This window comes from Polaromonas sp. YR568, assembly GCF_943369415.1.
Classification (GTDB): Bacteria; Pseudomonadota; Gammaproteobacteria; order Burkholderiales; family Burkholderiaceae_C; genus Polaromonas.
On sequence record NZ_CALRNF020000015.1, the window covers coordinates 55,789 to 109,826 of the forward strand.

Genomic DNA, 54,038 nt, shown 5'->3' on the forward strand with positions numbered 1-54,038 from the left:
GCGGCCACCATTGAGGAAGCGCTGGGCCATGTGCCTGAGCGGCCCGCAAAGTTTGAAGGTATCGAAGCCCTGCCCAAGCGCGTCAAGCTGCTGCCCGCCGATGCGGCCGTGATCAAGCGCTACATTGCCGACCATGTGGATTGAACCCGGCCGTGGCCCCGCCTTGAAAGCCCCGAGATGAACGTTGTCGGCCTCGCTGGTTATTCCGGGTCCGGCAAGACCACGCTGGTGGAAAAGCTGATCCCCGCGCTCAAGGCCAGGGGCTTGCGCGTGTCGGTGGTCAAGCATGCCCACCACAAATTCGACATAGACCATCCCGGCAAGGACACGTTCCGCCATCGCGCGGCCGGCGCCTTCGAGGTGGTGGTGGCTTCGGAAAACCGGCTGGCACTGATGCGCGAGTTTGAAAAGCCCTCCCAGCTCACGGTGCACCAGCTGATCGCCGAACTCTACGGCGGCGTGGATTGGGTGCTGGTCGAAGGCTTCAAGAACAGCGATCTGCTCAAGATCGAAGTCTGGCGCGGCCCCTCGGCCGGACAGCCGACCAAGCCATCCCTCTACATGGACGACGACTTCATCGTCGCCATCGCCACCGACACTCCCGGCCAGCTGCCCCAGTCAACCTTGCGCCCGGTGCTGGATTTGAACGATGCCGAGGCCGTGGCCGATTACCTGGTCAACAATCAGGATCGTTTCTCGTATTCGTTCGAAGACCGTTTCGATTAGCCATCGCCAAGGTTTTGCGCTCCGTTCCGTTCATGCTTTTGTTCCGGACACACCGCCCATGAGTTCTGCTTTCAACACGACCGCCAGTGCCGCACCGGCGCCTCAGCCCGCCCGGGCTCCGCTGAAGCCACTGGATCAGGCCCTGGCCGAACTGATGGCCCGCGCGGCGCCATTGCCCGGCACGGAGGCCGTTTCCACTTTCGACGCCGACGGCCGCGTGCTGGCCCAGGAGCTGGTGTCCAGCCTTGACGTGCCGGCGCACGACAACAGCGCCATGGACGGCTACGCGTTGCGCGCGGCTGACTGGGCCGAAGGCGCGGTACTGCCGGTCAGCCAGCGCATTCCCGCCGGCAGCACCGGCCATGCGCTGGCCGCAGGCACCGCGGCGCGCATCTTCACCGGTGCGCCCGTCCCGACCGGCGCCGATGCGGTGGTGATGCAGGAGGATTGCGAGGCCGTCGAAACCGGTGTGCGCATCAAGACCCAACCCCGGCCCGGCCAATCGATTCGCCGCCGCGGCGAGGATGTGGCCGCCGGCGCCGTGGTGCTGCGCAGGGGCGAACGCCTCACGCCCGCCTCGCTGGGCCTGGCCGCCAGCATAGGCTTTGACACACTGCAGGTGGCGCCCCGTGTGCGCGTGGCCTTGTTCTCCACCGGCGACGAACTCGTCATGCCCGGCGAGGTCGCACCGGCGGACATGAAGCCCGGCGCCATCTACAACTCCAACCGCTTCTTCCTGCGCGCCTTGCTGCTGCGCCTGGGCTGCACCGTGACGGACCTGGGCATCGTGCCCGACCGTCTCGATGCCACCGTGGCTGCGCTGAAAGAAGCGAGCGAACAGCACGACCTGATCCTCACCAGCGGCGGTGTTTCCGTCGGTGAGGAGGACCACATCAAGCCGGCCGTGCAGGCCTTGGGCGAACTGGTCCTTTGGCAGATGGCGATCAAGCCGGGCAAACCGTTTGCCTATGGCAAGGTCGGCGGCTCGCACTTCATCGGCCTGCCGGGCAACCCGGTGTCCAGCTTTGTGACCTTTCTGGTGCTGGTACGGCCCTTTCTGCTCCGGTTGCAGAGTGCATCCGAAGTGGCCGTCCAGCCCATCGGAGTCCCGGCGCATTTCGATTGGCCCAAGGCCGACAAGCGCCGCGAGTTCCTGCGTGTGAAGCGCGACGCCGCCGGCGGATTGGAGCTGTTCAACAACCAGGGGTCGGGCGTGCTGACCTCCGCCGTCTGGGGCGACGGGTTCGTCGACAACCCGGCCGGCGTGGCGATTGCCCGTGGCGATACCGTGCAGTTCATCCCGTTTTCGGCGCTGATGGCTTAGCGCGCCACACAAGGCCTTTGCATGAAAGTCACGATCAAATACTTTGCCTCTATCCGCGAGGCCATAGGGCAGGGCAGCGAGGTGCGCGACACCACCGCCGCCACGCTGGCGGCCCTGCGCGACGAGCTGCTCACGGCCACGCCCGCGCATGCCGCCAGCCTGGCGCGCGGCAGGTCGGTGCGCATGGCGCTCAACCAGGTCATGAGCGATGAAGCGGCTCTGCTCAGCGATGGCTGCGAAGTCGCCTTCTTTCCGCCCGTGACCGGGGGCTGAGCGGGCTCAGCCCCATCAAGCCGCCAGCGCGTCCAGCCGCTGAAGGCGTTCCACCAGCGCGGCGGAGGCCCGTGTCATCGGGCTGCGCAGCTCATTGCGCAGCAGGCCGCGCTCCGCGAGGAGCGCCTTGAGCGGCCCCGGATTGGGTTCGTCAAACAGGCCTTCGATCAGCGGCTGCAGCGGCGCCCACAGCGCCTGGGCCCCGGCCAGGTCGCCCGCCCGGATGCGCCGCATCACCTCCACGAAGCGAGCCGTGTGCAGATGGGCCGCCGCCGCAATCGCACCCCGGCCGCCCTGCGCCACGGTGCTGAAAATATTCGCATCCTCGCCCGCCAGCACCTGCAGCCGCCCGTCTTCAATCAGGGCCTGCGTTTTCGCCGGGTCGCCGCCGCAATCCTTGAGCGCCTGGATGCGCGGGTGGTCCGCCAGCGCCAGGATGGTTTCAAGGTCCAGGCGGCTGCCGGTGCGGTAGGGGATGTCGTAGAGGATCACCGGCACGGCGCTCACGTCGGCCAGCGCGGTGAACCATTCGATCAGGCCGGCCTGGGAGGGGCGGATATAGCTGGGCGCCGGCAGCAGGATGCCGGCCAGGCCCAGCGCGCCCAGGGCCTTGATGCGCGCCGCCGTCTGGCCCAGGTGGTAACCCGACAGGCCCATGACCACGGGCAGGCCGGGTGCCTCGTTCATCACGGTATGCAGCGTCTGCAGCTGCTCGTCCTTATCCAGGGCGGCGGCCTCGCCGGTGGAGCCGCAGACCACCAGCCCGGCGATGCCGCTGCTGCGGTAGTGCGCCACCAGGCGCTTTAACGCGGCCCTGTCGACCTGGCCCTGGTCAAACGGGGTGACGAGTGGAATCCACAGTCCGGAGAAATCGGTGCTGGCCTGACTGGCATTGAACGCTGTTTGCATGAAGACACATCCCAAAAAACTGACCGGCTTGAAAGGCCGCCATCAGAACAAGAGAAGGGTGTCCGCAAAAGACTTGAAGAAGTAACCGGCGGTTCCATCGCTCATTCGACGACGGAACCGCAGCCCCGGTCAAATGAGCAACGGTTTTTTCGATTTGCTGGCGCACGTCCCAAGGCCACGGGCACTGTCGTGCGTCCGGGTGGCGAGGGGGTGAGTGCGGCCAGTCATGCGGCAAATCTTATCGCAGGCGGCCGCTTTCAGGGTGGGTGAGTGGCAAAATTGCCACTATGGCCACTCCCCGCGTCCTGATCACCACCGGCGACTTCAATCTCTCCGAAGAGGTCGCCGCACTGCGCGCCGGCGACAAGCGGGTGGGCGCCGTCTGCACTTTCACGGGCACGGTGAGGGACCGCAACGACGGCCTGAGCGTCAGCAGCATGGAGCTGGAGCATTACCCCGGCATGACCGAAAAAGCCATCGAAGCGATGATCGACGAGGCCATGGCGCGCTTTGACATCTTCGGCGCGCGTGTGGTCCACCGTGTCGGCCTGCTGCAGCCCCTGGACCAGGTCGTGCTGGTGGCCGTGACGTCCGCGCACCGCGGCGAAAGCTTCAAGGCCTGCGAGTTCCTGATGGATTACCTCAAGACGCAGGCGCCGTTCTGGAAAAAAGAAGAGACGCCCGAGGGCGCGCGCTGGGTGGATGCGCGCGTGACCGACGATGCGGCGCTAGCCAAGTGGGGCATTGTGGCGCCTAATGCCTGAATGTCGGCTATCCCGGCTCAGTTCAGGTACCTGGGTTTTTCCATAAGGTCCGGCGGCTCGGGCGTGTCGGCCGCCTCGCCAATACCGGAATCGGGCGGTAATTTGAGCCATTGGGATTTCGTGATGCCCTTGTCCAGCAGCTGCAACAAACCCTGGGTGAGCTGGGCGCTGATGGCGATTCGCACGTTGCGTCCCGGTTCGGGCAGCTTTTCGATGAAGTCCAGCTGTACCTTGCCGGATTTCAGTAAAGCCATTTTGACTTCCGTGACCAGCAGCGGTTCTTTTCCCATCGGCAGCGCGGCATCCGTGGCCTGGTAGGGCGTCTTGAAATCGCCCGCATGGGCCAGAGCTTCCTTGTTGAAGTTTTCCAGCATGCGCTGGCGCTGGATGTCCGGCGGCGCCGCCGGATCGATGTTTTCAGTCTGCCGCGCCAACTGGTCGGCGGCGGTTTTTTTCAAGGCCGGCATCAGGGAAAGCGTCATGCGGCGGGTCAGCCACAGGCGCAATTCTTCGCTTTCACGGCTGCTGATGCGCGCCAGGAGCCTGTCCTGCTCCTGGTGGTAGATCACCGAGATCTGGTGGATGTTCATGGGTTGATTTTAGGCTTGGTGCTACCTGCAGGCGCTTGAAAAAGAGGCCAAGCCCCTCACATACTCTTCAATACCATCCGGGCGGGCTTGAGCCATGCCCGCCGGAACCCAAGGAGCCTTATTCATGCGACAAGACAAACTGACCACCAAATTCCAGGAAGCCCTGAGCGACGCGCAATCCCTCGCGCTCGGCAACGACAACGGCTACATCGAGCCGGTCCACCTGCTGGCCGCCATGCTGCGCCAGGACGACGGCCCGCGCGCGCTGCTGGAAAAAGCCGGCGTCAACGTGGGCGGCCTCACGCAGGCGGCCGACGCCGCCGTCAAGAAGCTGCCGCAGGTGCAGGGCCAGGACCAGATCCAGGTCGGCCCCGAGCTCGCCAAGCTGCTGCAGGCCACTGAAAAAGAAGCCATCAAGCGCAACGACCAGTTCATCGCCGGTGAACTCTTCCTGCTGGCCGTGGCCGACAGCAAGAGCGACGCGGGCCGCCTGGCCAAAGAGAACGGCCTGACCCGCAAGGCGCTGGAAGCGGCGATCGACGCCGTGCGCGGCGGCCAGGGCGTGAACAGCGCCGACGCCGAAGGCCAGCGCGAAGCTCTCAAGAAATACTGCATGGACCTGACCGAGCGCGCCCGCATGGGCAAGCTCGACCCGGTCATCGGCCGCGACGACGAAATCCGCCGCGCCATCCAGGTGCTGCAGCGCCGCACCAAGAACAACCCCGTGCTGATCGGCGAGCCCGGCGTCGGCAAGACCGCCATCGTCGAAGGCCTGGCCCAGCGAATCGTGGCCGGCGAAGTGCCGGATTCCCTCAAGGGCAAACGCGTGCTGTCGCTCGACATGGCCGCGCTGCTGGCCGGCGCCAAGTTCCGCGGCGAGTTTGAAGAGCGCCTGAAAACCGTGCTCAACGAACTGGCCAAGGACGAAGGCCAGACCATCGTCTTTATCGACGAACTGCACACCATGGTGGGCGCCGGCAAGGCCGAAGGCGCCATGGACGCGGGCAACATGCTCAAGCCCGCGCTGGCCCGCGGCGAGCTGCACTGCGTGGGCGCCACCACACTGGACGAATACCGCAAGTACATCGAAAAAGACGCCGCGCTGGAGCGCCGCTTCCAGAAAATCCTGGTGGGCGAGCCCACCGTGGAGGCCACCATCGCCATCCTGCGCGGCCTGCAGGAAAAGTACGAAGAGCACCACGGCGTGCAGATCACCGACCCGGCCATCGTCGCCGCGGCCGAGCTGAGCCACCGCTACATCACCGACCGTTTCCTGCCCGACAAGGCCATCGACCTGATCGACGAGGCCGCGGCCAAGATCAAGATCGAGATGGACTCCAAGCCCGAGGTCATGGACAAGCTCGACCGCCGGCTGATCCAGCTGCAGATCGAGCGCGAAGCCGTGCGCCGCGAAAAAGACGAGTCCTCGAAAAAGCGCTTCGACCTGATCGAGGAAGAAATCGCCAAGCTGCAAAAAGAGATCTCCGACCTCGACGAAATCTGGCAGGCAGAAAAAGCCCAGGCGCTCGGCTCCAAGGACGTCATGGAGGAAATCGGCCGCATCCGCTTCCAGATCGAGGAATTCACCCGCAAGGGCGACTTCAACAAGGTCGCCGAGCTGCAATACGGCAAGCTGCCCGAACTCGAAAAGCGCCTGAAGGAAGCGCAGGACACCGAAGCCAGCAAAGGCAAGTCCAACGCGCCCACGCTGCTGCGCACCCAGGTCGGCGCCGAAGAGATCGCCGAGGTTGTGGCGCGCGCCACCGGCATTCCCGTCAGCAAGCTGATGCAGGGCGAGCGCGACAAGCTGCTGCAGATGGAGGGCAAGCTGCACGAGCGTGTGGTCGGCCAGGAGGAAGCCATAGGCGCGGTGGCCAACGCGATCCGCCGTTCACGCTCGGGCCTGAGCGACCCGAACCGCCCCACGGGCTCCTTCCTGTTCCTCGGCCCCACGGGCGTCGGCAAGACCGAACTGTGCAAGGCGCTGGCCGGCTTCCTGTTCGACAGCGAAGACCACCTGATCCGCATCGACATGAGCGAGTTCATGGAAAAGCACTCGGTGGCGCGCCTGATAGGCGCGCCCCCCGGCTATGTCGGCTATGAAGAGGGCGGCTACCTGACCGAAGCCGTGCGCCGCAAGCCCTACAGCGTGCTGCTGCTCGACGAGGTCGAAAAAGCCCACCCCGACGTGTTCAATGTGCTGCTGCAGGTGCTGGACGACGGCCGCCTGACCGACGGCCAGGGCCGCACTGTGGACTTCAAGAACACCGTGATCGTCATGACCAGCAACATCGGCTCGCCCATCATCCAGTCCATGGTCGGCAAGCCCACGGAAGAGATCAAGGACGCGGTGACGGATGAGCTCAAAAACTACTTCCGTCCCGAGTTCCTGAACCGGATCGACGAGACCGTGGTGTTCCATGCGCTCGACGCGAAGAACATCGAGTCCATCGCGCGCATCCAGCTCAAGGTGCTGGTGGCCCGGCTGCAGAAGATGGACCTCACGCTGGACGTGTCGGAAGCGGCCATTGCCGAGCTCGCCAAGGTCGGCTTCGACCCGGTGTTCGGCGCCAGGCCGCTCAAGCGGGCCATCCAGCAGCGCATCGAGAACCCGCTCAGCAAGCTGCTGCTGGAAGGGCGCTTCCCGCCCAAGAGCACCATCCCGGTGGATGTGGACCCGATTCGGAACCCGGGCGTGTTCAAGTTCGAATCGACGGTTCACTAACGCCGTTCACTAAGGCCGTCTACCAAGACCGGTCCGCAAGGTTTCATGGTGACCTTGCAAACCCGCCCTGGCGCAAGCCGGGGCGGGTTCTTTTTTCGGGGTGTGCAAACCTGCGGATGAGCCGCAAATGCTGAATCGTCCTACAAGCCTGCCAGCGCGTGCGGCCTACCATCACTTTCTGTTCTACGGAAGTGATGACATGTCCATTTGCCTTGTCCGTGCCGCCTTACCCGCCGCCTGGGTGCTGGCGTGCCTGGGCGTGTGTATGGATGCGAATGCCCAGGCGGCGCAAGGCACGTCCCTCCCGACGGTAACGATCAGCGCCAAGGCCAACCGCGACCCCGTTGAGAAGTCTTACCGCAAGATGATCCGCGGCATGGACCTCTTCGAGCGCGAGAAAAAAAGCATGGCACCCGATGCCTCGCTGCGCTTCAAGCTGTTGCCGCGCCGGCGCGAGACGGACATGAATGCGATTGACCTGGAGGTGATAGGGACCACCATCGATTTCCCCGTGCCCATCGCGCCCGACCACACCTTCACGATGCCGCGCAACCCGAAAGCCTACGACGAGAACGCGCAGGTCATCCCGAACCGCAAGGCGCAGACCATGACCTGGCGCAGCGAAATCCGCACGCCGGGGTTGCCGCCGGGCACGCGGCGCCTGGGCGACCTGCGGCTGGAGTGCCGGGTGGGCATGGAGTCGGGCCTGGTGTCCCGCGGCACCAGCATCATCAGCGCCATCACCGGCGCCATATTCGACACGCCCGCTTACTGCGACCAGAAGGCGCCGCTCTACCTGTTCTTTGCGGAGCGGCCGCTGTTCAGCGTCACGCTGGCGTCCGGCGAGCGCCGTGAGATCCTGCCCGTTGCCATGCTCTACGCCGCCGCGAGCGACGACCCCAAGCTGGACAGGGACCTGCCCGATTGCGATTGCGAGGTGCTGGTGGACCGCACTTACTTCCTGCCGCTGGACGACCGCAGCTGGGCTGACGACACGCTGGTCGAATTTGAGTACATGGAGGGCGGGTCATGACGGCGCGCCTCGGTCTGCTGCTCGCGTGCTGTTTGGGGCTGGCGGCCTGCGCGGGGCCGGGCGGCCATGGCGCCGACGACCTTCAGCCGCCCTTTCGCGACAAGGCCCTGACCATGCAAAGCGCGCAGGGGATGTTGATCGCGGGGACCAGCACCAAAGCCGATGTCGCTGCCGCCCTCGGCCCTGCGGCCGTCGTCCGCTTTGACAGCGGCTACGAGGTATGGGCTTACCGCGAGAAGCCCCCCAGGAGCACCGCACCGGGGGCCGAGTTCGTGATCCTGTTTACGCCGTCCGGCGTCGTGCAGAAAACACGGATACGGCCCCGATACGCACTGCGGGCGCAGTAGCTTGCGGTTTCAGTCCCCCAGACCCACAAAGATGTTCTGCACGTCGTCGTTGGCATCGACGGCGGCCAGGAAAGCTTCGACCTCTTCAAGTTCCGCCGCGCTCAGGGTCGCGGGGTTGACCGGGTTTTTGGCTTTGTAGCCCAGCTTCGCCGACAGCACGGTAAAGCCCTGCGCGGGCAGGGCGCGGCTCACCAGGTCCAGGTCGGCGTGGTCGGTCAGGAACATGGTCGTGCCTTCTTCCTCGCCGGGCTCGAAGTCCTGGGCGCCGGCTTCGATCGCCGCCAGTTCGGGGTCGGCGCCGGCGGCCAGCGGCTCGGCTTCAATCATGCCCACATGGTCGAAGTCCCAGGAGACCGAACCCGAAGTGCCCAGGTGCCCCTTGCGGAACAGCACGCGGATTTCAGAGGCCGTGCGGTTGAGGTTGTCGGTCAGGCATTCGACCATCAGGGGCACGCGGTGCGGCGCGAAACCTTCGTAGATCACGTGCTCGAAATGCACCGCGTCGCCCGTGAGGCCGGCGCCTTTCTTGATGGCGCGCTCCAGGGTTTCCTTGGGCATGGAGACCTTGCGGGCCTGCTCCACCACCAGCCGCAGGCGGGCGTTAGACGCCGGATCGGCCCCGTTGCGCGCCGCGACCATGATTTCCTTGGCCAGCTTGCCGAATACGCGTCCCCTGGCGTTCGCGGCCAGTTCCTTGCCTTTTGCTTTCCACTGCGCGCCCATGTTCGATGTTCCTTGGTGTAGCGGCGCTCCGGGCGCCTTGTTGTGTTGTGACGTGACCCGCCGCGCGTGAGGGGAAGGGCGCGGAACCGGGGCTCTGGTTATACACCCGCAGCCGCAAAAAACTGCCGGCGGGAGGGTTTTCTGCGATTTTGGTGACCCTAAAGAGGATCCGGGTGTGCTTTCAGGCGCCGTTAACTCTCGACCGCCACGCCTGCGGCCTGCAGAAACGTCTGCAAGGCGGCAAAGTCCAGCGGCTTGGTGAGGTGCTCGTCGAATCCGGCCGCCAGGGCCCGTTGCTTGTCCTCGTCGGTCCCGTAGCCGGTGAGGGCCGCGACGGTCACCTGCTCACCGCCGTTCAGGGCGCGCAAGGCTGCCAGCACTTCGTAGCCGTTCATGTCCGGCATGCCGAGGTCCAGCAACACGGCTTGCGGGGCCTGCTTGCGAAACAGCTCCAGCGCCGAGGGGCCGTCATAGGCCACCTTCACCTGGCAGCCCATCAGCCTCAAAATCTCCGCCAGGCTGTTGGCCGCGTCGCGGTTGTCGTCCACGACCAGGATGGCGGCGCCGGACCCGATGTCGTCCTCATCGCCGGCGCCGTCGGCGACAGCCTGTGCGTTGGGCAGGAAAAACGTGAAGGCGCTGCCGCGGCCCGGGCCTTCGCTTTCGGCGTTCAGGGTGCCACCGTGCATTTCCACCAGCGAGCGCGCCAGCGTCAGCCCTATGCCCAGCCCGCTTTCCCGCGCGGCGGTCTGCGCGTCGCCCTGCGAGAACAGCTCGAAAATCTGCGAAAGGGCCTGGGCCGACAGGCCCACCCCGTTGTCGCGCACCGAGGTGTACAGCTGCGTGCCGTCCTGCCAGACTTTCAGCTCGATCAGGCCCGCCTCGGGCGTGAACTTGGCCGCATTGATCAGCAGGTTCTGCAGCACCTGGGCCAGCCGCGTCGCGTCGCCCTGGACCAGCAGCGAGGCGGCGGGCATCTCCGTCGTCAGGCGGTGCCTGCGCGCGTCCAGCAGGGGGCGCACCGCCTCAATCGACCGGGCCACCACCAGGTTGTAGGGAACCTGCTCCGTCTTGAAGCGGATCTTGCCGGTGGTGAGCCGCCCGACGTCCAGCAGGTCGTCGACCAGGCGCGTCATGTGCGAAAGCTGCCGGTCTATCATGTCGCGGCTGCTGCGCACCAGCGGGCTTGGCGAGGGCTCAAGCTGCAGGATGGTGACGGCGTTGCGTATGGGCGCCAGCGGGTTGCGCAGCTCGTGCGCCAGCATGGCCAGGAACTCGCTCATGCGCTTGCTGGATTTTTCCAGTTCGTACAGGCGCCGCCTTTCCGTCATGTCGCGCGTGACTTTGACAAAACCGCGCAGCAGCCGGTTCGCGTCGTAAACCGGCGAGATCACGACATTGGCCCAGAACACCGAGCCGTCCCGGCGCACGCGCCAGCCTTCCTCCTCCACCCGGCCGTGCTGCAAGGCGGTTTTCAGTTCGGCTTCGGGCTTGCCGGCCTCAAGGTCTTCAGGCCGGTAAAACAGGCTGAAATGTTTGCCTATGACCTCGCTGGGGCTGTAGCCCTTGATCAGCTGCGCGCCGCTGTTCCAGCTTTCGATCACGCCGTCCGGGCTCAGCATGAAGATGGCGTAGTCCCGCACGCCTTCGATCATGAGCCTGAAATGCTGCTCGCTTTCACGCAGCGCTTCCTCGTGGGCACGGCGCTCGGTGAGGTCGCGCGTGACCTTGCCGAAGCCCGCCAGTTTCCCGTCCGGGTCCCTGAGCGCGGTAATGACCACGTTGGCCCAGAAGCGGCTGCCGTCCTTGCGCAGGCGCCAGCCTTCTTCCTCAAAGCGCCCGTCTTTTTCCGCGCGCCGCAACTCTTCGGCGGGCCAGCCGGCGGCGACGGCCTCGGCCGGGTAAAAGAGGGAGAAGTTGCGGCCTATGATTTCATCGGGTCGGTACTGTTTCAGGCGCTCGGCCCCGGTATTCCAGGACGCCACGTTGCCCTCGGTGTCCAGCATGAAAATGCCGTAATCCTGGACCGCGTCCACCAGCAGGCGGAAGCGGTCCGTTGAGGTCTGTTCCGTGGGGGCGTTCTTGGTGGGGGGCATTAAATCATGATAACCAGCTTGGCTGGCCTGGACCATAGGCGGATAGCCCGATTCCCCAGGCCGGTCTTTACTTCACCGGGATCACCGTACCGGCAGGCACCGGCACGGCGGTCACGCTGTTCTGCGGCGAGCCTTCGATGACACGGTCGGAATAGGTCAGGTAGACCAAGGTGTTGCGTTTGGTGTCCACCATGCGCACCACGCGCAGCCGTTTGAACACCAGCGAGATGCGCTCGCTGAACATCTCTTCCTGCTTGTCCAGCGGCTTGGCGCCGAAGCTGATGACGCCGGTCTGCCGGCAGGCTATGGAGGCCTCGGCCTTGTCTTCGGCCAAGCCGAAAGCCCCCTTGATGCCGCCGGTTTTGGCGCGCGACACATAACAGGTCACACCCGCGACCTTGGGGTCGTCGTAGGCATCGACCACGATTTTGTGGTCGGGGCCTATGAACTTGAACACGGTGTCGACCGCGCCGATCTCCTCGCTGCTGGCGCCACCGCAGGCGGCCAGAAGCAGAGCGCTGCTCATGGCAAGGATGCTGGACTTGATGAGGTGCTGGGTTGATGAAATGTAGGTCATGGCAATGATTGTGTTGGGGATGAATGATGGAGGCAGGCGCTTGCCGTCAAGGCCTCAAGCTTTGGTGCGCAGGCTGGCATGGGCCCGCACCCAGGCCGCAAATTCGTCTTCGGTGGCATCGCCAGCGGCGGCAGCCAGCATGGTCATGGTTGCGTCGGCCTGCGATGTGTCCAGCCGGTAGCCATTAAGGTAGAGGAACAAACCGGTAGCCAGAAAAGCAGCGCGCTTGTTGCCGTCCACAAACGGATGGTTCTTGGCCAGCCCGATGGTGTAGCTGGCCGCCAGAGCCGCCACATCCGGCGGCTGTGCCGGATCAGCGTAGGCCACGAGGTTTAGCGGGCGGCCCAGTGCGGAGTCCAGCAGCCCCTCGTCACGCAGGCCGGCGCCGCCGCCGTGCTCCGCCAGGCTTTCCCCGTGCAACAGCAGCAGCGCCGATTTGGTAATCCAGCGCCACGTCATTTGGCAAGCTGGTGGAAGGTGTCGCGAAAGTCGCGCATGAAGGCGCGGCCCGCGGCGATTTCCTCTTCCAGTGCCGGGTCATAGGGGGTCAGCGTGTAGCCGTCCGGGGTCTCGGTTAAAAAGACCGTTTCACCCTTGCCCAGCTTGAGCCTGGCAAGCGCTTCCTTGGGTAAAACCACGCCCACGGAGTTGCCGATCTGGGTGAGTTTGAGCATATGCATGGCGTTCCTTGGTTATTACATGTGTAATACTAAACCAGGGCGATAAGCAGGTCAAACCCGGGAAGGGGTTTTTGAGGCGGCTCTCAGGGCTTCAAAAGCTCAAAAAAACCGTTGGCCAGCCGTTCGCCGTTGACCATGATGTCCACTTCATGCCGGCCCGCATGGTGCACGCGCGTCGTGAAGTCGCGCACCACCTGGCCGCGCGACAGCTGCACGCTTTCGCCCGCACCCAGGGTCAGCTCCTTGAGCTTGAAGACCTTGGCCGAGCTGCTGTCGGCCTTTTTCACGTAGTGGATGGCGTAATCCACCACCAGGCGCTGGCTCTGCCGCGAGGTCGATTGCAGCGTGAACGAGAGTTCCAGCCGCTCGCCCAGCGTGAGCTTTTTCGGGCTGACGGACAGATCGCTGATGCTGACGGCGGCTTTTTTGCCGGCGCCTATGACGCTGAGCGCCTGTTTGTCGCCTTGCTTGATCAGCGTGCGCAGCGCGTGCCGCGCGATCCACGCTGTGTGCGGGTGGTCCAGCGGCCAGCCCTTCAGGCGCCCCAGCACCCATTCGGGGTGCAGCTTGGTGATGTCGTTCAGGTGGTTGGCCACCGACTTGCGCACGTAGAGGCTGGCGTCGGACTTGAGCGTCTCCAGGATGGGCGCGGCCAGTTCCGGGTCGGCCATCAGCGCGTCCAGCCTGAAGGACCAGGGCAGGCGAGGGCGGCTGCCTTCGCTGGCCAGGCGCCGCACGTGCTCGCTTTCGTCTTTCGCCCAGGCCTTCATCACGGCCAGCGTGCGCCCGGGGTCCTGGCGGATGAACTCGCGGATGGCGAATTCCGAGCTGCCGAAGGCGGTGAAAAACTTCAGCGCCGCCATGGACGTGTCGAAGTCGTCGCGCCCATACAAACCCACGTAATCCGGCAGCACCAGCGTGACAAAGCCGCTGTTGATACGCGGCGCGAGCTTGCGCAGGATGGCGATGCTTTTTTTGTAGTCGCCGGGCAGCGTGGCGTGCAGGCATTCGCTGGTGCGCCGCAGGCGCTGCATCAGCGAGAGCTCGTCCAGGCCGGGCAACGCGAGCGCCAGAAACTTCTTGCCGTCGAAGCGCGGGTAGACCGCCGCGGTTTCCGCCGCGATGTGGCGGTAGCGCGCGCGGTCGAAGATGTTTTTGAGGGCGGGTGCGGGGGTGGCGGTGTCGGACATGGCGACCGATTCTGCCACCGCGCGCTCGCAGCGTGGCCTTGGGGTTAAGCGCTACAGGCCTTGCAGCCGGTTTAGCTGCGCCCTGAGGCTGTCCAGTTCATCCATCAGCTCCAAGGCCAGTGCCGCACCGGCCGGGTTCACACCCAGGTCGCGCTGCAAGCGCACGGCCACGGTGGCGCGGTGCAGGTGCACGCCGGTGAAGCGCCATACCTCCGGCGCCGCGCCCAGCGGCGCCAGCACGCCTTCGTGCACCAGGTCCACGATGAGTTCCGACTGCGCGGCGCAGGCCCGGCAGAGATCATCGAGCGTGAGTTCCTCCTGGTCTTCCAGGATAAAACCGGCGAGGTAGCGGATAGGGGTGTTCATGCCTTGCCTCCGGAGGTTTGCAGCGCGGCGCGCGGCCTGAAGGCCTTGAACGCCGATGCCATGTCTTCATACGCTTTTTTCGCCGCATCGGTGTCAGCGGCCGGCAGGACGAGCTGCAGCACAAAATAAAAGTCGCCGGGTATCTTGCCCGGCAGCCCGCGGCCCTTGAGCCTGAGCTTGCGCCCGCCGGCCGAACCCGGCGGGATTTTCAGCTCCACCTCGCCCGTGGGCGTGGGCGCTTCCACCTCGGCGCCCAGCGCGGCTTCCCAGGGGGCCACGGGCAGGGTCATGTACACGTCATGGCCCTCGGCGCGGTACAGGGCATGCGGCAGGAATTCCACGTCCAGGTAAAGGTCGCCCGCGCTGCCCTGGCCCATGCCGGGAGCGCCCTGGCCCGCCAGGCGGATATGCTGGCCGGCGCGTATGCCCTTGGGGATGACAAATTCGATGGTCCGGTCCTGCATCGTCACGCCGGCATCGCTCTCCACCGGCATGCGCAACTGCAGCTTGCGCGTCGCGCCGCTGTAGGAGTCGGTGATGTCGATCTGGATTTTGGCGTGCTGGTCCTGGCCGTGCATGTCAAAGCTCCGGCCGCCGCGCATATCGTCAAAGCCGCCCCGGCCTTGCGGCCCGCCGCCCATGCCGCGGAAGATGGCGTCGAAAAAGTCGCTGTGGTCAAAGCCCTCGGCCCCGCCAAAGTGCGCACCGTCGCCGCCTGAGGCCTGCCCCGGGTTCCAGCCCGGCGGCGGGCGGAAGTCCTGCCCGGCCTGGTAATTGGCGCCCAGCTGGTCGTAGGCGGCGCGCTTTTCAGGGTCGCGCAGCACCTCGTAGGCTTCGGCGACTTCCTTGAAGCGCGCCTCGGCGTTCTTCTCCTTGCTGACGTCCGGGTGGTATTTGCGCGCCAGCTTGCGGTGGGCTTTTTTGATCTCTTCGGGCGTGGCGCTGCGCTCCACGCCCATGACCTTGTAGTAATCCTTGAATTCCATGAAACACTTTCATCAGGGATGGTTTACCTGCCAGCTACCTTAGCGCATAAGCGCCCGTCCGGCTGTCAGCCAAATACGTCAGCTTTCAGATAGGGGCGGCGGCCTCAGGGTCAACCCGCGGTTCCGCTGGAGTTGCGCCCCTACTGTGCGGTCCCGGCGGTCCCTATCATGGCCGGATGATTTCAAGCACCGCCCAGACACCGCTTCGCACCCTGTTTGACGCCCAGCACCAGGCCAGCCGCGACCAGATCGAAGTGCCGCTGGCCTTGCGCCGGGACCGCCTGCTGCGCATACGCAAGCTGCTGGACGAACACGGCGGCGCACTGGCCCAGGCCGTCAACGCCGACTTCGGCGTGCGCTCGGCGCAGCTCACCGAAATCGCCGACATCTTTGTGCTGCGCTCGCTGCTGTCCAGCACGCTCAAACAGCTGTCCAGGTGGATGAAGCCGGTGAAGGTGCGCACGCCGCTCTACCTGCAGCCCTCGCGCGCCTGGCTGCAACGCCAGCCGCTGGGCGTGGTGGGCGTGGTCTCGCCGTGGAACTACCCGGTGCAGCTGTCGCTGGGCCCGGTCATCACCGCGCTGGCCGCGGGCAACCGCGTGATGCTCAAGCCCAGCGAACTGACGCCGCGCACCTCGGCGCTGCTGGCCGCCCTGATTGAAAAATCCTTTGCGCCCGACGAACTCTGCGTGGTGCAGGGCGACAGCCAGCTGGCCGCCGAATTCGCCGGCCTGCCCTTCGACCACCTGTTCTTCACCGGCTCCACCGCCGTGGGCCGCAAGGTCGCCGAAGCCGCCGCCGCCAACCTCACGCCCACCACGCTGGAGCTGGGCGGCAAGTCGCCCTGCATCATCGATGCCTCCTGCGACCTCGACAAGGCCGCCATCAAGATCGCGCACGGCAAGCTGCTCAATGCCGGCCAGACCTGCATCGCGCCCGACTACGTGCTGCTGCCCCAGGGCCTGGAAACGGCTTTTGGCGAGGCCTTCGCCCGCGCCGTGGCGACGCTGTTCCCCACCATCACCGGCAACCCGGATTACGCCGCCATCATCAGCCCGCGCCACCTGGAGCGGCTGCAGGCGATGCTCGCGCAGGCCGAAGGCGAGGGCGCGCGCCTGCAAACAATTCATCCTGGCGTCCCCGGCGTCGGCGCGGCATCGCGGCAGATGGCACCCGTGCTGGTCTTCGACGTGCCCGCCACATCGAAGCTGCTCAGCGAGGAAATCTTCGGCCCCATCCTGCCGGTGATTCCGTACGCGGCGATCGACGACGCGATCCGCTACGTCAATGGCAGGCCGCGGCCGCTGGCGCTGTACTGGTTCGGCACCGACACCGGTTCGCGCGACCACGTGCTGGCCAGCACCGTGAGCGGCGGCGTCACGGTGAACGACACGCTGATGCACATCGCCCACGAAAACCTGCCATTCGGCGGCGTTGGCGAAAGCGGCTGGGGCGCCTACCACGGCGAAACCGGCTTCCTGCGGCTGACCCAGCAAAAGCCGGTCATGGTGCAATCCAGGTGGGCGAGGGGCGACCTGTTTTACCCGCCGTACGGCAAGCGCTTCGAGCAGGTGATGGGATTGCTCAAGCGGCTGATCTGAGGCCGGCCCGCTTGCGGCATGGCTCACGGGCTTTTGCCGTGGCATTTCCGCGACGCTTGCTCTTATCTGCCGGCCAGGTGAGGTCCGTCGGCCTCTTGCCCTCTTAGAATCTGGCAAAAACATATAGAGGGAGAGGCCATGCCTTTCATCGGACTGGGACTTCACTTCATCGTCGCGCTGTTCTTTGCCGTCCATGCGCTGCGCAGCGGCCAGCAGCTGTACTGGCTGATCATCCTGTTCTCCTTCCCCATGCTGGGCAGCATCGTCTACTTCCTGGCGATCTACCTGCCCGACTCGCGACTGGAACGCGGCGCGCGCAAGGTAGTGGCCGCTGCCGCCAAGACGCTCAATCCCACGCGCGAGCTCAAAGAGGCCCACGCCGCCTTCGATTACACGCCGACCGCGCAGAACCAGATGCGGCTGGCTGCCGCGCTGCTGGAGGCCGGCCAGGCCCTGGAAGCCGCCCAAAATTACGACGCATGCCTCAAAGGCCCGTTCGCGGCCGACCTGGAGATCAGGCTGGGGGCCTCCCGGGCTTACTTCGCCTGTGAGCGCTACGCCGAGGCGATCACGCACCTGGAGTTCATCCGGAAAACCGATCCCGCCTTCCGCGCGGAACAGGTCTCGCTGCTGCTCGCCCAGTCTTTGGCGGGCGCCGGCCGGAGCGCCGATGCCAGGGCGGAATTCGAAGCCGCGGTGGATCGCTTCGGCAGTTTTGAAAGCCGTGCCGAATACGCCATCTGGGCCGCGGCGGCCGGCGACACCGCCACCAGCGCGCGCCTGCAAGTTGAACTGCAGCGCTCCATGGATCGCTGGAACAGGCACACCCGGGAGCTCAACAAGCCATTGCTGCGCCGCCTGAATGCCGCATTTGAAAGGCGCTGAAAGCGACCTGCTTCGGGTGCTGTTTCTTTGCAGCCTGAACCGCTGGCGCAGCCCGACGGCGGAGCAGATTTTCGCGGAGCATCCGGGCCTGGAATGTTCGTCGGCGGGCCTCAACAATGGCGCGGACAATCCCCTGACGCCGGACCTCGTCGAATGGGCCGACCTGATCTTTGTGATGGAGCGCGCGCACAGCACGAAGCTGTCAGCGAGGTTCAAGAACCAGCTCAAGGGCAAACGCGTCATCTGCCTGGGCATTCCGGACAACTATTCCTATATGGATCCGGCGCTCGTGCAGTTGCTCAGAAGCAAGGTGACGCGCTTCCTGCAGGGCGCCTAGGCAGGCCGCGCAAGCCCTTTAGCTCAAGGCGTGGCCCCAAACACCTGCGCCCAGTAAATCCCCTGGCTGCTCTGGTTGTTCACCGCAAAGGCGGTGCCCATCTCGGTGAAAGCCGGCGACATGATGTTGACGCAATGGCCGGGGCTGTTGATCCAGCCTTGCACCACGGTGTCGGCCGTCATCTGGCCGGCGGCGATGTTCTCGCCGATGGCGCGCCAGGGGTAGCCGGCGCGCGTGGCGCGGCCGTCCACGTTGCTGCCGTCGCGGCCGGTGTGGCTGAAGTAGCTGTAGCGCGCCATGTCGGCTGCGTGGGCTGTGGCAAGGCCGGCCAGCGTGGCGTTGAATCGTAGCGGCGGCGCCGCCGCGAAGGCCTGGTTGCCGCAGCGTTGCGGTTTGGCGCGCGTTTCATTGACCAAGGCCAGCACGCGCGCCTGCACGTCGGCGGCCTGCGCCGCGGCGGGCGGCGAGAAAGGCGCGGCCAGCACCACCCAGGTCTGGGTGCCGCGCTGGTAAAAGCCCACATCCAGCATTTCGCGCTGCGCGGCGGTGCCGCAAGTCCTGCCCAGTGCCTTGGGCGTCAGGGCCGCGGGCCCGGCGGCGCCGCGCACGGAGATTTGCGCCGCGCGCGTGGCGCGGTAACCCGCGCTGTTGAGTGCGTCGTCGAGTTTGCTGCCGCCCGCGACCAGCGCCGCGGCGCGCGACAGCGCGGTGTGTTCACGCAGCGGGGCCGCCGGGCTCACGCCTTTGTCGCAGCCTTGCTGGCGCAGGGTGTTCAAGGCGTGCAGCAGGGGTGGATGGCCCTCGGCCGCCGGTTGCGCCTGCGCAGGCACGGTGGCGGCCAGCAGGACTGCCAGCGCTAACGAAGCTGCGCGTCGCGCTGTCGTCACTGTATTCAAAATCTGCATGCTTCCATGGGCGTCACAAACCGTTCCTGTTCTGGAAATGGCTGGGCGGTTGCCCCATGGCGGCCTTGAACATCGCGGTGAAGGCGCTGTCGCTGGCATAACCGCTGGCCGCCGCCACGGTGCTCACCGGCTGCCCGCGCGTGAGCAGGGGCAGGGCGTGGGCCAGGATGGCCTGCTGGCGCCATTGCTGGTAGCTCAGGCCCAGTTCGTCGCGAAACAGCCTGGCCACCGTGCGCTCGCTGGCGCCAATGTCGGCCGCCCATTCGGCCAGCGTGGCGCGCTGTGCCGGGGCGCGCAGCACCGCTTCGCACAGGGCGCGCAGCCGCTTGTCGCCGCTTTGCGGATGCGGCATGGGCACGCCCAGGGCCTGGGTGTCGGCGTGCGTGAGCTCGTCCAGCACCAGGCCGCTCAGCAGTTGCTCGCGCGAGGCACTCAGGGGATGGCCCGGTGAGGCCGCGTCCAGCGCGCTGATGGATTCACGCAGCAGCGGCGAGACCACCAGCACGCGGCAGCCGCTCCAGCCCCTGGGCGTGGCGCAGGCATGGATGTAAAGCGTGCGGAACTCGGCGGCCTCCAGCACGGTGATGTGGTGCTGCGCGCCGGGCGCGATCCACACCGCGCGCGAGGGCGGCACGATGTAGGTGATTTCGCCGCCGGCGCCGCTCGCGTCGTCATCGCCGCCTTCGGCCGTGACCTGCACCACACCGGTGGCGCAATAAGCCAGCTGCGCCCAGGCATGGGAGTGCGGCTCGAAGTGGGTGTCGGCAGGCATGGAACGGGCACGCACGCGCACCGGCCGCCTGGTGCTGGGCGTGAAGCTGTCGGTGTCGCCCACCGGCATGAAGCGAAGGTCGTTACGGCCCATGGTGAATCGCGCCCTGGAGGGTTTGGGTGGTTTTGTCTGAAATTCGATGAATCATGGCTATTTGTCGCATTTCAGCAGGCAAGGCCGATACTACGATAGCGCCATGAATACTTCAAGCACCGCGGCGGCGCCCGCCGGCAACGCGATTTCGCTCAAACAGGACGCCGGCGTGATTGGCCTGGTCGGCACGGCCCACCTGATCAGCCACTTCAGCCAGTTGCTGCTGGCGCCGCTGTTTCCCTGGCTCAAGGAAGCCTTCGACGTCAGCTACGCCGAACTCGGCTTCCTGATGACCCTGTTTTTTGTCACCTCTTGCGCGGTGCAGGCGCTGTCCGGCTTTGTGGTCGACAGGTTCGGCCCGCGTCCCATTTTGTTCGGCGGCCTGACCTTGCTGGGCCTGGCGGCCTTTGGTTATTCCATCAGCACCAGCTACTGGATGATGGCCGGCTTCGCCGTGATCGCCGGCATAGGCAACGGCGTGTTCCACCCGGTCGACTACACGCTGCTCAACCGCAAGGTCAGCGCGCCGCGCCTGGGCCATGCCTACAGCGTGCACGGCATCACCGGCAGCCTGGGCTGGGCGCTGGCCCCGGCCATGCTGGTGCCTTTGACCTTTGCGTTCTCATGGCGCGTGGCGCTGGCTTGCGCGGGCGTGCTGGCGTTTGTGGTGCTGGCGGTGCTGGTGGTCAACCGCGACAAGCTGACGCTGACCGTGACGGCGCCCGCCAAAGGCGCGCCGGCGGTCGACAGCTCACTGGGTTTCCTGAAGATTCCGGCGGTGTGGATGTGTTTTGCGTTCTTCTTCTGGTACGCCATCGTGCTCAGCGTGGTGCAGGCTTTCGCGCCTGAAGCCGCGCGCCACCTGCACGACGTGCCGCTGCCGCTGGTCGCCATGTGCCTGACGATTTACATGGTGTGCAGCGCCGGCGGCATGGTGTTCGGCGGATTTCTTGCGTCCAACCCCGCGCGCTGCGAACGCATCGTGGGCATAGGTTTTGGCGTCGCCGCCGTGTTCGCGCTCTTGCTGGCTTTGGGCAGCTACCCCGCGTGGGTGGTGCCGGTGCTGTTCGGCGTCATGGGTTTTTCCTCGGGCATTGCCGGGCCGTCGCGCGACCTGCTGGTCAAGCGCTCGACACCGGACAACGCCTCGGGCCGCGTCTATGGCGTGGTCTATGCGGGCCTGGACATCGGCCAGGCCGTGTCGCCGCTGATTTTCGGCGCGATGATGGACCACGGCCAGTACCGCGGCGTGCTGCTGGGCCTGGCGCTGATGCAGGGCGTGCTGATCGCCAGCGCATTCAATGTGCGCCGCGTGCGCCGCACGGCGCTGCCGGCCGCGGGCCAGATGCCGACAGCCGTCTAGAACCCTCAGGCCCAGCCCTGGCCTGTGTGCGCGGCAGCAACGGTTTTCCGCCGGAGTTGCGTACGCCGGTGGCCTGAGGGCCTTTCGCGGGTGCATTTTTGAGGACCCAGGCCTATACTGATTTGCATGACCCACACCCGGTATGCGATGGCCTTTTTACCCCGTACCCTGCTGGGTGCCGCATGCCTGCTGCCTGTGCTGGCGGCAGCGCAGATTGCGCCTGTCAAGTACGAGCTGACCGGCGACCTGGGCGGCGCCGTCTACAGCACGCAAAGCGTGATCCGCAGCAAGGACAACGAAACCCGCCTGCTGCCCTACGGATTTTTTGACTACGGCCGCCTTGCCGTGCGGGTGGACACCCTGAGCCTGAAGACCGTCCAGTTCGGCTACGGCTACCTGGAGTTCGCGCGCCGCATCAGCCAGGACGGCTGGCGCGCCGACACCGCCGCGCTGTCAGGGCTTAAAGACCGCAAGACGCCTATCCCGCTGGGCATAGGCACTTTCCAGGAAACGCCTTACGGCGCGCTGTTCCTGAACGCTTTTGTCGATGCCAACAAGTCGCACGGCAGCCTGGTGGAAGCCATTTACGCGGCAGAGTTCAAGGTCGGCAGCTGGTCCTTCTTCCCGCAGGCCGGGCTGGAATACAGCAACGCCAAGTACAACAACTACCTCTACGGCGTCAGCGCGGCCGAATCGGCCGCCAGCGGCTTCGCGGCGTACAACGCCGGGGCTTCCACGACGCCTATGCTGGGCCTGTCGGTGGACGTGCCGCTGGGCGAGCCGTGGACGCTGACCATGCAGGTGCGCCGCAGGTGGCTGGATTCATCGGTGCGCAACAGCCCGCTGGTCAGCCGCCGCACGCAGGACACCGGCTACATCGCTGTGTCCTACCGCTTCCGCTGAGGAAGCGCTACGCCTGGCGGAAAGGCCGGCTCAGGAAGCGCGAGCCTTCCAGCCCGAAGCGCCAGGGCTGCTCCATCGCCTTGGAAATACCGATACGCGGGCCGCTGACGACGCGGGGGCGCCCAGACGCCGGCACCAGATCAAAAGGCGGCAGGGCGATGCTGAGCCCGTTGTGTTCCCGGGTGATTCCAAGCGCCTGGCCCACGCGCCCGGGCCCGGCGCACAGCAGGCGCGCATCGTCCACCCCGCGACGCCGGCGCATCCGGTCCAGCCCGGCGAGCGGCTCGATGGCGCGTATCAAAACCCCGGCGCCGTGGCCTTCCTCGCGGCAGACGATGTTCAGGCACCAGTGGATGCCGTATGACAGGTAAACATAGGGGTGAGCAGGCGGACCGAACATGACCGCGTTGCGCGGCGTGGGGCCGGAAAAGGTGTGCGAGGCCGGGTCTTCGCGGTCGTAGGCTTCGGTCTCGACGATGCGCCCGCCCACGCCTTCAACCAGCAGGATGGCGCCTATCAAGCGGCGGGCAACGGTGGGTGATGGGGCCAGAAAATCAAGCGTCATGCCCGCAGTGTAAGAAAGGAGTTCGGCAACAGGCCGCTTACACCGCTGTGCGGTGCCTCGCGATGCAGCTGTCGAGTACCTCCGCAGCGTCGCGCTGCCACCAGTTGCCGGCCGAGAAAATCTCCACCTCGCTGTAGCCCGCGAAGCCCTGGGCCTCCACCCAGCCGCGGATTTTCGGGATGTCGATGACGCCGTCGCCCATCATGCCGCGGTCGTTGAGCAGGTCAGTCGTCGGCGTCAGCCAGTCGCAGACGTGAAAGGCCAGCAGCCGGTTTTTGCCGGCGCGCCGGATCTGGGCTTCGAGCTTGGGGTCCCACCAGACGTGGTACACGTCCACCGCCACGCCGAGCGCGCCTGTGTTGGCAGGGTCCAGCGCATCGCAGACGTCCAGTGCCTGCTCCATCGTGTTGATGCAGGCGCGATCCGCCGCGTACATGGGGTGCAGCGGTTCTATTGCCAGCGGCATTTTGCAGGCCCTGGCGTGTTCGAGCAGCCTGGCGATGCCGTCAAACACCTGGCTGCGCGACAGCGCAATGTCCTTGTGCGTCGCCTTGCCGGCCAGCGCGCCGGGCAGGCCGCCCACCACCAGCACCAGGCAGGCGGCGTTCAGTTCACAGGCTTCATCGACGGCGCGGCGGTTGTCGTCGTGCGCGGCTTGAAGGCCTGCAGCGTCGCTTGCGGGGAACATGCCGCCGCGGCAGTAACCCGACAGTTCCAGGCCGTGGGCTTCAACGAGTTTTGAAACCAGGGGCAGGCCGGCGGCGGCGACCTGGTCGCGCCAGGGTGAGATGGCGCGTATGCCGCGCGCCGCGCAGGCTTCAACAATGGCCGGCAGCGGCTGCTCGACGCCGCGCTGTTTGCGCACGGTGGCTGTGTTGATGGACAGCCAGCGGTGGTCTTGTGAAAAATCTCTCATGGGATGGGCGCCATCATTCGATGCCATGCAGTGCCAGCAATGTTTTCATGCGGCGCACGGCGAGTTCGGGCTGCTCCAGCACATGGGCCGCATCGGCCAGGCGAAACAGTTCTGCCAGGTGTTGCAACGAGCGCGTGCTCTGTTGGCCGCCCACCATCGTGAAGTGCGATTGGCGGCCGTTCAGCCAGGCCATGAACACAACGCCGGTTTTGTAAAAGCGTGTGGGTGCCGCAAAGATATGGCGCGACAGGGGAACCGTCGGGGCCAGGATGGCGTGGAACTTCTCCAGATTGCCCTGTGCCAGTTCGCCCAGCGCGGCGCTGGCGGCAGGTGCGATGGCGTCGAAGATGCCCAGCAGCGCGTCACTCTTGCCGTGCGTGGCTTCCTTGCCGAAGCCGTCGCCGGCGATCAGCTCGGCGTAATTGAAATCGTCGCCGGTGTACATGCGCACGCCGGCGGGCAGCCTGCGGCGCATGGCGATTTCCTGGTCCTTGTCCAGCAGCGAGATCTTGATGCCGTCGACCTTGCTTGCATTGGCTTCGATGATGCTCAGGGCCGTGTCCATCGCGCTCTCGGTGTCGGGGCTGCCCCAGTAGCCGGCCAGCGCCGGGTCGAACATGTCGCCCAGCCAGTGCAGCACCACGGGCTGCCTGGCCTGACGCAGGATGCGGTCGTAGACGCGTTCGTAGTCGGCCGGACTTTGCGCCACGCGGGCCAGCGCGCGCGAGGCCATCACGATGAGTTTGCCGCCCAGTTTTTCAATCGCTTCCATCTGTTCTTCGTAGCCGCGGATGACGTCGCCGACGGTCTTGACGTTTTCCAGCACCAGGTGGTCGGTGCCGCAACCTGAGGCTATGAGTGCGCCCGGCATGTCTTTGGCGGCGTCGAGAGAGCGGCGTATCAGCTCCAGCGAAGTCGGCCAGTCCAGGCCCATGCCGCGCTGGGCGGTATCCATGGCTTCGGCCACGCCCAGGCCCAGCGACCACAGATGGCGCCGGTAGGCAATGGTGGCCTCCCAGTCGACCGCGCAGGCCAGCCACGGGTCCACCGCGGCCAGCGGGTCGGCCACCACGTGGGCGGCGGAATAGGCGATGCGGTCAAAGCGCGTGCCCGGCGCCGGCTGGACGGGCGTGCTGCCGCGCAGCGTGTAGGGTTTGAGGCCGCCGCCGGAGGCCTCGGGCAAGGTCAGTGTCAGTGCCATGGAAGAGTTCCTCAGATCTTGAGCGGGGGCACGTCTATCCAGCGCCGCTCCTTCCAGCTTTGCAGCGCCGCCTCGACCAGTTGCACGCCCTTGGCGCCCTCGGGCAGCGTCCAGCGGTAGGGCTCGTTCTCGACCACGTGGCGTATGAAGTGTTCCCACTGGATCTTGAAGCCGTTGTCATAGGTTTGCGAGTCCGGCACTTCCTGCCACTGGTCGAAAAAATTCATCATCTGCTTCTGGTCGGGGTTCCATACCGGGCGGGGCGTGGTCACGCGCGATTGGGCGCGGCAGCTCTGCAGGCCGGCCACGGCCGAGCCGTGCGTGCCGTCCACATGGAAGGTGACCAGGTCGTCGCGGCGCACGCGCGTGGCCCATGACATGTTCATCTGGGCGATGACCGGCTCGCCGTTGTGGCCTGTGAGTTCAGCCGTGGCATAGGCCGCGTCGTCGGCGGTGGCCTTGTAGGGTTTGCCGGCTTCGTCCCAGCGCTCGGGAATGTGGGTGGCGCCCATGCAGGAGACGGACTTGACCTCGCCGAACAGGTTGTCCAGCACATAGCGCCAGTGGCACATCATGTCCAGGATCATGCCGCCGCCGTCTTCGCTGCGGTAGTTCCAGCTCGGGCGCTGGATGGGCTGCAGGTCGCCCTCGAACACCCAGTAGCCGAACTCCAGCCGCACCGACAGCATCCTGCCGAAGAAGCCGGCGCGGCGCAGCATGTCGAGCTTGCGCAGGCCGGGCAAAAAGAGCTTGTCCTGCACCGCGCCGTGTTTCAGGCCCGAGCTTTGCGCCAGGCGGGCGATTTCAACGGCCTCGTTGAGGTTGGTGGCGATGGGTTTTTCGCAGTAGACGTGCTTGCCGGCGCGTATCGCCTTGGCCAGCAGGGTGGGGCGCATCTGCGTGGTGCCTGCGTCGAAGAAGATCGTGTCGCTGGGGTTGGCCAGCGCCTGGTCCAGGTCGGTGCCCCAGCGGGCCACACCGTGCTCATGGGCCAGGGCTTCAACTTTGGCGGCGTTGCGGCCTATCAGGATGGGGTCGGGCATGACGCGGCTGCCGTCGGACAGCAGCACGCCGCCCTGCTGGCGTATCGCCAGGATGGAGCGGATCAGGTGCTGGTTGGTGCCCATGCGGCCGGTCACGCCGTGCATGATGATGCCCAGGGTGGGTTTGCTCATGTGTAGTCCTTGTTGCTGTGTTCAGTGAGGTTCAGTGGGATTCAATAAAAGGAACGCATCGCGTCCCAGGAAATCTGGCCGTCGGCCTGGCCGGTGGCGAAGCCGGGCGTGTCGAGCGAGCCCAGCGCGATTTGCCCGCCCTTGATGCGCAGCCGCACGGCGTCAAAGCTGTACTCGTAAAGCGTGTCGTGCGCCAGCAGCAGGTTTTGCTGCTCGGCCTCGGGCGCGGCCATCAGGCCGTTGACGTAGTGGTGGCCGTTGCGCTCCACATGAGCCAGTCCCAGCCAGCTGACCAGCGCCAGGTCTTGCTGCACGCCCAGGCCGGCCTGCATGGTCAGGTCCTCACCGGAGAGGAAACAGGGCGCGCCGGGCGACGACGCATTCCACATCGCGCAGCGCGCCGCGTTGATCACCGACTTGTAGAAGCCCTTGCAGCTTTTGCTCGACACGCCGGTGTAGCCCAGCGCCCTGGCCTGCACAAAGGCGTCCAGCGTGGCGTCGGATTCATCGACCAGCAGCGGAATATGTTTGGCCAGCGCGGACACGTCCTGCGCCAGCGCCTGGTCGCGGCGCAGCGGCTGCTCCACAAACGCCGTGCAGGCCAGCAGCGGCGCGAGTTGGGGGTCCGAGGTGAACTGCGTGAAGAAGTCGGCAAAGGCGCCGGCGCTGGCGTATTGCTCGTTTCCGTCCAGCGTGATGACACGCGCCACGCCTTCGAGCGCGTGGCTGATGGCTGTGAGCCGCGCCATGTCGGCTTCGGTGTTGCCGCTGAGCTTGATCTTGAAATGCCGGTGGCCGTAGCGCGTGATGGCGGCCTCCAGCGAGGCGGGCAGGCCGTCCATGGCTTCGCCCGCGGGCTTGTCCGCCTGGGTGATCGCATCGGCCAGGCCCACGGTGTGCCGCGCCGCGATCTGCTTGCGCGGCATCTGCAGCGAGAGGAAGCGCGCCATGTCGAAATCGCACAGGTCGCCGGCCAGGCCGCTGCCGCGCACAACTATGCCGGCCAAGTTGGCGCTCATGCCGGCGGCAAAGCTGCAATTAAGTTTGAGCAGCAGCGCGTCCAGGATGGCGCGGTCCAGCAGCGCCGGGCCGTAGCCGGCGGCCAGGGGGTTCAGCCCGGCGGCCGCGCCCTGGTCGAGCAGCGCCTGGTAGTGATGCGCGAAGTGCTGCCAGGCGGTTCGGGCGGATGTGTCCGCGCAATAGGCGGCACGGGCGGCCAAAAGCGCATCGCGCAGTTGCTGGAAGTTGTCTTCGTTCGACAGCGCCGTGTTTTTGTCGAACCACTTCGGGATCATCATTTCCGCCGCGCAGCCTTGCGAGGTCGACCCGTCGGCAAAGCGTATACGCGCCTGCACATAGACCTGGGGGCAGGAGGTCACGGTGGCGGCGCCGAAACGAAAGGGCAGGCGCAGCACCACGTCGCGCTCGGAAAAGCGGATCTCGTCGATATGGAAGCGAAGGGGTTCGTCCATGAGATTGGGCTCAGTGGTCCAGCGTGCCTTGCGAATAAAAATGCGCGCGCACTTTTTTGGCGTAGACCGCGAACTCGGGCGAGCCCATCATGTCCAGCGTGCGCGGGCGCGGCAGGTCTATGTCGTAGATGGCGGCGATGGCGCCCGGCCGTTCGCTCATCACGATGACACGGTCCGACAGGAACACGGCCTCGGGAATGCTGTGGGTGATCAGCAGCACGGTTTTTTGCGAGGCCGACCAGATGCGCTGCAGCTCCAGGTTCATCTTCTCTCGCGTCATCGCGTCGAGTGCGCCGAAGGGCTCGTCCATCAGCAACACCGAAGGGTCATGCAGCAAGGCGCGGCAAATGGAAGCGCGCTGCTGCATGCCGCCCGACAGCTGCCAGGGGTATTTGTTTTCAAACCCTTTGAGGCCGGCCATCTCGATCAGCTGCATCGCCTTGGCCAGCGCCTGCTCCCTGGGCATGTGGCGCATTTCGGCCTGCAGCAGGATGTTTTTGAGCACCGTGCGCCAGGCCAGCAGCACGGCGCTCTGGAACACGATGCCCACGTCTTTTTGCGGCCCGTTGATGGGCTTGCCCGCCAGCGTCAGCGTGCCGCCCGTAATGGGGAGCAGGCCCGCCACCATCTTCAGCAGCGTGCTTTTGCCGCAACCCGAAGGCCCGACGACCGAGATGAATTCACCCTCGCGAATCGAGAAGTCCAGGGGCTTGAGGGACTCGACCGGGCCGTCCTTGGTCTGGTAGGTCTTGGAGACGCCGCGGGCTTCTATCAGGTGGTCGTTGCGCATGGATAAGGTGCGCCTTCTTCAGTTCGTGGGCAGGAAGTCCAGGCTGACGTAATCTTCGGGCTTGCCGCGTGTCGAGGCGTCCATGCCGCCGTACTGCACCAGCAGGTCCAGCGAGTCGTTGACGTTTTTCATGGTCACGCGGAAGGGGCGCTGGTTGGCGGTTTCCTTGGTGTGGTACAGCGCCACGCTTTGTTTCATGCCGACGATCAGCGTGTCGCGCACGCCGGCCTTGGGGTTGGCCTTGAGCATTGCGTCGACGGCGGCTTCAGGGCTTTTCTCGGCGGCTTCGGCGGCGCGGGTGGAGGCGCGCATGAAGCGCTTGACCAGGTCGGGGTTCTCGGTCAGCAGGTTTTTGTTGGCGATGATGCCGGAGCTGATCTGGTTGATGCCCGAATCGGCGAAGCGTATCGGATAGACCTGCTTGCCGGTGGCGTCCTGCAGCTTGATGGCCTGGTCCATCACATAGCCGAGCAGCAGGTCGGCCTGGCCGTTCATCACGGCATTGAGCTTGGTCTGGCCGTCTCCCGAGACGATCTTGACCTGGTCGGCCTGGATGTTGTTGACCTTGAGGAACAGCGGCCACATCTGCGACATCGAGTCGCCCGGCGTGGTGGCGACGGTCTTGCCGATGATGTCCTTGGGCGTCTTGATGTTCTTGTCGGCAAAACCCATGACCGACATGGGACTGAGCTGGAACAGCACGCCGGTGGACTTGAGCGGCGCGCCCTTGGCGGCGGCCTTGATCATGGTGGTGACGTCAATGTAGCCGAAGGTGGCCGACTTGGCCGCCACGGCCTGGGCGGTGACGGCCGAGCCGCGGCCTTCCTGGATGTCCAGGTCTATGCCTTCCTCGGCGTAGAAGCCGCGCTCCCTGCCGAGGAAGAAGGGCGCGTGCTCGCTGTAGAGGTACCAGTTGAGCATCAGCGTGACTTTTTCGGGCGCCTTGGTCTGCGCCTGCGCGGGCGCCATGGCCAGCATCAGCGCGCCGGCGATGGCGGTGAGCAAAGGGGATATGCGGTTCTTCATGATGTGTCTCCTGGGGTTGCCGGTGATGGAACGTGACGAGGGGAACGAAAAACGAAAACAGGGAGGGGCGGCGGCTCAGAACACCTGGCGCTGCGAGGCATGCCAGGGAATCATCAGCCGCTCGGCCAGGTCTATGGCCGCGAACAGCAGCACACCGATGGTGGACAGCACCACCAGCGCGGCGAACATCAGCGGCAGGTCGAAGTTGCCGTTGGCCACCTGCAGCACATAGCCGATGCCGGAGTTGGAGCCGACGAATTCACCGACGACCGCGCCCACCACGGCCAGCGTGATGGACACCTTGAGGCCGCTGAAGATGGCGGGAAGGGCGTGCGGCAGGCTGATCTTGAAAAAAGTCTGCAGGCGGCTCGCGCCCATGGAGCGGGCCAGGTCCAGCATGTCGGGCTCGACCGACTTGAAGCCCATGACGGTGGACACCACGACCGGGAAGAAGCCCAGCAGGAAGGCCGAAATGATCTTGGGGAAGATGCCGAAGCCGAACCACACGACGAAGAGCGGCGCGATGGCAACCTTCGGAATGCTTTGCGAAAACACCAGCAGCGGGTAGACGTAAGACTCGACGAGCCGCGAGTAGGCAATCACCATGGCCAACGGGATGCCGATGATGATGGTGAGCGCGAAGCCGCCCAGCGTGGCCTGCGTGGTCTTCCAGCTTTGCTTGAGCAGGTTGCTCCATTCGGCGATCAGTTGCTGCACGACCTGTTCGGGACGCGGGATCAGATATGCCTGGATACTGAAGACGCGAATCGCCACATCCCACAACACCAGCAGCAGGATGATCAGCAGAAAAGGCCTGAGCGCCGGTAAGAGCAGCAGCTTGCGCAGCATCGGATATGTCTCCTTGTCGCCCATGCGGCATGGCGCCGCAGGCCGGCACGTCCGTATGTAACTATACGGTGAATTGTTGGGGCTGGGCTGGGGGCTGTCAACGGCCCCTAGGGAAACTCCGGGGGTGGGTTGCCGGGCTTGCCGGCGCTCAGCGCATCACGTAGCCGAGCACCATGTCCGTCATGTGCGACAGGCGCTGGGCCATGGCCTTGGGGGCGCGCAGGTCGCGCCCGAAGATGGTCGACAGCGTCTGGTTGTTCGACAGGTAGAAGTAACAGATCGACGCAATCGAGATGTAGAGCTGGATCGGGTCTATGCCCGCGCGGAACAGGTCCTTGCGCCGCCCGCGCTCGAGCACCGTGTCCAGCATCTGCACCAGCGGGGAGTTCATTTCCTGGATGCGGGCCGACTTCTTCAGGTGCGCCGCATTGTGCTGGTTTTCACTGTTGAGCAGCGAGATGAACTCGGGGTGTTCGAGGTAGTAATGCCAGGTGAAGGAAACCAGTTCGCGGATGGCCTCGACCGGGTCCATTTCGTCCAGGTGCAGCTTCTGCTCGGCGGCGCGTATGTCGGCGTAGGTGCTCTCCAGCACCGCGAGGAAGAGCTCGTCCTTGCTCTTGAAGTAGTAGTAGATCAGGCGCTTGTTGATGTCGGCGCGCCCGGCGATGCGGTCCACCCGCGCACCGGCCAGCCCGTACAGCGCGAACTCGTCGCGCGCCGCCAGCAGTATGGTTTGCTGTGAGCGGTCGGCGTCGCGCAGGCGTGGTTCCTGCGCGGAAGAGGGGGTGGTTGCCATGTGTCTGAATTTAACTGTTTAGTGAATTATTGCAAGTCCTGTAGGCCGAGGTGCCGATGCGCACGAGATTGCGCCCTGGGCACTACCGCCGCGAGCGCGATCGCCGCATAATAAAAAAATGCCTTGGCCATCCGCGCCCAGGCCGCAACGCAAGCCAAGGAGGCCCGCCATGAGCAATTCCAACACCCCCAAAGACGGTGATTTCGCGCACTGGGTTGAAGAAAAATCCGAAGCACTGAAGTTTGAGCTCGGCGAAAAATTCCCCGTGCCGCCCACCGTCCTCGTCTCGCCCAACGTGCATGCCGAAACCGGCCGGCAAAAGCTCGAGGAAGTGCTGCTGGAGCACGAGCAGCCGACGCAGGAGTTTCTCGACGAACTCGCGGCACTCGAAGCGGCGCCGCCGCTCAGCGACGAGGAACTGGCTCGCCAGGCTCTGGAAGCGGGCGGCGGGGATGGCGACGCCGCCACACCTGAATAAGCGCAGCGCTCGAAGCTGGACCCTCTTCATGCAAGCAGGGGCCGCGGAACCGGCTTTGCCGGGCCGCAGGCGCAGCGGCCCCCTCGGGGGGCAGCGACCCACACGAAGTGGGGGAGCGTGGGGGCCATCTTCAACGGCACAATAGGCCCATGACCTCTCAACTCGCCGGCCACCTCCTCGTCGACTGCCTTCTGGCCCAGGGCGTAACCCACGCATTCGGCGTGCCCGGTGAAAGCTATCTCGCCGTTCTCGACGGGCTGCATGCGCGCCAGGGCAAGATCCAGTTCGTCACCTGCCGGCAGGAGGGCGGCGCGGCCTTTATGGCCGAAGCCCACGGCAAGCTCACCGGCCGGCCGGGCGTCTGCATGGTCACCCGGGGGCCGGGCGCCACGAATGCGTCCATCGGCGTGCACACGGCCTTCCAGGATTCCACGCCCATGGTGCTGCTGGTGGGCGACGTGGCCAGCGACTGCCGCGACCGCGAAGCTTTCCAGGAAGTGGACTACTTCAACTTCTTCGGGCCCAGCACCAAGGGCTTTGCCAAGCGCGTGGAGCGCATCGACGACGCCGACCGCATTCCCGAATACGTGGCGCGTGCCTTCGCCACCGCGATGAACGGCCGCCCCGGCCCGGTGGTGCTGGTGCTGCCCGAAGACATGCTGACCCGCATGACGGCCGCGCAGCCGCTGCCGCGCGTGGAGGCGGTGCAGGCCTGGAGCGACCCGGGCTCGCTGCGCACGCTGCGCGAGATGCTGCTCAAGTCCGAACGCCCGCTCATCATCGCCGGCGGCGGCGGCTGGACGCCGCAGTCGGCACAGGCGCTGCAGCGCTTCGCCGAAAACTGGAAGCTGCCGGTGGGCAATGCCTTCCGCTTCCAGGACACCTTTGACAACCACCACCCGCTTTACGCGGGCGACGTGGGCATTGGCCTCAATCCCAAGCTGGCCGCGCGCGTGAAGGCCAGCGACCTGATCATCGCCATCGGCCCGCGCCTGGGCGAGATGACGACCGGCAACTACACGCTGCTTGAGGCGCCCCGGCCGAAACAAAAACTGGTGCACATCCATGCCAGCGCCGAGGAGCTCAACCGTGTCTACCAGGCCGACCTCGCCATCAACGCCACCATGAACGCCGCCGCGCGCTCGCTGGAAGTGCTGACCGCGCCGGTGACCGTGGCCTGGGAGGCCTGGACGGCATCGGCCAACGAGGATTACCTGGAGAACCTCAAGCCCACGCCCTCGGCCAATTTGCCGGGCGACATCGACATGCCGGCTATCGTCGGCCTGCTGCAAAAGCATTTGCCGGCGGATGCGGTGCTGACCAACGGCGCGGGCAATTTCGCGAGTTGGGTGCATCGCTTCTTCAAGCACCACGGCCTGGTCAAGGGTCACAAGACGCAGCTGGCGCCCACCGTGGGCGCCATGGGTTACGGCGTGCCGGCGGGCATCGCGGCGGCCATCACGACGGGCCGGACGGCTTTCACGATCGCGGGCGACGGCGACTTTTTGATGAACGGCCAGGAACTGGCCACGGCCGTGCAGCACGGCGCCAAAAGCATCATCGTGCTGCTCAACAACGGCATGTACGGCACCATACGCATGCACCAGGAAAGGGAGTACCCCACGCACGAAAGTGGTTCACGCCTGAACAACCCGGACTTCGCCGGCCTGGCGCGCGCCTACGGCTACGCCGGCGTGCGCATCACGCGCACGGACGAGTTCGAAGCCGAGCTGCTGGCGGCCCTGGCACGAAAAGAGGGCACGGTGATCGAGGTCACGCTGGACCCGGAAGTCATCACCACGCGCGGCACGCTGTCGGCGATCACGCAGAACGCGCTGGCCAAGGCGCCATAGCCCAGCCTGGAATCTCGCGGGCATAAAAAAAGGCCGGGGTGACCCGGCCTTTTTGTTTTTGGCGTCAGGATGAAAGCGGCTTCGTGGTGAAGCCGCTTCAAGCCATGAAGGATTACTCCTTGATGTCCACCGCGTAGAAGTTGTGGCGGCCGAACGGGCTGTTCTTGTAGCCGATCACGCTCTTGCGGATGGGTTTCAACTGCACCGCGTGGGCGATGGTGAACCAGGGAGCCTGTTCCTTGAAGATGACCTGGGCCTGCTGGTAGAGCTTGATGCGCTCGGCAGGGTTGGTCACGGTCTTGGCCTTCAGGACCAGGTCTTCGTACGGCTGGTAGCAGAACTTGGCGATGTTGGAACCGCTGGCCGATTGGGCCGAAGCGCAGCCGAGCAGGGTGTACATGAAGTTGTCAGGATCGCCGTTGTCGCCGGTCCAGCCCAGCATGCCCATCTGGTGTTCGCCGGCCTGCAGGCGCTTGCGGTACTCGCCCCATTCGAAGCTCTTGATCTCGGCGGTCACGCCGACCTTGACCAGGTCAGCCTGCATCAACTCGGCAATGCGCTTGGCATTCGGGTTGTACGGGCGCTGCACGGGCATGGCCCACAGGTCGGTGGTGAAGCCGTTGGGGTAACCGGCCTGGGCCAGCAATTTCTTGGCGGCTTCGGGGTTGTACTCGTCGTCCTTGATGGCGTTGTTGTACGCGGCCATGGTCGGCGGGATCGGGTTCTTGGCGGCAACGCCGGTGCTCAGGTACACGCCGTCAACAATGGCTTTCTTGTTGATGGACATGTTGATGGCCTTGCGCACGCGCACGTCGTCAAACGGCTTCTTGGTCGTGTTGTATGCGAGGTAACCGACGTTCAGGCCTGCCTGCTCGACGATGGTGACGTTGGAGTCCTTGCGGATCGCGTCCAGGTCGGCGGGGTTGGGGTAAGGCATGACCTGGCATTCGTTCTTCTGCAGCTTGGCCCAGCGGACCGATGCGTCAGGCGTGATCGAGTACACGAGGTCGTCGATCTTGGCCTTGCCGCCCCAGTACTGCGGGAAGGCCTTGTAGCGGATGACCGCGTCTTTCTGGTACTGCACCAGGTAGAAGGGGCCGGTGCCGACCGGGTCCTGGTCGATTTTTTCCGGCGTGCCGGCCTTGAGCATGGCGTCGGCGTATTCCTTGGACTGGACGGCCGCGTAAGGCATGGCCAGGTTGGCGAGGAAAGGCGCTTCAGGCTGGTTCAGCGTGATCTTGACGCTGTAGTCGCCGACCTTGTCCACCGACTTGATCAGCTTGGGCATGCCCATGTCGCTGAAGTAGGAGTGGTTGGGGCTGGTGACCTTGAAGAAGGCGTTGTCTTCCTTCCACTGGCGCTCGAACATGAACAGCACGTCGTCGGCGTTGAAGTCGCGCGTCGGCTTGAAGGCCTTGTTGCTGGCATGCCATTTCACGCCCTTGCGCAGGGTGAAGGTGTATTCCTTGCCGTCGGCGGAAATGTCCCACTTCTCGGCCAGGCCGGGGACGACCTTGGTGCCGCCGTATTCGAATTCGACGAGGCGGTTGTAGATGGGTTCGTTGGCATCAAACGACGTACCCGTGGTGTTGACACCGGGGTAGAAGTTTTCGGGGCTGCCTTCAGAGCAGAACACCAGCGTCTTCGCGGAGACGGGTGAAAGTGCCAGCAGCGCTGGCAGGGCGACGGCGCACAGCAATGCGCGCTGGACCGGGCGCAATTTACTTGCGCGGGGGCTTGCACTTGGTTTGGTCTGAATCATGGACGATCCCTTTGGAGGTTGATGCTGCTTCGCAGCGGGGCTTGCGGCCAGTTTGCACCACATTCGTGACGTGGTGCGCCCTGGTCATTAAAAAACGTGGCCTGAAACCGGTGCGGGATTGCATGGTTTCAGGTCACGCAGTGAGAAAGTTTTCGGCATAGTGGCAGGCGACCTGGCGCCCGCCGACTTCGCGCAGCTGCGGCCTTTCGGCGCGGCAGCGGTCGGTGACGTGCGGGCAGCGGGTCGAAAAGACGCAGCCCGTGGGCGGGTTCAGCGGCGAGGGCAGCTCGCCCTTGAGCACGATGCGCTGTTTGACGCCGGTGCTGCCCGCCAGGCCCGGTGTGGACGCCAGCAAGGCCTGGGTATAGGGGTGCAGGGGCTGGTTGAACAGGGTGTTTTTCTCGCCTTGCTCGACCGCGTGGCCCAGGTACATCACCAGCACGTCGTGGGCGATGTGGCGCACCACGCCCAGGTCGTGCGAGATGAACAGGTAGGCCAGGCCCATGGACTGCTGCAGGTCGGCCAGCAGGTTGAGCACCTGGGCCTGGATGGAAACGTCCAGCGCCGACACCGGCTCGTCGGCCACCACCACGGTGGGGTTGAGCATCAACGCGCGCGCGATCGCGATGCGCTGGCGCTGGCCGCCCGAAAACATGTGCGGGTAGCGGTCGTAGTGCTCGGGGCGCAGGCCCACCATGGCGAGCATGGCGCGGGCCTTTTCGGCGCGCTCCTCTGCCGTCAGTTTGGTGTTGATCTCAAGCGGTGCTTCCAGGATGGCGCCGACTTTCTTGCGCGGGTTCAGCGACCCGTAGGGGTTCTGGAACACCAGTTGCACGGCCTTGCGCAGGCCCAGGCGCTCGTCATGCGGCGCGTTGACCGCGTCGATGCCGGTGATGCGCAGCTCGCCGCCCGTGGGGGTTTCGATCAGCGACACCATGCGGGCCAGCGTGGACTTGCCGCAGCCCGATTCGCCGACGACGGCCAGCGTCTTGCCGGCATGCACCGAGAAGGACACGCCGCCTACCGCCTGCAGGTGGTCGGACTTGCGCATGAAGCCGCGGCGGATCTCATAGACCTGCTTGAGGTTTTTGGCCTCGACGACAGGGCCGGCCGGCAGGGCTGCTGCTGTGGTGCCTGGGGTGATGGCGGTGGGGCTCATTGCGCGGCCTCCACCAAAGGGCTGTCGTGTTCGATGTTGGCCTGGCGGCTGGGGTCGCCCAGCGGGTAGTGGCAACGCACCATGCCGTCCTTCCAGGCGCGCAGCAGCGGCCGCTCGTTGCGCGAATGCTCGGTAGCGTAAGCGCAGCGCGGCGCGAACAGGCAGCCGGCGGGCCGGTCGTAGAGGCCGGGCACCATGCCGGGAATGGTCGCCAGGCGCGCGCTGCCGTCGCTGCGCTCGGGCAGGGCCGACAGCAGGGCTTCGGTGTAAGGGTGCTGGGGCGTGTTGAAGAGGGCGTGCGCGCTTTGCTCTTCCATGATCTGGCCGGCGTACATGACGGCGATGCGCTGCGCCATTTCGGACACCACACCCATGTTGTGCGTGATCAGCACCAGCGCCATGCCGCGTTCTTTCTGCAGGCTGCGCAGCAAATCGAGGATCTGCGCCTGGATGGTCACGTCCAGCGCCGTGGTCGGCTCGTCGGCGATCAGCAGGCGCGGGTTGCAGGCGATCGCCATGGCGATCATCACGCGCTGGTTCATGCCGCCCGAGAGCTGGTGCGGGTAGGCCTTCAGGCGCGTTTCGGGCGAGTTGATGCCGACCTGCTCGAGCAGTTCGATGGCCTTGCGCTTGGCGGCTTTTTTGTCCATGCCGAGATGCAGGCGCAGGGTTTCCATGATCTGGAAGCCGATGGTGAAGCAGGGGTTCAGGCTGGTCGTGGGTTCCTGGAAGATCATCGCCACGTCTTTGCCGGTGAGCTTGTTGCGCTCGCCTTGCGACAGCGCCAGCAGGTCGTGGCCGGCAAAGCGCAGCTTGTCGGCCTTGACGCGGCCGGGGTAGGCCACCAGGCCCATCAGGGCCATCATGGTCACGCTTTTGCCGGAGCCGGATTCGCCGACGATGCCGAGGACTTCGCCTTCTTCAAGCGACAGGCTGATGCCGTCGACGGCATGCATGACGCCGTTTTGCGAGGGGAACTCGACGGAGAGGTTTTCTATTTCTAATAAAGCCATACGGAAATCTTTCAGCGTTTCAATTTGGGGTCGAACGCATCGCGCAGTCCGTCGCCAAGCAAATTGAAAGCCAGCACAGTGATCAAAATTGCGAGGCCGGGGAAGGTGACAACCCACCAGGCGCGCAGGACAAATTCGCGGGCATCGGCCAGCATGGTGCCCCATTCGGGTGAGGGCGGCTGCGCGCCCAGGCCCAGGAAGCCCAGGGCCGCCGCGTCCAGGATGGCGGTCGAGACACCCAGCGAAGCCTGCACGATCAGCGGCGCCGTGCAGTTGGGCAGGATTTCGCTGAACATCAGGCGGATGCGGCTGGCGCCGCTCATGCGCGCGGCCGTCACGTAGTCGCGCGAGGTCTCGGCGATCACCGCGGCGCGCGTGATGCGTACGTAATGCGGCAGCACGACGATGGCCACGGCCAGCATGGCGTTCATCAGCCCGGGGCCGAGGATGGCCACGATCACGATGGCCAGCAGCAGGCTGGGCAGGGTCAGGATGATGTCCATCAGGCGCATCACCGCGATCTCGAAGATGCCGCGGAAAAAGCCCGCCAGCAGGCCCAGCACCGTGCCGACGACCACCGACAGCGCGACCACGGCCAGGCCGATGACCAGCGACAGGCGGGCGCCGTACATCAGGCGCGACAGGATGTCTCGGCCGATGGCATCGGTGCCCAGCGGGTAGCTCCAGGAGCCGCCCGCCTGCCAGGCCGGCGGCTTGAGGAACACCGTGTTGTCGGTGATGTTGGGCGCGTGCGGCGCCAGCAGCGGCGCGAACAGCGCGACCAGCAGCACGCCGACGACGACGACCAGGCCGATGACGGCGCCGTTGTTGGCGCTGAAGTAGTTCCAGAACTCGCGCAGCGGATGCGGCGGCGCGGGCGGAGTGTTGGTTTTCAAGGTGGCCGTGCTCATCGCTGGTGCCTGATGCGTGGGTTGATGATGCCGTAGGTGATGTCCACCAGCAGGTTGACGGCCATGACGATGGCGCCCAGCAACAGGATGCCGCCCTGCAGCACGGGGTAGTCGCGGCGGCTGATGGCTTCGATCAGCCACTTGCCGACGCCCGGCCAGGAAAAGATGGTTTCGGTGAGGATGGCGCCGGTGAACAGCACGCCGACCTGCAGGCCGATCACGGTGACCACCGGGATCAGCGCGTTGCGCAGCGCATGCAGGGCCACCACGCGCAGGTTGGAAAGGCCCTTGGCGCGCGCCGTTCGGATGTAGTCCTCGCCCAGCACCTCCAGCATGGCCGAGCGCGTCATGCGAGCGATCACCGCCAGCGGGTTGGTGCCCAGCACGATCATGGGCAGTATCAGGTGCGATGCCGCCGACCAGAACGCTCCCTTGTCGTCCGACAGCAGCGAGTCGATCAGCAGGAAGCCGGTGGTCGGCTCGATGAAGTACTGCACCGACAGCCGGCCGGACACCGGCGTCCAGCCGAGCTCGACCGAGAACAGCAGGATCAGCAGCAGGCCCCACCAGAAAATCGGCATTGAATACCCGGTGAGGGACACCCCCATGACGCCGTGGTCGAGTATCGAGTTTCGCTTCACCGCCGCCAGGATGCCGGCCGGTATCCCGATCAGCAGCGCGAACAAAATGGCGCAGACGGCCAGTTCGATGGTGGCCGGGAACAGCGTGAGGAACTCGCGCAGCACCGGCTCCTGCGTGATCAGCGATTTGCCCAGGTCGCCCTTGAGCACACGGACGATGTAGATGCCGTACTGCACCATAACGGGCTTGTCCAGGCCGAATTCCTTGAGCAGCTGGGCGTGGCGCACCGGATCGATGCCGCGTTCGCCGGCCATGGTTTCAATCGGGTCTCCCGGCACCATGCGGATCAGGAAGAAGGCCAGCAGCGTCATCCCCAGGAAGGTGGGGATGATCAGGCTCAGTCGGGTAAAAATAAAGCGCAGCATTATCGGGAGATACCAAGGTCGGGCTTGGCGCTGGCTAAGGGATGTCCGTCGCGGAAGCGACATGCGGAGCGCGCGGAAATTTCCGCCGCCCCCGTCTTCAAATGCAGTGGCATCAACATGGGAATCTTGTTCTGTCCAGTCAGGCCCCGGGGCGGTGCCGCGGGGAATTTTTTATCTTATCAACAATACCGTCATTTTTCGGTGCTACCGCCACCGGGGGGCTAAAGAGTAACCCTATGGCATCAGCAAGGCTTTCGGGATGCTTGCGGCGCTAATGCAGCGCGCACATAAGGCGGGCCGAGTAACGCAGGAAGCGTGCCAGAAGGTAACTGCTGAGCTGGGGAAGCCGCCGCGCGGATGCATAAAAAAAGGCCGGTGTGAACCGGCCTTTTGATATCGGCAAAAGCCGATTACTTGACGTGCTTGCCGATCAGGCCGGCCATCTCGAACATCGACACTTGCGCCTTGCCGAAAACGGCACGCAATTTTTCGTCGGCGTTGATCATGCGCTTGTTGACCTTGTCCTGCAGGCCCTTGGATTTGATGTAAACCCACAGCTTGCTGACGATCTCGGTACGCGGCAGAGGCTTGTCGCCCACCACGGCTGCCAGTGCGGGGCTCAAGGTCAGCGCTTTCATGAACGCTGCATTGGGCGTACGCTTTTTGGCGGGCGCTTTTTTCGCTGCTGGCTTTTTGGCCGCAACCTTCTTGGCGGGAGCTGCTTTCTTCGCGGCTACCTTTTTCGCAGGCGCTGCTTTTTTCGCAGGAGCCTTCTTCGCAGGAGCTGCTTTCTTCGCAGCTACTTTCTTTGCCGGAGCAGCCTTTTTAGCAGGCGCTTTTTTAGCCGGTGCTTTTTTTGCAGTTGCCATGATTGATTTTCCTTCTAGAAGTTGATAAATCACCACCCGGATAACTACTTCCTTGTGGCAATGCGGATGCTACTGGAGAAAAACGCAGTTTCCTAGCGGAAAAGCACTTTATTTGCGCCTGGATGTTGCAGATTTACCTCTGAAAATCAGAAACACGCCCATGAGGATCACGCCGCAGGCGGCCCATTCGCCCCCGGTGACGTGCTCTCCAGCGAAGAACGCGCCCAGGAAAATCGCGATCAAGGGGTTCACGAAGGCGTAGCTCGTGGCCACCGCGGGCGACGCATTGGCCAGCAAATAGAGGTAGGCGCTGAAGGCGATCAGCGAGCCGAACACCACGAGGTACAGCCACGCGAGCATCGCCTCGGGTTGCGCCGGCCAGTTCGCGGCGGCCTCGCGGTGCTCACCCATTGCGAGAGAAATCAGCATCAACACCGCGCCGCCGCACAACATTTCGCTGGCGAAACCCGCGGGGCCGGCGGCCAGCGGCAAGCGCGTGGCGGACAGCACAGAGCCCAGCGACCACAGCAGCGTGGCCCCCGCGATGCAGGCCAGGCCCACGGGCGCCGCGCCGAAGCTCGCGCCCTGCACCAGCATCAGCACGCCCGCCAGGCCCACCGCCATACCGGTGAACTCCAGCCGGCTGGGCCGCTGGCCCAGCAGCAGGCCCCAGGCCGACACCAGCATGGGCACGATGGCAATGAAGGTGGCGATCAGGCCGGAGCCGATGTGGACTTCGGCCGACGCCGTCAGTCCCATGCCGCCGCCCAGCATCAGCGCGCCCACGACGGCGGCGTTGGCCCATTCGCGCCGGCTCGGCAGCCTGTGCCCGCGCGCCAGCACCCAGGCCATCAGCAGGATGCCCGCCGCCAGGAAGCGCGTGCCCATCTGGAAGAAAGGCGGAAAGCTCACCAGCGCGAAGCGGATCGCCAGGTAGGTCGAGCCCCACACCAGGTAGCAGGCGAGCAGGGCGGGGATGAGGAGTGCCGGCGCCTTGCCGGCGGGAGAAGAAATGAGTGCGGAGGTCATTCGGGGATGTTAGGTTGCCATGTGCCCGCGGGCCATGCAAAATTAACGGCATAAGCGCAGTTGACCTTTGAATTTAAAGCTTGAAAGGCCGTATGACCGAAACCACCGAATGGGACCATTACGACAGCCGCATCCTCGGCGAGCTGCAGCGCGACGCGCGCATCACCATGGCCGAATTGGGCCGCCGCGTCCACCTGAGCCAGCCCGCGGTGACGGAGCGCGTGCGCAAGCTGGAGCTGGGCGGCGTGATCAAGGGATACCGCGCCGAGGTCGACCTGGCGCGCCTGGGCTACGGCATACGCGCCATCGCCCGCGTGGGAAGGGTCGAATACGCCCGCGTGGTCAAGCTGATCGAGCAGACGCCCGAGGTCATCAATGCCTACAACGTCACCGGCGAGGACAGCTGGGTGCTCGAAATCGCGGTGATCGACGTCGCCCACCTGGACGCCGTGGTGACAAAGTTCTGCATCCTCACGGAGACCTCAACGTCCATCGTCCTGAACGCCCCGCGCGAAAACGCCGTGGTGCTGCCGGCGCGGCGAGAGGACATCAAGCCCGTGATCAAAAAAGTTACCGGGAAATAAGCCGGCCGCTTCTTGCTCCCTCTCCCTCCGGGAGAGGGCAGGGGTGAGGGCCAGCGGCCTGTGCACGGAGCGGCGGAGTGTGTATCGCCAACCCCGCTGGCGCCATCGCGTCAGGGTCTGGTCAGCCCTTCAGACCCTTGTAGAGCATGTACGCAGCCAGGACGTACAAGATGCTCGCAAACACCCGCTTGAGCTTGCCCACCGGCAGGCTGTGCGCGGCCCTGGCGCCCAGCGGCGCCGTGAAGAAGCTGCAGACGGCGATCACCACCAGGGCAGGCAGCCAGATGTAGCCGAAGGAGCTCTCGGGCAGGTTCTGCACGGTCTGCCCGCTGATCACATAGCCCAGCACGTTGGCCACGGCGATGGGGAAGCCCAGGGCGGCCGAGGTGGCCACCGCGCTATGGATCGCCACGTTGCACCAGGTCATGAAGGGCACGCTGATGAAGCCGCCGCCCGCGCCGACCAGGCCCGACAGGAAGCCGATGAAGCCGCCGGCTGCAAACTGGCCCGCCGTGCCCGGCATCTGCCGCGTCGGCTTGGGTTTTTTGTCCAGGAACATCTGCGTGGCGGAGAAACTCACGAACAGGCCGAAGAAGATCGCCAGGTAGGAACCCTTGAGCAGCGCGAACACGCCCAGGCTGCCGATGATGCTGCCGATCACGATGCCCGGGGCCAGCCGCTTGACGATGTCCCAGCGGACCGCGCCGCGCTTGTGGTGCGCGCGCACGCTGGAAATCGAGGTGAAGATGATGGTGGCCATGGACGTGGCGATGGCCATCTTGACCGCCAGGTCCGGCGCCACGCCGCGGTTGGACATGATGATGGTGATGAAGGGCACCATCAGCATGCCGCCGCCTATGCCCAGCAGGCCCGCGAGAAACCCGGTGCCCACGCCCAGGATGGCCAGTTCAACAATGAGGAGAGGTTCAAGCGTCATGGGGCGTCAAAGTGTGGGCCGCAGGCCGGCTGCGCTTCGCGGGTGGAAGCGCCGCAGTGCGGCGGGGTTGGGGGAAGGGTGGGAGATGAAAAGGGACAAGGCGGTGGCGCGAATAAGGTGTCTGCGAGTGCCACTGGACCGTCATCCTGAACCGGGGTTCAGGTGGGCGAGGGCAGTCAGGTTTCGGGTTCGTCTGACGCGAGACGATCACACCTGCCGGACAATTTACCAAGCCCGTGCTCGTGGAGCATTGGTTCAAGGAAATATAAAGCCCAATACGCATCGCAGACGTCTTCATTGTAGGCCTTTGCGGCCCGGTGCGTACGGCGTGAAGTGATCTGCGGCGGGTGCTGGAAACGGGAGCGGCGGCCGGCGGCGCGCACGGCTTCAAAGCAGGCGGCCGTCAATGCCCAGGGCGGTGTCCAGCCGCTGCAGCAGCGCAGCGAGTTGCGGGCTCTCCGCGTTGCCGCCCGCGGGCGCCGCGGCCGCCGGCGCGCCCGGCGTGCGTTCGGGAAGCTCAAACGCCAGGTTCAGCGCCGCCAGCACCGCGATGCGGTCGCGCGCCTTGATCTTTCCGGCGTCGCGGATCCGGCACATGGCCATGTCCACGCGGTTGACGGCGTCGAGCATGCGCGCGTCGCCGTTTTCGGGGCAGCCCAGCAAATAGCTTTGGCCCATGATCTGTACTTCGAGCTGCTTCATGACGCGCTTCCCGCGGTGGTTTTGCTGCCGTGGCCGCTGCTTTCGGGCAGGCGTTCGAGCAGGGCGTCGACCCGCGCGCGCGCCGCGCCCAGGCGCGACTTGAGGGAGTCGCGCTCCTGCGTCAGCACGCCGACCTGTTCGGTCAGCAGCACGTTGGTGCGCTGTAACTCTTCGTAGCGCAGCAGGAGCCGCTCGACGCGTTCGGTGATCTGGTCGATTTGGGTTTGGTTCGCCATGGCAGCCCTCATTGTAGGGTTTGCGGCGCGGCATGGGGAAGGGCCGCGTAGAATCGCCCCTGTTGGTGCCCGCAGTGTGGTTCACATGCTGCAGTTCAACGGGAAGCAGGAGAGCGTCAAAGCCACGCGCATCGGGTCAAGCCCGGTCGCCGGCGCCCAGACTTTCAGCCTGCGCTGCCCCCGCAACGGTAAAACGGACGAATGCGCTTCCGGCCTCACGGCCAAAGGCAAATTCAGCTTTCATCACTCGCCACTGAGCGCCTTGAACAAGCGCTTGGGAAGGCGATGAAGGTGGTTCCGTCAGCCCGGATACCGGCCAACAAGGTGAACGCGCACGTCCATGCTTTGGGCTGGGCGTTTGTAACGCTCATGCACCGGCGGGGAAGCCGGTGAGGGCTTTTTGCTGACTGTCTGATTCTCATGAAAATTGCTCCCCACGCACGCCCTGCCGTGCTTCCGTTGGCGCTGGCCGCCGCATTTCCGCTGGCTTTTTTTGCCGCTTCTCCCGCCTTGTCCCAAACCGCCCAGACCGGCGCGGTGCCGCAACTCAAGGAGATGGTGGTGAGCGTCACGCGCAGCGCCCAGCCGATTGAAGACGTCGTCGCCGACGTCACCATCATCGACCGTGAGGCCATCGAACGCGCCGGCCCGGTCGGGCTCGCCGACATCCTGGCGCGAGTGCCCGGCATCCAGATCACCCGCAACGGCGGCACCGGCGCCAACACCAGTGTGTTTGTGCGCGGCGGGGAAAGCCGCCACACGCCTGTGTTCATCGACGGCGTACGGGTGGAGTCCCAGGCGACGGCCGGCGGCGCCTCCTGGAGCAATATTCCGATTTCATTGATCGACCGCATTGAGGTCTTGCGCGGTCCCAGCGGCGCCGTCTATGGCTCCGACGCCGTGGCCGGCGTGATCCAGATATTCACCAAAAAAGGGCAGGGCTCGTTCGCGCCCTCGGTGGCGGTGGGTTACGGCTCGTACAACACCAGCCGTGTTGAATTCGCCGCCAGCGGTTCGGCCGGCGCCTTCGACTACTCGTTCGGCCTGACGCAAGGGCAAAGCGACGGCTTCAACGCCCGGACCATTGCGGGGCAGAACCCCGACGCCGACGGCTACAAAAGCCAGGGCGCCAACGCCAAGCTCGGTTTCCAGCTCAACCCCGACCACCGTATCGAAGCCAATGTGCTGCAAAGCCACACCGACTCCCAGTACGACGGCGGCCCCACCCGCGACTACCGCCGCATCAGCGACCTGCAGACCCTGGGCCTGCAGTGGGAGGCCAAATGGTCTGACCGTTACAGCACCAGGCTGGCGATCACGCAGGGTACCGATTCCGGCGAAGAGGGCCTGAACGGCTCGACGCCGCAAATCTCCTATGACAAAAGTACCATCCGCACGCTGCTGCTCCAGAACGAGTACCGGATTGGCGCGCATCTTTTGAGTGCCGCGCTGGAAAGCCGGCGCGACGTGTTTCGCCTGGTCGGCTCCACGGCCATCCCGGGGGGCGCGAGTGCCCTTAACAAGGATCGCTCGCTGGACGGTGTGAGCCTGGGCTACGGATGGAGCGGCGGCGCACACACCGTGCAGTTCAACGCCCGCCATGACAGGGACAGCGAATTCGGCGGCAAGACCACCGGCTCCGCGGCTTATGCCTTTGCGCTCACGCCGCAGTGGAAAGTGTCCGCCTCCGCCGGCACCTCTTTCCGGGTTCCCACGCTGTACCAGCGTTTCAGCATCTACGGCACTTCGACCCTGAAGCCCGAATCCGGCCGCAATGTGGAAGCGGCGCTCAAATACAGCCAGGGAAGCTCGCAGTACGGCGTCACTGTGTATCGCAACCGCCTGACCAACCTGCTGAGCTTCGTGTCGGGCAATGGTCCTTGCCCCAACGGCGGCCCGCCGACGGTGCTGGCCAACCGCGCCTGTTATGCCAACACGGCGCAGGCCCAGTACACCGGGCTGACGTTCACGGCCGCCGAAACGCTGGGCAACGTGCACATCCATGGTTCGCTGGATTTGCAGAACCCCAAGAACCTGGTCACCAACCGCACCCTGCAGCGCCGGTCCCGCCAATACGGCACGCTGGGCGCCGAGGTGCCGGTGGGCGGCTGGCAACTGGCTTCGGACCTAGTGATGGCCTCACATACGCTGGACAGCGATACCAGCACCGTGGTGTTGCCGGGTTACTCTCTTGTCAATCTCAGCGCTACCACGGCACTGTCGCGCGACTGGAAGCTGGTCGCCAAGCTGGACAACCTGACCGACAAGGTTTACCAGACCGCCAGCACATATGCCAGCGCCAGGCGTACGCTGTACGTCGGCGTAAGCTGGGCCCCTCTTTGATGTTTACGCTCGCCGCATCATGAAAACCGCACGCTGCCCCGCCATCCTCATCGCCGCCCCGGCCTCCGGCCAGGGCAAGACGACGGTCGCCTGCGCGCTGGCGCGTCTGCATGCGCGCCAGGGGCGCAAGGTCCGGGTCTTCAAGTGCGGGCCGGACTTTCTGGACCCGTGCTGGCATGCCCTGGCCAGCGGCGCGCCGGTGTACCAGATGGACTTGTGGATGACCGGCGAGGCCGATTGCCATGCGCGCCTGCATGCAGCCGCGCTGGAGGCGGACCTGATCATTGTGGAAGGCGTGATGGGCCTCTTTGACGGCGAGCCCAGCGCCGCGGACCTGGCACAGCGCTTCGGCCTGCCGGTGCTGGCGGTGGTGGATGCGTCGGGCATGGTCGCCACCTTTGGCGCGCTGGCCTTCGGCCTGCAGCACTACCGCGCCGGCATGCCTTGGGCCGGGGTGCTGGCCAACCGCGTGGCCAATGCGCGCCATGCGGGCATGCTGCAGGCCAGCGTCGCGCCGGAGCAATGGCTGGGCGCGGTCTTGCGCAATGCCGCCATGAGCCTGCCCAAGCGCCACCTGGGCCTGACCGTGGCGGCCGAAGTGGCCGATGGCATGGAACGGCTGGACGCCGCGGCCGAAACGCTGGCCGACACGCCGCTGGGTCAGATGACGCTGGAGGATTTGCAGCGCTGGGCGGTGGACTTCACGGCGCCTGAAACGTCCGCGCCCGTGGTGCCGGCACTTCAGGGCAAGACGATCGCCATCGCGCGCGACGCCGCTTTCTGTTTTATCTACGCCGCCAACCTGGACACCCTGCGCGCGCTGGGGGCCGAGCTGGTGTTTTTCTCGCCGCTGGCCGATGCGGCCGTGCCCGCCTGTGACGCGCTGTGGATTCCCGGCGGCTACCCCGAGCTGCATGCCGAGACGATTGCGTCCAATACCGCGCTGCGGGACAGCCTGGCCGCGCACATCGCGGCGGGCAAACCCGTGTGGGCCGAGTGCGGCGGAATGATGGCGTTGTTTGACACGTTGGTCACGCCGGACGGCAGGCGGCATGCGCAATGGGGTGTACTGCCCGGCGAGGTCAGCATGCAAAAGCTGCTGGCCGGCCTGGGCCCGCAACAGCTGCAACTGGCAAGCGGCACCTTGCGCGGCCACACCTTCCATTACTCGACCACGGCCACGCCCCTGCAGCCGGTGGCCCGCACCTCGCGGCCCGGCACCGTGCCCGCGCCGGATGCGGGCGAGGCCGTGTGGCAGCATGGCGCGGTGCGCGCCAGCTACTTCCACGCCTGGTTTCCGTCCTGCTCCGAAGCGGTGGCGGAGCTGTTCACCGCATCCGCGGAGGCAGCCCCGTGAACATCGACCTGTTGCATTACCAGCCCGGCCCGCAGCGCATCGTCTGCCTGACCGAGGAGACCACCGAATGGCTGTACCTGCTGGGCCAGGAGCGGCGCATTGTGGGCATCTCGGGCTACACCGTGCGGCCCAGGCGCGCGCGCGACGAGAAGCCGCGCGTCAGCGCCTTCCTGAGCGCCAGGATCGACAAGATCATGGAACTGCAGCCCGATTGCGTGCTGGGTTTTTCGGACCTGCAGGCCGATATCGCCTCGGACCTGGTCAAGCGCGGTGTGCAGGTCACCATCTTCAACCAGCGCAGCGTGGCCGAAATTTTCTCCATGCTGTTTCAGCTCGCGGCCATGGTGGGCGAAGCGGAGCAGGGCGCCCGTCGCATTGCGCAAATGCAGGCCGGCCTGCGCGCCATGCAGGCGGCCGTGGCGGCCAGGGTGGCGGCCGGTGCGCGCCGGCCCAGGGTGTATTTCGAAGAATGGGACAGCCCGCACATCAGCGCGATCCGCTGGGTGTCGGAGCTGGTCGGCATTGCGGGCGGAGACGATTGTTTCCCCGAGCTCGCCGCCCAGTCGCTGGGCAAAAACCGCATCATTGCCGACGGCAACGAGATCGTCCGCCGCAACCCCGACATCATTCTGGGCTCCTGGTGCGGCAAGAAATTCCGGCCCGAGAACGTGGTGGCGCGTGAAGGCTGGGACGCGGTGAACGCCGTGCGCCACCAGCAGCTGTTTGAAATCAAGTCCCCCGACATCCTGCAGCCCGGCCCCGCCGCGCTGACCGATGGCGTGGCCAAAATCCACCAGATCATCCTGCAGTGGATGGACGCCGATCTTGCGGGAGCTTTCAAACCATGAATGCGATGACACTTGCCCGCAGCGAATTCATCCTCGGCGGCCAGAGAAGCGGCAAATCGCGCCGCGCCGAACTGCTGGCGCAGCAATGGCTCGGGCAGTCAGGCGAGCACCGCGCCGTTCTCATCGCCACCGCCAGGCCCTGGGACGACGAAATGCGCGAACGCATACGCCGCCACCAGCAGGACCGCGCCGAACGCGTGCGCGGCATGGTGACGGTGGAAGAGCCGGTTCAACTGGCCCAGGCCCTCCTGCAGCACAGCGCCGCCCATACCCTGGTCGTTGTCGACTGCCTCACGCTGTGGCTTACCAACCTGCTGATGCCCGCGCCCGGCCTGGAAATCAAGGATGCCGCCCAGGCCGCGTGGGAACTGGCGGGCCTGCTGGTGGAGGCGATTGAATCGGCCCCCGGCCCGCTGGTGCTGGTCGGCAACGAAATCGGCCTGGGCGTCATTCCCATGGGGCGCGAAACCCGCTCCTTTGTCGATGCCCTGGGCCAGCTCAACCAGCAAGTCGCCGGCGCCTGCGAGCGTGTCACCCTGATGGCGGCGGGATTGCCGCTGACCCTGAAAGCGCCTTTGTGAAACGCATCGCCTTTCTTTTGCTGCTTCTGTGCCTCCTGCTCACGGCGCCTGCCCGCGCCCTGCAGCTGACCGACGACCGCGGCGTGACGCACACCTTCGCGCAGGCGCCGCAGCGCATCGTCAGCCTGCTGCCCTCGCTGACCGAAAGCGTTTGCGAGCTCGGCCGCTGCCAGCGCCTGGTCGGGGTGGACCGCTATTCCAATTTCCCCGCCAGCGTGCAGAAACTGCCCCAGCTCGGCGGCGGGCTGGACCCCAACATCGAGATGATCGTCGCGCTCAAGCCGGACGTGGTGCTGCTCGCCACCTCCTCGCGCGCGGCCGACCGGCTGCAGGCGCTGGGCCTGAAGGTGGTGGCGCTGGAGCCCAGGAGCCATGCCGACGTGCAGCGCGTGATGCTCAAGCTGGGCCAGTTGCTGGAGGTGCCCGACGCCGCGCGCATCTGGCGCGCGATCGACGCCGGCGTCTCGGCCGCGGCCCAGTCGCTGCCGGCCGGTGTGCGCGGCACGCGGGTCTACTTCGAGGTCAACCAAGGCCCGTATGCGGCGAGCGAGTCGTCCTTCATCGGCGAGACGCTGGCGCGCCTGGGCGCCAAAAACATCGTGCCGGCCAAACTCGGGCCCTTTCCCAAGCTCAACCCCGAATACATAGTCCGCGCCAACCCCGACCTGATCATGGTCGGCCAGCGCAGCGCCGACGGCCTGCAGGCGCGGCCCGGCTGGCAAAGCATCCGTGCGCTGCGCGAGCAGCGCGTCTGCATCTTCCCGACCGAAGAGGCCAATGTGCTGGTGCGCCCCGGCCCGCGCATGGCCGAGGGCGCACGCCTGATGGCGCAGTGCCTGGCCGGCAAGGCACCGCGGTCCGTTGCCCCGGAGGCCAAACCATGATGCAAACCCGCGTGTGGTGGCTGGTGTGGGCCGGCGTGCTGGGCGCGCTGGCGCTGGTGGTGCTGGGCATCTGCGTGGGCAGCGCCGGGCTGGAGAATTTGATAGGGCCGCTGCTCAACCCCGCGCAGGACCCGTCTCAGGCCGCGATGGCGCAGCAGATCGTCTGGGAGATCCGCCTGCCGCGCACCCTGGGCGCCTGGGCGGCAGGTGCCTTGCTGGGCCTGGCCGGCGCGGTGGCGCAGGGCCTGTTTCGCAACCCCCTGGCCGACCCCTACCTGCTGGGCAGCGCGTCGGGCGCCTCGCTGGGCGTGGCGCTGGCGCTGGCCGCCCTGGGCGGCGGCGCCGGCATGCTGGGCGGATCGATCAGCGGCAGCATGATGAACGGCGGCGTGGCCGTCAGCGTGTTCTCCAGCAGCCTGTGGGTGCGCCTGGGCCTGACCGGCGCGGCTTTCCTGGGCGCGGTGTTCGCGGTGATGCTCACGCTGGCGCTCTCGCGTGGTGTGGGGCACACGCTGCGCCTGCTGCTGGCCGGCGTGGTGGTGGGCGTGGTGCTGGGTGCCATGACGCACCTGGTGCTGCTGTTCTCGCCCGAATCGCTGCAGGCCATGCAGGCCTTCATGCTGGGCTCGACCGCCTTTGTCGGGTGGACTTCCTGCGTGCTGATGGCCGGCGTGTGGGCCGTGTGCGTGCTGGCGGCGTGGCTGCTGGCGCGTGTGCTCGACGGGCTGAGCCTGGGCGACGCCACGGCCGTCAGCCTGGGCCTGCCGGTGGCGCCCATGCGCGCGGCGCTGGTGGCGGTGCTGGCGCTGGCCACGGGCACCGCGGTGGCGCAGACCGGGCTGATCGCCTTTGTGGGCCTGGCGGCGCCGCACCTGGTGCGCTCGGTGGTCAAGACCACGCACGCCCACCTGATGCTGCTGTCCAGCCTGATGGGCGGCGTGCTGCTGATGGCCGCCGACACGCTGGCGCGCGGGCTGATGGCGCCGCAGGAACTGCCCGTGGGCATGCTCACCGCGGTGCTGGGCGGCGGCTACCTGCTGTGGCTGATGCACCGCAGCAGCAGCCTGGGCGGAGGGCGCGCGGCATGAACACGGTGACCAATTCCATCGCCATCCGCGCGCAAGGCATTGAGGCCAGCCTCGGCCATGGCGTGCAGCGGCAGCATGTGCTGCACGGCATCAGCCTGGACATCGCCGCCGCGCGCTGGACCAGCATCGTCGGCCCCAACGGCGCGGGCAAGTCCACCTTGCTGAGAGCCCTGGCCGGCGTGCTGCCGCACAGCGGCGAGGTCAGCCTGCTGGGCCAGCCGCTGCACAGCCTGCCGCACCGCGAGCGCGCCCGCCAGCTCGCATGGCTGGGCCAGAATGAAACCTCTGCCGATGACCTGACCGTGTGGGACGTCGCCATGCTGGGCCGCATGCCGCACCAGGCCTGGCTGGCGCCCCCCAGCGCCGCCGACCATGCGGCCGTGGAACAGGCCTTGCGCGCCACCCGCGCCTGGGACTGGCGCGAGCGCGCGCTGGGGCAACTGTCGGGCGGCGAGCGCCAGCGTGTGCTGCTGGCGCGCGCCCTGGCGGTGCAGGCCCAGGTGCTGCTGATGGACGAGCCGCTCGCCAACCTGGACCCGCCGCACCAGGCCGACTGGCTGGACGTGGTGCGGGCCCTGGTGGCCGAAGGCAAGACCGTGGTCAGCGTGCTGCACGAGATCACCATGGCGCTCCAGGCCGACACCCTGGTGGTGATGGCCGAAGGCCGCGTCACCCACCAGGGCCCCTGCGCCGAGCCGGCCACGCACCGGGCTCTGGAAGACGTATTTGACGGGCGCATTGCCGTACATCCGCTGCAAGGGCAGTGGATCGCGCTGCCCAAAGTAAACCATCCCGCAAAGAGGGCTCCCATGCAAATTGAAACCCCACCCATCGATTACGAACGTGTCGTTCCCACGGCCGAGCGCCGCGGCCTGATCATGATCAACACCGGCCACGGCAAGGGCAAGAGCACCGCGGCCTTCGGCCTGGCGCTGCGCGCCCACGGCCGGGGCAAGACCATCAAGGTCTACCAGTTCATGAAAGTGCCTACCGCGCGCTTCGGCGAGCACCGGCTGTTCGAGCAACTGGGTGTTCCCATCGAAGGCCTGGGCGACGGCTTCAGCTGGAAGAGCCGCGACCTGGACCACTCGGCGCAGCTGGCGCTGGACGGCTGGGCCAAGGCCGAAGCCACCCTACGCGCCGGCGAACACTTCATGGTGGTGCTGGACGAAATCATGTACCCGCTGCGCTACGGCTGGATCCCGCTGGAAGCTGTGCTCGCCTGCCTGCGCGAACGCCCGCCGCATGTGCACGTGGTGCTGACCGGCCGCAACGCGCCTGGCGAGCTGGTGGACCTGGCCGATACGGTCACTGAAATGACGCTGATCAAGCATCATTTCAAGGCTGGCGTACCGGCGCAACGCGGCATCGAAGACTAACAAGATGACCCCCATGCCTGTCGCTTCGCGTTTCGCACTGCGCATGCTGCCCACGGCGTCGTCGCTGGCGGTTCTGGGGCTGCTGTCCGGCTTCGCGATGGCGCAGGGCGTGCAGCCTGTCTCACGCATCGTCACGATGTCGCCTTCGCTGACCGAGGCCGTGTGCGCGCTCGGCCGTTGCGCGCAGCTCGTGGGCACCGACCGCCATTCCACCTGGCCCGGTTCGGTGCAGATGCTGCCCAAGGTGGGCGGCCTGGAAGACGCGCAAATCGAACGCATCGTCACCCTGCGGCCCAACATGGTGCTGCTGGGCCCGCGCAGCCGCGCGGGCGAACGCCTGCAGGCGCTGGGCGTTCCGGTCATGACGTTTGACGCCCGCACCCACGCCGACCTCAAACGCATGTTGCTGAAGCTGGGAGACACGCTGGGCGAGCCGGCGCGTGCCGCTGAACTGGTGGCCCGCATGGAGGCCGAACTCGACGCCGCCGCTGGCCGCATGCCCGCCGCCCTGCGCGGGCGCACTGTCTATGTGGAAGTGGGGGCCGGGTCGTCCGCGGCCAGTGAAAAAAGCTTTATCGGCGAGACGGTGGCCAGGCTGGGCCTGGTCAATGTCGTGGGCGGCGAGCTGGGCCTGTTTCCCCGGATCAACCCCGAGCTGCTGCTGCGCCGCCCGCCGGACATCATCATCGGCCCGCGCGCCACGCTGGCCAACGTCGCCGAGCGTCCCGGCTGGAGCGCGCTGCCCGCGGTGCGCCGGCAGCAGCTGTGCCTGCTGGACACCGACCGCATGGACCTGCTGTCGCGCCCCGGCCCGCGCCTGGGCGAGGCCGCGCAGATGCTGGTGGAGTGCCTGAGCGCATTGCCGTCCCGTTAATTTTTTCAACCAAGAGACACCCTATGCAAACCCGAAAAATCCCCGCCACCATCGTCACCGGCTTCCTGGGCAGTGGCAAGACCACGCTGCTGCGCCACCTGCTGGCCAACGCGCAGGGCCGCCGTATCGCGGTCATCGTCAACGAGTTCGGCGAACTCGGCATAGACGGCGAACTGCTGCGCGGCTGCGGCATAGGCTGCGACGAGAACGGCGAAGAAAATGGCCAGCTTTATGAACTGGCGAATGGTTGCCTCTGCTGCACCGTGCAGGAAGAATTCGCGCCCGTGATGGAGCAGCTGGCCAAGCGCCGCGACCAGATCGACCACCTGATCATCGAGACCTCGGGCCTGGCCCTGCCCAAGCCGCTGGTGCAGGCCTTCCAGTGGCCCGCGCTGCGCAACACCTTCACGGTGGACGCGGTGGTGACCGTGGTCGACGCGCCCGCCGTCGCCGCGGGCGATTTTGCCGACGACCCGGTCGCGGTCGACGCCCAGCGCCGCGCCGACGACAACCTGGACCACGACTCGCCGCTGCACGAGCTGTTTGAAGACCAGCTCGCCACCGCCGACCTGGTGGTGGTGCACAAGACCGACGGGCTGGACGCCGCCGCGCTGGCCCGTGTGGAAGCCGCGATACGCGCCGAGACCGCGCCCGGCGTGAAGCTGGTGCATGCGCAGCACGGCCGCATCGCCATCGGCGTGCTGCTGGGCCTGGAGCGCGCGGTCGAAGACGTCATCGACCAGCGCAAGACCCACCACGACGAGGAAGAAGACCACGACCACGACGCCTTCGACTCGGTGCAGGTGGCGCTCGACGTGCCTGGCCGCGACGCGCTGCTGGCCGCCTTGCGCGCCGTGGTGGAGCGCCATGAGATTTACCGCGCCAAAGGCTTTGTGGCTTTGCCCGGCTCGGCCATGCGCCTGGTGGTGCAGGGTGTGGGGACGCGTTTTGACAGTTACTTCGACCGCCCCTGGCGTTCGGATGAGGTGCGGCAGTCGCGCCTGGTGCTGATTGGTTCTGAGCTCAATGCCGCAGTTTTACAAGCTGAGTTGCAGGCTGCCTTGGGTAAAGCCACGGTCTGAATCCAAATGCACGCTGAAGTTTTACGTTCGTGGGGGGCGCAGGCCGACGGGGCACTCTGCTCCGCGGCTGTCCTCCGCCCTGCGGGCTCCTCCTTTATGCCGCT

The 54,038-nt window shown here is 65.8% G+C and carries 56 protein-coding genes, 1 pseudogene and 1 riboswitch (1 of these 58 running past the window's edge); of the genes and pseudogenes, 26 read left to right on the forward strand and 31 right to left on the reverse strand.

Annotation, left to right across the window (positions count from 1 at the left end; genetic code table 11):
* The 4 genes in view from thrC to ACLV74_RS11405 are tightly spaced (at most 58 nt apart) and all read left to right on the forward strand, a layout consistent with a single transcriptional unit that may run on beyond the window.
* Positions 1–144, forward strand: the 3' end of a protein-coding gene (gene thrC / locus ACLV74_RS11390) for a threonine synthase (RefSeq protein WP_411879506.1). 1,272 nt of this gene lie to the left of the window's left edge; 144 of the gene's 1,416 nt are visible here — the last part of the coding sequence; the start codon falls outside the window, past its left edge; it ends in the stop codon at positions 142–144.
* Between the two features lie 33 nt (positions 145–177).
* On the forward strand, positions 178–726 hold the full coding sequence (gene mobB, locus ACLV74_RS11395) for a molybdopterin-guanine dinucleotide biosynthesis protein B (RefSeq protein ID WP_411879507.1): 549 nt from the start codon (positions 178–180) through the stop codon (positions 724–726).
* A gap of 58 nt (positions 727–784) precedes the next feature.
* Complete coding sequence (glp, locus tag ACLV74_RS11400; protein WP_411879508.1) at positions 785–2,050, forward strand: gephyrin-like molybdotransferase Glp; 1,266 nt, start codon at positions 785–787, stop codon at positions 2,048–2,050.
* Positions 2,051–2,071: 21 nt separating this feature from the next.
* Entirely contained in the window at positions 2,072–2,323 is a 252-nt protein-coding gene (locus tag ACLV74_RS11405; RefSeq protein ID WP_411879509.1) for a MoaD/ThiS family protein, read from the forward strand.
* Positions 2,324–2,338: 15 nt separating this feature from the next.
* Here ACLV74_RS11405 and dapA read toward each other — a convergent pair whose 3' ends face one another.
* Positions 2,339–3,232, reverse strand: a complete 894-nt coding sequence (dapA, locus tag ACLV74_RS11410; protein WP_411879510.1) for a 4-hydroxy-tetrahydrodipicolinate synthase — start codon at positions 3,230–3,232, stop codon at positions 2,339–2,341.
* Between the two features lie 287 nt (positions 3,233–3,519).
* On the opposite strand from dapA, the gene ACLV74_RS11415 reads away from it, so the two are divergent.
* A complete protein-coding gene (locus tag ACLV74_RS11415; RefSeq protein WP_411879511.1) occupies positions 3,520–3,996 on the forward strand; it encodes a molybdenum cofactor biosynthesis protein MoaE in 477 nt (158 codons plus the stop codon).
* A 17-nt stretch (positions 3,997–4,013) separates the two neighbouring features.
* On the opposite strand, the gene ACLV74_RS11420 is transcribed toward ACLV74_RS11415, so the two are convergent.
* Entirely contained in the window at positions 4,014–4,586 is a 573-nt protein-coding gene (locus tag ACLV74_RS11420) for a hypothetical protein (protein ID WP_411879512.1), read from the reverse strand.
* Positions 4,587–4,710: 124 nt separating this feature from the next.
* Here ACLV74_RS11420 and clpB point away from each other — a divergent pair, with 124 nt between their 5' ends.
* The 3 genes from clpB to ACLV74_RS11435 all read left to right on the forward strand — a co-directional run bounded on the left by clpB (position 4,711) and on the right by ACLV74_RS11435 (position 8,691).
* Complete coding sequence (clpB, locus tag ACLV74_RS11425; protein ID WP_411879513.1) at positions 4,711–7,311, forward strand: ATP-dependent chaperone ClpB; 2,601 nt, start codon at positions 4,711–4,713, stop codon at positions 7,309–7,311.
* A 199-nt stretch (positions 7,312–7,510) separates the two neighbouring features.
* Positions 7,511–8,344 carry a hypothetical protein gene (locus ACLV74_RS11430; protein ID WP_411879514.1) on the forward strand — a complete coding sequence of 278 codons (834 nt, stop codon included), beginning with the start codon at positions 7,511–7,513 and terminating at the stop codon, positions 8,342–8,344.
* On the forward strand, positions 8,341–8,691 hold the full coding sequence (locus tag ACLV74_RS11435; RefSeq protein WP_411879515.1) for a hypothetical protein: 351 nt from the start codon (positions 8,341–8,343) through the stop codon (positions 8,689–8,691). Before ACLV74_RS11430 ends, ACLV74_RS11435 begins: the two co-directional genes overlap by 4 nt.
* A gap of 9 nt (positions 8,692–8,700) precedes the next feature.
* On the opposite strand, the gene ACLV74_RS11440 is transcribed toward ACLV74_RS11435, so the two are convergent.
* The 8 genes from ACLV74_RS11440 to ACLV74_RS11475 form a co-directional block, all read right to left on the reverse strand.
* Complete coding sequence (locus ACLV74_RS11440) at positions 8,701–9,414, reverse strand: YebC/PmpR family DNA-binding transcriptional regulator (RefSeq protein WP_411879516.1); 714 nt, start codon at positions 9,412–9,414, stop codon at positions 8,701–8,703.
* Positions 9,415–9,605: 191 nt separating this feature from the next.
* Positions 9,606–11,510: a PAS domain S-box protein gene (locus ACLV74_RS11445; protein ID WP_411879517.1), complete on the reverse strand. Its 1,905-nt coding sequence runs from the start codon at positions 11,508–11,510 to the stop codon at positions 9,606–9,608.
* A gap of 67 nt (positions 11,511–11,577) precedes the next feature.
* Positions 11,578–12,036: a CreA family protein gene (locus ACLV74_RS11450; RefSeq protein ID WP_411879562.1), complete on the reverse strand. Its 459-nt coding sequence runs from the start codon at positions 12,034–12,036 to the stop codon at positions 11,578–11,580.
* A gap of 105 nt (positions 12,037–12,141) precedes the next feature.
* The gene (locus tag ACLV74_RS11455; RefSeq protein WP_411879518.1) at positions 12,142–12,546 is read right to left on the reverse strand and encodes a type II toxin-antitoxin system death-on-curing family toxin; all 405 of its coding nucleotides are present in this window, start codon (positions 12,544–12,546) and stop codon (positions 12,142–12,144) included.
* The gene (locus ACLV74_RS11460) at positions 12,543–12,767 is read right to left on the reverse strand and encodes an AbrB/MazE/SpoVT family DNA-binding domain-containing protein (protein ID WP_411879519.1); all 225 of its coding nucleotides are present in this window, start codon (positions 12,765–12,767) and stop codon (positions 12,543–12,545) included. Before ACLV74_RS11460 ends, ACLV74_RS11455 begins: the two co-directional genes overlap by 4 nt.
* Positions 12,768–12,850: 83 nt before the next feature.
* Complete coding sequence (locus ACLV74_RS11465) at positions 12,851–13,957, reverse strand: DNA alkylation repair protein (protein WP_411879520.1); 1,107 nt, start codon at positions 13,955–13,957, stop codon at positions 12,851–12,853.
* A gap of 51 nt (positions 13,958–14,008) precedes the next feature.
* Positions 14,009–14,323 (reverse strand): chaperone modulator CbpM, encoded by a 315-nt coding sequence (locus ACLV74_RS11470; RefSeq protein ID WP_411879521.1) that lies wholly within the window; start codon positions 14,321–14,323, stop codon positions 14,009–14,011.
* Positions 14,320–15,309, reverse strand: a complete 990-nt coding sequence (locus tag ACLV74_RS11475) for a DnaJ C-terminal domain-containing protein (RefSeq protein ID WP_411879522.1) — start codon at positions 15,307–15,309, stop codon at positions 14,320–14,322. Before ACLV74_RS11475 ends, ACLV74_RS11470 begins: the two co-directional genes overlap by 4 nt.
* A gap of 176 nt (positions 15,310–15,485) precedes the next feature.
* Between ACLV74_RS11475 and ACLV74_RS11480 the strand changes: the two genes are divergently transcribed.
* From ACLV74_RS11480 to ACLV74_RS11490, 3 genes are all read left to right on the forward strand, one after another.
* Positions 15,486–16,910, forward strand: coding sequence for a coniferyl aldehyde dehydrogenase (locus ACLV74_RS11480; protein ID WP_411879523.1), 1,425 nt, complete (start codon positions 15,486–15,488; stop codon positions 16,908–16,910).
* Positions 16,911–17,048: 138 nt separating this feature from the next.
* Positions 17,049–17,795, forward strand: coding sequence for a hypothetical protein (locus ACLV74_RS11485; RefSeq protein ID WP_411879524.1), 747 nt, complete (start codon positions 17,049–17,051; stop codon positions 17,793–17,795).
* On the forward strand, positions 17,782–18,132 hold the full coding sequence (locus ACLV74_RS11490; RefSeq protein ID WP_411879525.1) for a low molecular weight protein tyrosine phosphatase family protein: 351 nt from the start codon (positions 17,782–17,784) through the stop codon (positions 18,130–18,132). The genes ACLV74_RS11485 and ACLV74_RS11490 overlap by 14 nt, the downstream gene beginning before the upstream one ends.
* A gap of 23 nt (positions 18,133–18,155) precedes the next feature.
* On the opposite strand, the gene ACLV74_RS11495 is transcribed toward ACLV74_RS11490, so the two are convergent.
* Positions 18,156–19,019 (reverse strand): CAP domain-containing protein, encoded by an 864-nt coding sequence (locus ACLV74_RS11495; RefSeq protein ID WP_411879526.1) that lies wholly within the window; start codon positions 19,017–19,019, stop codon positions 18,156–18,158.
* Positions 19,020–19,050: 31 nt separating this feature from the next.
* Complete coding sequence (locus ACLV74_RS11500) at positions 19,051–19,902, reverse strand: AraC family transcriptional regulator (RefSeq protein ID WP_411879527.1); 852 nt, start codon at positions 19,900–19,902, stop codon at positions 19,051–19,053.
* Positions 19,903–20,005: 103 nt separating this feature from the next.
* On the opposite strand from ACLV74_RS11500, the gene ACLV74_RS11505 reads away from it, so the two are divergent.
* Entirely contained in the window at positions 20,006–21,265 is a 1,260-nt protein-coding gene (locus ACLV74_RS11505; protein WP_411879528.1) for an MFS transporter, read from the forward strand.
* A gap of 126 nt (positions 21,266–21,391) precedes the next feature.
* The gene (locus ACLV74_RS11510; RefSeq protein WP_411879529.1) at positions 21,392–22,168 is read left to right on the forward strand and encodes a MipA/OmpV family protein; all 777 of its coding nucleotides are present in this window, start codon (positions 21,392–21,394) and stop codon (positions 22,166–22,168) included.
* 7 nt (positions 22,169–22,175) lie between these two features.
* Here ACLV74_RS11510 and ACLV74_RS11515 read toward each other — a convergent pair whose 3' ends face one another.
* From ACLV74_RS11515 to ACLV74_RS11555, 9 genes are all read right to left on the reverse strand, one after another.
* Complete coding sequence (locus ACLV74_RS11515; RefSeq protein ID WP_411879530.1) at positions 22,176–22,733, reverse strand: DNA-3-methyladenine glycosylase; 558 nt, start codon at positions 22,731–22,733, stop codon at positions 22,176–22,178.
* Between the two features lie 37 nt (positions 22,734–22,770).
* The gene (locus tag ACLV74_RS11520; protein ID WP_411879531.1) at positions 22,771–23,649 is read right to left on the reverse strand and encodes a sugar phosphate isomerase/epimerase family protein; all 879 of its coding nucleotides are present in this window, start codon (positions 23,647–23,649) and stop codon (positions 22,771–22,773) included.
* 13 nt (positions 23,650–23,662) lie between these two features.
* On the reverse strand, positions 23,663–24,850 hold the full coding sequence (locus tag ACLV74_RS11525) for a dihydrodipicolinate synthase family protein (protein ID WP_411879532.1): 1,188 nt from the start codon (positions 24,848–24,850) through the stop codon (positions 23,663–23,665).
* Between the two features lie 11 nt (positions 24,851–24,861).
* Positions 24,862–26,025: a Gfo/Idh/MocA family protein gene (locus ACLV74_RS11530; RefSeq protein ID WP_411879533.1), complete on the reverse strand. Its 1,164-nt coding sequence runs from the start codon at positions 26,023–26,025 to the stop codon at positions 24,862–24,864.
* A gap of 41 nt (positions 26,026–26,066) precedes the next feature.
* Positions 26,067–27,497 carry an enolase C-terminal domain-like protein gene (locus ACLV74_RS11535; RefSeq protein WP_411879534.1) on the reverse strand — a complete coding sequence of 477 codons (1,431 nt, stop codon included), beginning with the start codon at positions 27,495–27,497 and terminating at the stop codon, positions 26,067–26,069.
* A gap of 10 nt (positions 27,498–27,507) precedes the next feature.
* A complete protein-coding gene (locus tag ACLV74_RS11540) occupies positions 27,508–28,287 on the reverse strand; it encodes an ABC transporter ATP-binding protein (RefSeq protein ID WP_411879535.1) in 780 nt (259 codons plus the stop codon).
* 18 nt (positions 28,288–28,305) lie between these two features.
* A complete protein-coding gene (locus ACLV74_RS11545; protein ID WP_411879536.1) occupies positions 28,306–29,313 on the reverse strand; it encodes an ABC transporter substrate-binding protein in 1,008 nt (335 codons plus the stop codon).
* A 75-nt stretch (positions 29,314–29,388) separates the two neighbouring features.
* Positions 29,389–30,162: an ABC transporter permease gene (locus ACLV74_RS11550; RefSeq protein ID WP_411879537.1), complete on the reverse strand. Its 774-nt coding sequence runs from the start codon at positions 30,160–30,162 to the stop codon at positions 29,389–29,391.
* Between the two features lie 148 nt (positions 30,163–30,310).
* A complete protein-coding gene (locus tag ACLV74_RS11555; protein WP_411879538.1) occupies positions 30,311–30,958 on the reverse strand; it encodes a TetR family transcriptional regulator in 648 nt (215 codons plus the stop codon).
* Positions 30,959–31,127: 169 nt separating this feature from the next.
* On the opposite strand from ACLV74_RS11555, the gene ACLV74_RS11560 reads away from it, so the two are divergent.
* A complete protein-coding gene (locus ACLV74_RS11560; protein WP_411879539.1) occupies positions 31,128–31,436 on the forward strand; it encodes a hypothetical protein in 309 nt (102 codons plus the stop codon).
* Positions 31,437–31,585: 149 nt separating this feature from the next.
* Positions 31,586–33,289, forward strand: a complete 1,704-nt coding sequence (locus ACLV74_RS11565) for a thiamine pyrophosphate-binding protein (RefSeq protein ID WP_411879540.1) — start codon at positions 31,586–31,588, stop codon at positions 33,287–33,289.
* A 112-nt stretch (positions 33,290–33,401) separates the two neighbouring features.
* Here ACLV74_RS11565 and ACLV74_RS11570 read toward each other — a convergent pair whose 3' ends face one another.
* The 7 genes from ACLV74_RS11570 to yedA all read right to left on the reverse strand — a co-directional run bounded on the left by ACLV74_RS11570 (position 33,402) and on the right by yedA (position 41,039).
* A complete protein-coding gene (locus ACLV74_RS11570) occupies positions 33,402–35,051 on the reverse strand; it encodes an ABC transporter substrate-binding protein (RefSeq protein ID WP_411879541.1) in 1,650 nt (549 codons plus the stop codon).
* Positions 35,052–35,184: 133 nt separating this feature from the next.
* On the reverse strand, positions 35,185–36,210 hold the full coding sequence (locus ACLV74_RS11575; protein WP_411879542.1) for a peptide ABC transporter ATP-binding protein: 1,026 nt from the start codon (positions 36,208–36,210) through the stop codon (positions 35,185–35,187).
* Positions 36,207–37,223: an ABC transporter ATP-binding protein gene (locus tag ACLV74_RS11580; protein ID WP_411879543.1), complete on the reverse strand. Its 1,017-nt coding sequence runs from the start codon at positions 37,221–37,223 to the stop codon at positions 36,207–36,209. The genes ACLV74_RS11575 and ACLV74_RS11580 overlap by 4 nt, the downstream gene beginning before the upstream one ends.
* An 11-nt stretch (positions 37,224–37,234) precedes the next feature.
* Positions 37,235–38,134 carry an ABC transporter permease subunit gene (locus ACLV74_RS11585; RefSeq protein WP_411879544.1) on the reverse strand — a complete coding sequence of 300 codons (900 nt, stop codon included), beginning with the start codon at positions 38,132–38,134 and terminating at the stop codon, positions 37,235–37,237.
* Entirely contained in the window at positions 38,131–39,141 is a 1,011-nt protein-coding gene (locus tag ACLV74_RS11590; protein ID WP_411879545.1) for an ABC transporter permease subunit, read from the reverse strand. Before ACLV74_RS11590 ends, ACLV74_RS11585 begins: the two co-directional genes overlap by 4 nt.
* Before the next feature lie 410 nt (positions 39,142–39,551).
* A complete protein-coding gene (locus tag ACLV74_RS11595; protein WP_122956824.1) occupies positions 39,552–40,010 on the reverse strand; it encodes an SWIB/MDM2 domain-containing protein in 459 nt (152 codons plus the stop codon).
* A gap of 108 nt (positions 40,011–40,118) precedes the next feature.
* Positions 40,119–41,039: a drug/metabolite exporter YedA gene (yedA, locus tag ACLV74_RS11600; RefSeq protein WP_411879546.1), complete on the reverse strand. Its 921-nt coding sequence runs from the start codon at positions 41,037–41,039 to the stop codon at positions 40,119–40,121.
* Between the two features lie 92 nt (positions 41,040–41,131).
* On the opposite strand from yedA, the gene ACLV74_RS11605 reads away from it, so the two are divergent.
* Positions 41,132–41,623 (forward strand): Lrp/AsnC family transcriptional regulator, encoded by a 492-nt coding sequence (locus tag ACLV74_RS11605; RefSeq protein ID WP_007873193.1) that lies wholly within the window; start codon positions 41,132–41,134, stop codon positions 41,621–41,623.
* Between the two features lie 121 nt (positions 41,624–41,744).
* On the opposite strand, the gene ACLV74_RS11610 is transcribed toward ACLV74_RS11605, so the two are convergent.
* The 3 genes from ACLV74_RS11610 to ACLV74_RS11620 all read right to left on the reverse strand — a co-directional run bounded on the left by ACLV74_RS11610 (position 41,745) and on the right by ACLV74_RS11620 (position 43,498).
* On the reverse strand, positions 41,745–42,560 hold the full coding sequence (locus ACLV74_RS11610; RefSeq protein ID WP_411879547.1) for a sulfite exporter TauE/SafE family protein: 816 nt from the start codon (positions 42,558–42,560) through the stop codon (positions 41,745–41,747).
* 387 nt (positions 42,561–42,947) lie between these two features.
* Positions 42,948–43,262 carry a cell division protein ZapA gene (locus ACLV74_RS11615; RefSeq protein ID WP_411879548.1) on the reverse strand — a complete coding sequence of 105 codons (315 nt, stop codon included), beginning with the start codon at positions 43,260–43,262 and terminating at the stop codon, positions 42,948–42,950.
* Complete coding sequence (locus tag ACLV74_RS11620; RefSeq protein ID WP_411879549.1) at positions 43,259–43,498, reverse strand: DUF904 domain-containing protein; 240 nt, start codon at positions 43,496–43,498, stop codon at positions 43,259–43,261. Before ACLV74_RS11620 ends, ACLV74_RS11615 begins: the two co-directional genes overlap by 4 nt.
* Positions 43,499–43,544: 46 nt before the next feature.
* Positions 43,545–43,834: riboswitch (cobalamin riboswitch) on the forward strand.
* An 84-nt stretch (positions 43,835–43,918) separates the two neighbouring features.
* Between ACLV74_RS11620 and ACLV74_RS11625 the strand changes: the two genes are divergently transcribed.
* The 10 genes and pseudogenes from ACLV74_RS11625 (at position 43,919) to cobW (ending at position 53,934) form a co-directional block, all read left to right on the forward strand.
* Positions 43,919–45,841 (forward strand): TonB-dependent receptor domain-containing protein, encoded by a 1,923-nt coding sequence (locus ACLV74_RS11625; protein WP_411879550.1) that lies wholly within the window; start codon positions 43,919–43,921, stop codon positions 45,839–45,841.
* 19 nt (positions 45,842–45,860) lie between these two features.
* A complete protein-coding gene (locus tag ACLV74_RS11630; RefSeq protein WP_411879551.1) occupies positions 45,861–47,198 on the forward strand; it encodes a cobyrinate a,c-diamide synthase in 1,338 nt (445 codons plus the stop codon).
* Complete coding sequence (locus ACLV74_RS11635) at positions 47,195–48,046, forward strand: ABC transporter substrate-binding protein (protein WP_411879552.1); 852 nt, start codon at positions 47,195–47,197, stop codon at positions 48,044–48,046. Before ACLV74_RS11630 ends, ACLV74_RS11635 begins: the two co-directional genes overlap by 4 nt.
* Positions 48,043–48,627, forward strand: a complete 585-nt coding sequence (gene cobU / locus ACLV74_RS11640; RefSeq protein WP_411879553.1) for a bifunctional adenosylcobinamide kinase/adenosylcobinamide-phosphate guanylyltransferase — start codon at positions 48,043–48,045, stop codon at positions 48,625–48,627. The genes ACLV74_RS11635 and cobU overlap by 4 nt, the downstream gene beginning before the upstream one ends.
* Positions 48,624–49,511, forward strand: a complete 888-nt coding sequence (locus ACLV74_RS11645; RefSeq protein WP_411879554.1) for an ABC transporter substrate-binding protein — start codon at positions 48,624–48,626, stop codon at positions 49,509–49,511. Before cobU ends, ACLV74_RS11645 begins: the two co-directional genes overlap by 4 nt.
* A complete protein-coding gene (locus tag ACLV74_RS11650; RefSeq protein WP_411879555.1) occupies positions 49,508–50,599 on the forward strand; it encodes a FecCD family ABC transporter permease in 1,092 nt (363 codons plus the stop codon). Before ACLV74_RS11645 ends, ACLV74_RS11650 begins: the two co-directional genes overlap by 4 nt.
* Positions 50,596–51,381: pseudogene (locus ACLV74_RS11655) on the forward strand (ABC transporter ATP-binding protein); the annotation flags it as partial. The gene ACLV74_RS11650 and the pseudogene ACLV74_RS11655, both read left to right, overlap by 4 nt.
* A gap of 27 nt (positions 51,382–51,408) precedes the next feature.
* Entirely contained in the window at positions 51,409–51,978 is a 570-nt protein-coding gene (cobO, locus tag ACLV74_RS11660; protein WP_411879563.1) for a cob(I)yrinic acid a,c-diamide adenosyltransferase, read from the forward strand.
* 4 nt (positions 51,979–51,982) lie between these two features.
* Positions 51,983–52,852: an ABC transporter substrate-binding protein gene (locus tag ACLV74_RS11665; RefSeq protein ID WP_411879556.1), complete on the forward strand. Its 870-nt coding sequence runs from the start codon at positions 51,983–51,985 to the stop codon at positions 52,850–52,852.
* A 23-nt stretch (positions 52,853–52,875) separates the two neighbouring features.
* Positions 52,876–53,934: a cobalamin biosynthesis protein CobW gene (gene cobW / locus ACLV74_RS11670; RefSeq protein ID WP_411879557.1), complete on the forward strand. Its 1,059-nt coding sequence runs from the start codon at positions 52,876–52,878 to the stop codon at positions 53,932–53,934.
* The last annotated feature ends 104 nt before the right edge of the window (positions 53,935–54,038 follow it).

Coding starts and splice junctions, on each gene's coding strand:
- mobB (WP_411879507.1), top strand. CDS start 178: ATGAACGTTGTCGGCCTCGCTGGTTATTCCGGGTCCGGCAAGACCACG.
- glp (WP_411879508.1), top strand. CDS start 785: ATGAGTTCTGCTTTCAACACGACCGCCAGTGCCGCACCGGCGCCTCAG.
- ACLV74_RS11405 (WP_411879509.1), top strand. CDS start 2,072: ATGAAAGTCACGATCAAATACTTTGCCTCTATCCGCGAGGCCATAGGG.
- dapA (WP_411879510.1), bottom strand. CDS start 3,232: ATGCAAACAGCGTTCAATGCCAGTCAGGCCAGCACCGATTTCTCCGGA.
- ACLV74_RS11415 (WP_411879511.1), top strand. CDS start 3,520: ATGGCCACTCCCCGCGTCCTGATCACCACCGGCGACTTCAATCTCTCC.
- ACLV74_RS11420 (WP_411879512.1), bottom strand. CDS start 4,586: ATGAACATCCACCAGATCTCGGTGATCTACCACCAGGAGCAGGACAGG.
- clpB (WP_411879513.1), top strand. CDS start 4,711: ATGCGACAAGACAAACTGACCACCAAATTCCAGGAAGCCCTGAGCGAC.
- ACLV74_RS11430 (WP_411879514.1), top strand. CDS start 7,511: ATGTCCATTTGCCTTGTCCGTGCCGCCTTACCCGCCGCCTGGGTGCTG.
- ACLV74_RS11435 (WP_411879515.1), top strand. CDS start 8,341: ATGACGGCGCGCCTCGGTCTGCTGCTCGCGTGCTGTTTGGGGCTGGCG.
- ACLV74_RS11440 (WP_411879516.1), bottom strand. CDS start 9,414: ATGGGCGCGCAGTGGAAAGCAAAAGGCAAGGAACTGGCCGCGAACGCC.
- ACLV74_RS11445 (WP_411879517.1), bottom strand. CDS start 11,510: ATGCCCCCCACCAAGAACGCCCCCACGGAACAGACCTCAACGGACCGC.
- ACLV74_RS11450 (WP_411879562.1), bottom strand. CDS start 12,036: ATGAGCAGCGCTCTGCTTCTGGCCGCCTGCGGTGGCGCCAGCAGCGAG.
- ACLV74_RS11455 (WP_411879518.1), bottom strand. CDS start 12,546: ATGACGTGGCGCTGGATTACCAAATCGGCGCTGCTGCTGTTGCACGGG.
- ACLV74_RS11460 (WP_411879519.1), bottom strand. CDS start 12,767: ATGCATATGCTCAAACTCACCCAGATCGGCAACTCCGTGGGCGTGGTT.
- ACLV74_RS11465 (WP_411879520.1), bottom strand. CDS start 13,957: ATGTCCGACACCGCCACCCCCGCACCCGCCCTCAAAAACATCTTCGAC.
- ACLV74_RS11470 (WP_411879521.1), bottom strand. CDS start 14,323: ATGAACACCCCTATCCGCTACCTCGCCGGTTTTATCCTGGAAGACCAG.
- ACLV74_RS11475 (WP_411879522.1), bottom strand. CDS start 15,309: ATGGAATTCAAGGATTACTACAAGGTCATGGGCGTGGAGCGCAGCGCC.
- ACLV74_RS11480 (WP_411879523.1), top strand. CDS start 15,486: ATGATTTCAAGCACCGCCCAGACACCGCTTCGCACCCTGTTTGACGCC.
- ACLV74_RS11485 (WP_411879524.1), top strand. CDS start 17,049: ATGCCTTTCATCGGACTGGGACTTCACTTCATCGTCGCGCTGTTCTTT.
- ACLV74_RS11500 (WP_411879527.1), bottom strand. CDS start 19,902: ATGGGCCGTAACGACCTTCGCTTCATGCCGGTGGGCGACACCGACAGC.
- ACLV74_RS11505 (WP_411879528.1), top strand. CDS start 20,006: ATGAATACTTCAAGCACCGCGGCGGCGCCCGCCGGCAACGCGATTTCG.
- ACLV74_RS11510 (WP_411879529.1), top strand. CDS start 21,392: ATGACCCACACCCGGTATGCGATGGCCTTTTTACCCCGTACCCTGCTG.
- ACLV74_RS11515 (WP_411879530.1), bottom strand. CDS start 22,733: ATGACGCTTGATTTTCTGGCCCCATCACCCACCGTTGCCCGCCGCTTG.
- ACLV74_RS11520 (WP_411879531.1), bottom strand. CDS start 23,649: ATGAGAGATTTTTCACAAGACCACCGCTGGCTGTCCATCAACACAGCC.
- ACLV74_RS11525 (WP_411879532.1), bottom strand. CDS start 24,850: ATGGCACTGACACTGACCTTGCCCGAGGCCTCCGGCGGCGGCCTCAAA.
- ACLV74_RS11530 (WP_411879533.1), bottom strand. CDS start 26,025: ATGAGCAAACCCACCCTGGGCATCATCATGCACGGCGTGACCGGCCGC.
- ACLV74_RS11535 (WP_411879534.1), bottom strand. CDS start 27,497: ATGGACGAACCCCTTCGCTTCCATATCGACGAGATCCGCTTTTCCGAG.
- ACLV74_RS11540 (WP_411879535.1), bottom strand. CDS start 28,287: ATGCGCAACGACCACCTGATAGAAGCCCGCGGCGTCTCCAAGACCTAC.
- ACLV74_RS11545 (WP_411879536.1), bottom strand. CDS start 29,313: ATGAAGAACCGCATATCCCCTTTGCTCACCGCCATCGCCGGCGCGCTG.
- ACLV74_RS11550 (WP_411879537.1), bottom strand. CDS start 30,162: ATGCTGCGCAAGCTGCTGCTCTTACCGGCGCTCAGGCCTTTTCTGCTG.
- ACLV74_RS11555 (WP_411879538.1), bottom strand. CDS start 30,958: ATGGCAACCACCCCCTCTTCCGCGCAGGAACCACGCCTGCGCGACGCC.
- ACLV74_RS11560 (WP_411879539.1), top strand. CDS start 31,128: ATGAGCAATTCCAACACCCCCAAAGACGGTGATTTCGCGCACTGGGTT.
- ACLV74_RS11565 (WP_411879540.1), top strand. CDS start 31,586: ATGACCTCTCAACTCGCCGGCCACCTCCTCGTCGACTGCCTTCTGGCC.
- ACLV74_RS11570 (WP_411879541.1), bottom strand. CDS start 35,051: ATGATTCAGACCAAACCAAGTGCAAGCCCCCGCGCAAGTAAATTGCGC.
- ACLV74_RS11575 (WP_411879542.1), bottom strand. CDS start 36,210: ATGAGCCCCACCGCCATCACCCCAGGCACCACAGCAGCAGCCCTGCCG.
- ACLV74_RS11580 (WP_411879543.1), bottom strand. CDS start 37,223: ATGGCTTTATTAGAAATAGAAAACCTCTCCGTCGAGTTCCCCTCGCAA.
- ACLV74_RS11585 (WP_411879544.1), bottom strand. CDS start 38,134: ATGAGCACGGCCACCTTGAAAACCAACACTCCGCCCGCGCCGCCGCAT.
- ACLV74_RS11590 (WP_411879545.1), bottom strand. CDS start 39,141: ATGCTGCGCTTTATTTTTACCCGACTGAGCCTGATCATCCCCACCTTC.
- ACLV74_RS11595 (WP_122956824.1), bottom strand. CDS start 40,010: ATGGCAACTGCAAAAAAAGCACCGGCTAAAAAAGCGCCTGCTAAAAAG.
- yedA (WP_411879546.1), bottom strand. CDS start 41,039: ATGACCTCCGCACTCATTTCTTCTCCCGCCGGCAAGGCGCCGGCACTC.
- ACLV74_RS11605 (WP_007873193.1), top strand. CDS start 41,132: ATGACCGAAACCACCGAATGGGACCATTACGACAGCCGCATCCTCGGC.
- ACLV74_RS11610 (WP_411879547.1), bottom strand. CDS start 42,560: ATGACGCTTGAACCTCTCCTCATTGTTGAACTGGCCATCCTGGGCGTG.
- ACLV74_RS11615 (WP_411879548.1), bottom strand. CDS start 43,262: ATGAAGCAGCTCGAAGTACAGATCATGGGCCAAAGCTATTTGCTGGGC.
- ACLV74_RS11620 (WP_411879549.1), bottom strand. CDS start 43,498: ATGGCGAACCAAACCCAAATCGACCAGATCACCGAACGCGTCGAGCGG.
- ACLV74_RS11625 (WP_411879550.1), top strand. CDS start 43,919: ATGAAAATTGCTCCCCACGCACGCCCTGCCGTGCTTCCGTTGGCGCTG.
- ACLV74_RS11630 (WP_411879551.1), top strand. CDS start 45,861: ATGAAAACCGCACGCTGCCCCGCCATCCTCATCGCCGCCCCGGCCTCC.
- cobU (WP_411879553.1), top strand. CDS start 48,043: ATGAATGCGATGACACTTGCCCGCAGCGAATTCATCCTCGGCGGCCAG.
- ACLV74_RS11650 (WP_411879555.1), top strand. CDS start 49,508: ATGATGCAAACCCGCGTGTGGTGGCTGGTGTGGGCCGGCGTGCTGGGC.
- cobO (WP_411879563.1), top strand. CDS start 51,409: ATGCAAATTGAAACCCCACCCATCGATTACGAACGTGTCGTTCCCACG.
- ACLV74_RS11665 (WP_411879556.1), top strand. CDS start 51,983: ATGACCCCCATGCCTGTCGCTTCGCGTTTCGCACTGCGCATGCTGCCC.
- cobW (WP_411879557.1), top strand. CDS start 52,876: ATGCAAACCCGAAAAATCCCCGCCACCATCGTCACCGGCTTCCTGGGC.